The sequence below is a fragment of the Eubacterium sp. An3 genome, assembly GCF_002159465.1.
GTDB lineage: Bacteria > Bacillota > Clostridia > Lachnospirales > Lachnospiraceae > Anaerobutyricum > Anaerobutyricum stercoris.
Map to the genome: position 1 here is coordinate 1 of NZ_NFIR01000004.1, position 57,331 is coordinate 57,331.

The window sequence follows — 57,331 nt, forward strand, 5'->3', positions numbered from 1 at the left end:
AACTTAAACCTAACCTAAACCTAACCGGCAGCTAAAATTTATCCTCTTACAAAAAGTCCCCTGCGTTTGGCAGGGGAAACTTCAAGCACTCAAGGGGAAATCTATCATGAATATTGTTTTTTTATTAGGAACGCTGCTGACCGATATTGCTCCTCCCATTTTTTCAACCAACTGCTTTGTAATGGAAAGACCCAAACCGCTCCCTTTTCCAGACCTCCCTTTATCACATTTGTACAATCGTTCAAAAACATGCTGTAAATCTTCCTTGCTAATTCCAATACCATTATCACAGATAGAAATTTCAATATGACGTTCCATTTTGTGCATGATAATTTCAATGGAACTGGCATGGCTATGAGATATGACATTTTGTATCAGATTGTTGATAATACGGGTATAAGCATTTTCATCAATCATGATTTCACAGGCAGAAGATGGAAAATCTATATTAAAATCCAATCCGCATTCTTCAAAGACAGGTATCCAGTCTTTCAATATTGTACGGGTAAATTCAGTAACTTCAGTAGGTGTCATTACTATATCAAGATCTCCTGAATTTAATTTGAACCAATCAAACAGTATGTCGATATAATCTTTCAAATCATGGGCTTTTTTCCGGGCTGTTTCTATATAGGTTTCTTTATCAGCCCCAACCACAATTTCTTTATGAACAGCATCCAGATAGCCGATCAGAATGGTAAGCGGTGTTCTTACGTCGTGAGATAGGCTTGACATTAGCTGTTTGTTGGCTTCATCCAGTTTGTTCATGGAAATAATGCGGCTTTCATAATTATTTACAATCGCATTGATTTTATAGGCTAACGGGGCTGTCAGGTCACTTTGGCTTGCAAGTATTTTAAGGTTTGCATTTCCACCTTCAATTTCCCCCAAAGCCTCTTCCATATCTGAAAATTTTTTCTTTGTATGAATCAGTTTCGCCCATAGTATCACTGATACGAGGAAGAAAAATATACATCCTCCAAGGGCATATACAAAAGCATTTGAATACAGCAAGCCTTACACCTCCTTACTAAAGCGATACCCCATACCTTTTACCGTTTGAATAACAGAAGATTTGTCAGAATCCGGTTCTATTTTTTTGCGGAGTTTGCTAATCATAACCATGATGTTTGCATCGTCAAAACAATATTCTTCCTTCCATACAGCCTCATAAATCTGTTTTTTTGTCAGAATTTTTCCCTGATTGCGCGCAAGGTATAAAAGAAGTTCAAATTCTTTATTTGGCAATTCAAAAGTACCTTTTTCCGTGGTAACACTATGCTCGTCCAGATTGATCTCCAACCCCTTGTAAACCAGTTTTCCCAAAGTATCATCAATCACACTGAACTGGGTAAAACGACGAATCAGAGATATAACACGCGCCACAAATTCATCAACATCAAACGGCTTTGTCAGATAATCGTCTGCGCCAGCCCGCAGTCCCCGAACCTTACTAAGATTATCGCTTTTCGCCGTTAACATCAGAATTGGGATATTGCTTTTTTCTCTGATATGCTCCATTGTCTCAAAGCCATCCAATCCAGGCATCATTATATCTAATACAATTAACTGATATTGTTTGGTTGAGAGAAGAAATATTCCATCTTTTCCCGAATGGCAAACATCAGCATTTATATTTTCTACCAATACGCTTCGTTGTAATAACTCACATAATTCTTTATCATCATCTATAATTAAAATTTTGTTCATCCCACTTCTCCTTTATGATTTGCAAATTCTGTTCTTTGACTTCAAACTATTTATCCGGGTTTTTCCCATATATCCAATTATATTTCTTTGTTTTGCGGAATACAAGGTGGGAAATGTGTCGGTATTATTATAATTTAATGCAAATCGAAGTCTTTACCTAAAAGCTAATTGTAGATCAATTCGTCTTGAATGATTTCCTCCACCTGCACTTTCAGAGTGTCCATCAGCCCCACCCAGCGCATAGGGTCACGGGCTTTTAGTTCCTCGGTGACGCCCGCCGCCTCCATCATGCGGGGCAGCATGGCGTCCATGCGCTCCCGCGCCGTCCGGTCAATCTCCAACAGGTGCGGGTACAGCTTTTCACTCAAAATCAAGCTGCTGTAAAGGCCGGGCCGGTGTTCCTTCAGGTAGCGTTGCCGCATACGGCCATACTTGCCGATGGGGGCCTCCGGCTGCCCGGAAAGTTTCAGGTCGGGGATGTAGTAATCCCCGCAGCGGGTGTAAGTCAATTCGTTCATGTTCGTCCTCCTTTGCACTGTGACGGTTAAACTGCGGCGCTGGCCGATATGGTGGCCTTGCGCGGCTCCTGCCTGGGCAACTGGCTGACAGGGATAAAAATGCCTTTTTCCATGTCCTCAGCCCGGATCGCGGCCTTTGCCACCTCCACCTGGACCTTGCGCTTGGCGTTGTAGCGTTCTTCCCATTCCTTCTGCTTGCCGTTGGCCTTGCGACGTAAGTAGTTCTGGTGAAGCCTGTCCTTGCGCTCCTCCTTCTTCCGCAGTTCTTCCTGTTCCTCCGGGGTCAGGGGAACCGGCTGCAAGGCGGGCGGGATATACCGGCCCACAAAGTTGAAGTAGATTTCAACCTCCTGTGTGGTGTCTTGGCTGCCTTTCCGGGCGCGTTCATGGACAAGGATTTTCTCTACAAACTCGTTGAGCATGGTGTTTGTCAGCGTGTCGAAGTTTTCATACTTGTCAATCAGGGCAATAAACTTCTCCGCAGATTTCCGGCTCTGCTCGTAGCCAGTAACGGCCTTTTCCAGTTCCGCGATTTCCGCATTGAGAGCGTCCTGCTCTTTGGCATACTGTGCGTCCAGGGCCTCATACCGGGCGTCCGGCAGCTTACCCAGGGCGTTGTCCTCATAGATTTTGCAGATCAGCTTTTCCAGTTCCCCGGCCCGCTTTTGGGCGGCGGCCAGCCGTTTCCGCTTTTTGGATATGTCGGCGGTCTGCTGGGCGGCCTGCGTTTCCTGGACAGTGCGGATAAACTCAGCCCTGTCATTCTTGGAATACTCCGCGATGGCCCGGAGCATATCGGTTATCAGGGTCAGGACGGCCTCGGCCCGGATGCGGTGCTGTGTGCCGCAGAGCGTCCCGCATGGGACTTTGGTGTATTGGCTGCAAGTAAACTGTGGATCGCGCTTTCCGTTGTAGGTGCGGTGAACATACATCTTGCCGCCGCAGTCAGCGCAGTACATCAGGCCGGTCAGGGGATGGGCCTCGCCCCAGCCGTCCGGGTAGCGCCGGACATTTGCCCGGATACGCTGCACATTGTCAAAGGTTTCCTGGTCGATGATGGCCTCATGGGTATTCTCGAAAATCGTCCACTCGCTTTCGTCAACATAGTGGCTTTTCTTGTCCTTGAAGTGCTTGCGGGTCTTGAAATTGATGGTGTGGCCCAGGTATTCCCGCTTTTTCAGGATGTTTACAATGGTGGATGAACCCCAGCCATAAGGGTCTTTGACCGGCTTCGTCCTGTTTACTCCTTCGTCAAAGCGTGCCAGATGGACAGCGGGGATTTCAACCTTTGCCTCGGACAGTAGCCTGGAGATTTGATAGGGGCCGTAGCCCTCCATCGTCAGGGAAAAGATACGGCGTACCACTTCGGCGGCTTCTTCGTCCACAAGCCAGTGTTCCCGCTTCTCGTCCCACAAGTAGCCGTAAATAACGGTGCCGGTCAGGTGCTTGCCGCTCATGCCCTTGGACTTGAACACGGAGCGGATTTTCCGGCTGGTGTCGCGGGCGTAAAACTCATTCATAATGTTGCGGAAAGGGGTAAAATCATCATCACCTTTCAGACTGTCTACACCGTCATTGATGGCGATCAGCCGGACACCGCGCTGCCGCAAAATCTCCATAACCTGGCCGACTTTCAGATAGTCACGCCCCAGGCGGCTCATGTCTTTGATAACAATGGCCTCCACCCGTCCGGCCTCGACTTCCTCCATCATCGCCAGAAAGCCGGGGCGGTCAAAGCGGGTTCCCGATACACCGTCATCGGTGAAATGCCGGGGATTGGGCAGGTTATTCCGGCGGGCAAACTCCTCTAACATCTGCTTTTGATGGCTTATGGAATTACTCTCGCCCTGTAACTCATCGTCGCGGCTCAAACGCTCGTACAGTGGGGTGATTTTTTCGTTTCTCATGGCTGTACCTCCTGAAATGAAAATGCTCTAAGTGACTGCTTCACTAACCATGACAAAAGCCATGATTAAGAAGTCACTTAGAGCATACATCTCCCGCCGCCAATTTATATTTTCGGTACTGCTTCACCGCGAAATGGTCGGGGTCGCGTTCTTCCAAGTCGGCAAACAGCAGATCGACGGGGCTTTGATATTCCTCGTCGTCCTCGCGGGCTTCGCTGGCGTTGATAAGTTCCAACAGGGTAATAAAGTTCATTTCCTCGGCGGGGGCTTCATACCAGATGTAGCCAACCAATGCGCAATACAATAACCTTTCCGCTTTTACCCAAAAATCCTCCGCACTTTTTTCTCCCTCGCCTTTGGTATTCGCTATCAACGTGTTTACCAGCTTCAAAATATCTTTCTCGCTGCGGATATACACAAAGGGGTTGTAGTGCATAGATTTTTTGAAGTTAATCGTATTCAGTACCTTAATGCGGTAGCCCGCCCGTTGCAGCAGCTTCCCGCACTCAATCAAAACCGTACCTTTCGGGTCTGTCAAGACGTAAGAGGAATGAAGCTGCATTAAATTCGGCTTGACGAAAAACCTTGTTTTTCCGCTGCCGCTGCCGCCGATCACGACGACGTTCTTATTTCTTGCGTACTTCGGCTGCTTCGGGCGGCTGTTCATGGTAAGGCGTTCCGTCTGTGTCAAAATGATGTTGTTTTGAAACTCCGGGTCTATGTAGGGCTTAATATCTTCGGCGTTTCCCCATCGGGCAGAGCCGTACTCCGCGCCCTTGCGGTATTTCTTCGCGTTTTTCCCTTTGACATAGACAATCAAGCGGATAATCACCGCGCCGACAATGCCGACAAGCAAATCCAGCGGGTAAATGCTCGGCAAGGCACTTTCAAAGGCTGCGGAAAATCCCTGCGTGATATTCAGTATCTTTGCGGAAATATCCGCGCCGGGGGCAAGCCGCACCGCCTGTCCGACTTTATCAAAGAGATAGACAAAGAACACATAGGGGATATTCGGAAGTATTAGCTTTTTGTAGTTAATCTGCTTCATATCTCGCGCCCCCTGTCCATTTTCTTTACCTTGTCGCGGGCGGCGTTAAGCTGCTTTGCCTTGTCCTTTGCAGCGGCAAGGGCTTTGCGGATAGAGGGCTTTTTCTCCCTGTTCAGCTTCTTTGCGGAAAACTCTTGAAACGCTGCGGTCATAACGTCTGCGTCCCGGCCTTTGAAAAACACAAGGTAGCGGGTCTGCTCGCCCTTAACCTTTTTCAGCGAAAAATCTATGTTGTATTTCTTCGCCGTACTCTCAAAGGCTTTAATATTGCTGTCGGTGATCTCGATGTTGGAAACACCCGCGTTCTGCTTCATAAGCTGCCGCATGGTCTGTTTCCCATGCGCGGGCTTGCTTTTCTGCTCCAAAAACTTTTGGATTGCTTTCTGCAACGCCTGTTCGGTAAGCCGCGCCGCGCCTTTTCCCACTTTGACGTATAGGGCAATCGTTTTTTGGGTTACTTCCTCCTGCAAGGTATCAACTCCTTTCCCGGTAAAATGCGGCTATGCTCATTCGCCGCCGTATAAGTCGTGATTGACAAGGGCGGTATAGTAGCTGTCAATGGTACTCGGCGCGTTGAACAGCACCGCTTTTAGATACTGCTTGATGTTGCGCACTTTGGTTGTGTTCTCCCTCATGCAATCCAAAACAAACTCAATATGGCTGCTGTTCAGCTTCAAAAATTTGGATTTCACCAGTTCGGCGGGGTAGTCGTCCCCGGCAATACGGATTGTCTTTCGCGCTGTGCAGACGGTTTCCAGCATGAGGTCAACAATCTCATTTAGGCGGTCTTTGTCCATTTTGGGGTCTTGAATGAGAATGTCATACTCGATATTGTCCTTGATAATCTCCCTGTAAATCTCTACTGCGCTATTGCTTTTCGCTTCCGTTCTTTTCCTTTCCGGCGGCGAAGCCGCTTCGCCCTGCTCAAAGGGCAAGGGATTTAGGGAATGGAATGGAAAGGAATGGGTACTTGATAAATCAGTAATTGATTTTTCTTTACTTGATATATCTTTATTTAATTGCGTTGGATTTTCCAACGTAGGTTTTTCCTGCGTAGGTTTTTCCAACGTTGGATTTTCCAATGTTGGATTTTCCAACGCAGGTAAATCCAATATAGGCGGCTGTCCGACGCTGGTAGCTGCTTCCGGCTCTCGCGGCTGCGGCTGCTCGTATATGACGTAATCCGCGCCCCGCAAGCGTCCCTTTTCGTCGCGTTCCCGGCTGCGCACGATATATCCGGCTTTTTCGAGTTCCTTTACCGCTTCGCGGATTGCGTCGATCTTCTCCCGGTTGATATGGGATAAGCCCGCAAGGGTATAATCCCAATCCTCCGGCAAGGACAGCATTTGCGAAAGCAAGCCTTTTGCTTTTAAGGACAATTCCTTGTTTCGCAAGTGGTGGTTGCTCATAACGGTATATCCCGTATTTCGCTCCACTCTGAAAACTGCCATTTTTCCTCACTTCCTCTCTTGGTCTGCGTGGACAATTAGAAAGCCGTTTTCGGCTGTTTTGGTATTGCAATATGCCCTTTGCCGTTTTCGCGTCTGCAAAGCCGCATGACACAAGGGCTTTTGCCCGTCTATTTGTCCATGCTGGCGGGCGTTTTCCGCGTCCTTTTGCCGGGGCAATAGGGACACTCTTTGAAAACGCAAAACTCATATTTCCACCCGGGGCGGTAGAAACGGCAAGTGCCGCAATCTTCATCATCTCCGGCACAACCGGATTGATAGCGGTCAAATCCCGGCTTCTGCTGCATGAGCAGTTCAAATGCCCGCTGCTTGCCTTTTATGAAATACATTCCGGCTGTACCTCCTTTCCTGCGGGCATAAAAAAACGGCGTTACTTTCTCCCCAAAAGGGGTTAAGGTAACGCCGCTTGTGTGCGTATTCAGTTTTTAACACATTCCCTGTCTATCCGCTGTCCGCAAAACCATTGATTTTATTAGCTTTTTGCCGCTATCGCTATCACACCTCATTATTTCAAAGGCCCGGTTTTCAAGCCATGCTTGCAGACATTGAAGCCGGGAAAGTGGGTACGGTCATCGTCAAGGACATGAGCCGGTTAGGGCGAAACTACTTGCAGGTGGGATTTTACACGGAAATGCTGTTCCCCCAAAAGGGAGTGCGTTTTATCGCTGTCAACGACAATGTGGACAGCGCAAACGGCGGCATGGACAACGATTTTACCCCTCTGCGAAATCTGTTCAACGAATGGCTGGTGAGAGATACGAGCAAAAAAATCAAGGCAGTTAAGAGCGCAAAAGGCATGAGCGGCAAGCCCGTTACCAGCAAGCCGGTATATGGCTACCTCATGGACGAGGACGAGAACTATATCGTTGACGAGGAAACCGCGCCGGTAGTCAAGCAGATATACCAGCTTTGCCTTGCCGGGAACGGCCCGACCAAGATTGCCCGTATGCTTACGGAGCAGCAAATCCCCACGCCGGGGACGCTGGAATACCGCAGGACGGGCAGCACCCGCCGCTACCACCCCGGCTATGAGTGCAAGTGGGCGACAAACACCGTTGTTCATATCCTCGAAAACCGGGAGTACACCGGCTGTCTGGTAAACTTCAAGACGGAGAAGCCCTCTTACAAGGTCAAGCACAGTGTAGAGAACCCCGTGGAGAAGCAGGCCATTTTCCCGAACCACCATGAACCGATTATCGACACGGAAACATGGGAGCGCGTGCAGGAGTTACGCAAGCAGCGCAAACGCCCGAACCGCTATGACGAAGTGGGGCTGTTCTCCGGTATGCTGTTCTGCGCCGACTGCGGCCATGTGATGTACCAGCAGCGGTATCAGAACAAGAACCGCAAGCAGGACTGTTACATCTGCGGCAGCTACAAGAAGCGCACCCGCGACTGTACGGCGCACTTTATCCGCACCGACCTGTTGACCGCCGGTGTCCTCTCCAATCTCCGGCAGGTGACCGAGTATGCCGCCAAGCATGAGAGCCGCTTTGTGAAGCTGCTTATCCAGCAGAACGAGATCGGCGGCAAGAGAAAGACCGCCGCAGCTACGAAGCAGCTTGAACAGGCGCAGGAGCGCATTTCCGAAGTGAGCCGCATTATCAAGCGGCTGTATGAGGACAATGTGAACGGCAAAATCAGCGACGAGCGTTTCATGGAACTGTCGGCAGACTATGAGCAGGAGCAGCGGGAACTGAAAGACCGCGCCGCCGCTTTGCAGGAGGAACTGGACAAGTCGCAGGCCGCCACCGTCAACGCGGAAAAGTTTATGGGTATCGTCCGAAAGCACCTTGCCTTTGAGGAACTGACCCCCACCCTCTTGCGGGAAATGATTGAGAAAATCGTCGTGCATGAGTGCAGCTATGACGAGAACGGCACCCGCAGGCAGGACATTGAGATTTATTACAGCTTTGTCGGCAAGATTGACTTGCCAGAATAACCGCCCGACCTATCCGACACAGCCCTAAGTGCCGGATAGGAACGGCAAAATTTTTTACACTTCTATTACTTCTTTATCGCACATCAGTAAAAGGAAAGGGATTATAATGCAGAAAATCAGACCAGATATGGATATTGGTCACAATATCAACCGGCTTCGTCAGCGTGCCGGCTTGACACAGGATCAGACAGTCGCCCGCTTGCAGCTTATGGGAATCAAAATATCGAAAAGCAGCTATGCAAAAATCGAAACTAACCGCATGAATATTAAAGTAAGCGAGCTTATCGCATTATGCAAAATTTTTTGTGCAGATATCTCAGAATTTTTTCAAGGATTGAGCTAAGAAACATTGTGTAATTCTGTTTTCCTCTTTGTGATAGCTTCTGATAACTCATCCAGGATACTTTCATCAACATCTTCCTGCAAAATAGAAGCAAGCAGCTCTTTCAATAATTCACCAGAGTCGCTTTTTTCCTGTTTTACTTGCAGCAAACTCCACTGCTCTCTCGTCATAGCAGGTTCGAAAGTGCGTGCATAATTTTTTGTCGTCTTTTTGAAACCAGCCATTTTAATCATTTCTTTATCCAACAGAGACTTAATCATGATGTGAATATAACTGGGTTTCCAGGTCCGGTCCACACACATTTTCACCATTTCTGATGAAGTAAGGGGTTCTCCCACATCCCATAATAAATCGAGTACCTCTCTCTCACTATCGGTTATTTTTTTCAAAATCTTCTCCTCCTTCTTTTTTCATACTATGTACGAACATTTGCACATAGTATTATACACAGATATTTCTTTATATTCAATATTTTTTATACTGAAAAACAACTGTTATCCTACTCTTTATTCTATGTACGGATATTCACACATACCGGTTTTTCGTACATATACATATAATTAAAATAGGTATCATTATATGAGGTGTAAGTGTAGGGATGATTAGTTACGAGCCATTATTCGAAACAATGAAACAGAAACATATCAGTTCTTACGAACTTGAAAAACGGGGATTTTCGCGTTCCACTTATTATGCCCTAAAGTATGGAAAAAGCGTCACTGTCAATACCATTAACCAGCTTTGTACTATTTTAGATTGTGATGTATCCGATATCATGAAATATATCAAAGAAGAATCCTAAATCTCATACCTGATTTTCCTCCTCTTTTTTAGAATCCGTATTCTCACGATCTGCAAAATCAATGATCTGACAATCTGCCACAACCAGTTCTGTAAAATAGGATTTTGTTCCATCGTTTTTCTGATAGCTTCCCGTCTGAAGCCGTCCAACCACCACCAGACGCCCTCCTTTTTTGGCATAGGAAACTAAGTATCTTGCCCGGCCGCCATAAGCAATGCAATTAAAAAAATCGGTTTCTTGTCCTTTTGTATATTCCCGATCCACTGCAATTCGGAACTTGCACCAATATGTCGTACTGTCATCCTTCTCCTTTTTCTGTAATTCTGGTTCATGAACAAGCCTTCCCAACAAAACAGATAGATTCATCGTTATAATCACCTTTCTTTCCACACAATTTAATCCATATCTTCTGTAATTTCCTGAATCACACTATGTACGGTATACCTGAAATCTTCATTTTTCCCCGTAGAACAAGTAGACAATGTGAGCACTCTATTTTCCTTCACAGGCACCATTTCCATATCATAGTAGTTTTCTTCTATAGTCATTGTCAGCCAAGTCATCCATTCTTCTTCTGTTTGAAAATCTGTCTGATATGTCTCGCTGGCGTCTTCACAATCATATGTACTGTAAATCCGGGCATGGATTGTCCTTCCCTGCTCATAAATATATACATCCGGATGTTGCAATCCAAAGTCCTGCGATTCGTAATCATGGAGAGAGCCAAACATAGACCTGCTGGCCATATTATGTCCATAAATAACAACATGGCGATCGGTAAAACGCACACCCGGCTGGATAAAGATCGAACCTGGATAGCTGTACTCTCCTTTGTAATTTTTATGCAGATATTCATTCCAGGTCGAACATTGTAAAATTGGATAATCAATCTGTGTACCCGGTACGGTAATCCAGGCGACAATATCAGGATTTATTTCTTTCATTTTTTCCCAGTTTAATCCATCCATTGTTGATCTTTCCTCCCATGTTTTATTGTGCTTCTTTTCCTTCACCTCCTCCCGCAGCTGCCAAATCTCTATATCACTTTTCACAAATGGATATGCATCCTTCACGGCCAGTACTGCAAATGCTGCCATGGCAGTAAAAAGCCCCAAGATCAATACATAGTACAAGAATCTTCTTATGATTTTTTTATTCAATCTGATAGTCCTCCTTTATTTTTTTCTGATTATTTTCTGCAGAGAGTGTCTTAAAAGATATTCGTTGGAATATTCACTGTCATACATCTTCTTAATATTATTTAATCCTCTGTTTACAAGACGCAAAAACGTCGATTTCGATTCCTGTGATTCTGCTTCTACCTTTTTCCAAGGCTGCTTATGCACATAAATTTCTGTGATGACTCGATATTGTTTCTCCGGCAAAAGACGGTAACAAATCCACAATCTATGTAACATCTCTTCCTTATCTAAAAGGATATCAATCTCATAGGATATTTCCTTATACCATTTTCGCAGCTGTCTTTGGTGTCGTAGAACAATATCAGACAAATCCTGTTCCACACCTTTTTTTATTCCAGGCATATCACTGATATTATTTTTTCTCATTGAGATTGTCTCAATCAGATCATCAGTATCATATAAATCCTGATACAAATCTATGATCTGCTGCCTGGTCTGTTCCCGAATCGTACTATAATCCATTAAAATTTCTTTAATATCTTTCACATCCATCTCATACATTTTTTCTTACCATTCATTCCGCTCTCGACAACAATAAATTCATTCTTGACATCTTTGCTTCATCATTTTTATTTTCCCTATACTTTACTTTGTGACATAATGTCGTAAAGTCTTCCATCAGAAAAAGCAGCCCGGTTTCCACGCCAAGCTGCTTTTCCTGTTTTCATTATTTTATTATGGTACTTCTATTTCAATAAACACTCCTTTTTATACCTCTCCATACAGATCATGGTTGACTTCCGCCTGATAATAATGATTCATCGTCATCGTAGCATTATAGAGTGTCGTTAAAAGATAAGCACGGATATTACTGATCTTGGTTGTATTTTTACGTAAACAAGCTAATACATAGTCTATGTGCGCAAACCGAAGTTTCATGAATCGGTTTTTTACAATTTCCGCCGGTTTGTCTTCCCCAGCAATCCGCACAATGCTCCCATCTGGAAGCATCATAATCTCTACTATCAATTCTACCAGTTCATTAACGTCCTCCCGGTCCTGTGAACTTCTGCTTGCAAAGCTGTCATACCTTATATTCCCCCTGATTTGTGCTCGACATAATTCCATCTCATCCATCCTTTTTTTACTAAACTGAAAGTCCCCCTTTCTTTTCAAAGATTGATAAGATACGATAGAATGATTATTATCATCAGTATTGTTATTATCAGTATTATTACCGTTTGATTTCTGCACTTTCGGAAGTTCTTTTTTCTTATCTCCTAAAGTTTGATTTTCATACTCTCTGAAGTTTAATTCTGGAACTTCTGGAAATTCACTTTTCATCTCTTTTGAAGTCTGTTCGCCAAACTTTTGAAAATACGGACTTGAGTCTTCCTGAAATTCATTTTTCATACTTCCTGAGGTTGTTTCTCCATCCTTATAGAAATCTGATTCTGTAACTTCTGAATATGTATCTTCCAAACTTCCTGAAATATGATTTTTATACTTCTGGCAGTTTAGCTGCGATACTGATACTTCTTGAATTTCCTTTTCCATACTTTCAGAAGTATGATTCTCATACTCCTGAATAGCATTGGTATCTTCTTGTTCCGTACGTCCGTCCACTTGCACCTGACATTCTTCTATCAAAAAGTTTTTTACATAAATCATGTTTGGTCTGCCTAGCCCTAATCGCTTTTTCTCAATCAAACCTATTCCTTTTTCTTTATCCAGTTCTGCAATCGTTTTGATGGCCTTTTGTCGGCTGCATCCCAAAAGTTCCATAACTTCTTCTACAGTAAAGATAATATAAACTCTGTTTTTTTCATCGAACCACTTATTTTTTATGCTGAGTCCCATACGATCCAGCATAAGACCATATAAAATTTTGGCTTCACAAGAAAGGGGCTTAAAGCATTCTGCGGTAAACATCACTTTAGGAACCCGGTAAAAACTATACTGTTCTGCTTCCATTCCATAATAATAATCAAATTGTAGTTTCTGCATGTTCCTCCCCTTCCTTTCCTTTTTTCCATTCATCCAAGAGTGTGTAGATAACTTCTTCCATCTGCTCTCTAGTGTAGGCTGCCGGGAAATAGTTTCTAATTTTGTTTGCAGAAAGTGTTATCTTTTTACCCGTTTTCTCTTTTTTTACCAGAATTTTATAAATACTTTCCTGGCAAAGGCCGCCACTTTCACTCTGTTCTTTTATCTGGCCTGCCTGCGCCGGAGACGGGTATATGCCTGTATTTTCAGATGCTTTCCATACCCATTCCTGTTCTGATTTTTTCAGATAAGACAACTTTTCTCCTGCAGTCATTCCCATTTTCCCAGCATCTACCTGATCCAAAAGCCCATCTATCAAACTGGCCAGACGGATATATCTTTGTACTGTCCTTCCACTGTCACCGGCTTTTTCTCCAACCTCATCTGCTGTATGTTTTTCTCCCTTGCTTCCCTGATGCTTCATAGCCTCATATTTCATTTTGTAAGCCTTCGCCTTTTCGCTGGGACGGAGATTCTCTCGCTGGATATTGGTATCCACCATTAGAACTGTGGCCGCATCATCATCCAGCTCGCGGATAATAACGGGCAGTTCTTCTATTCCTGCCAATTCGCAAGCACGCCACCGGCGGTGTCCAGCTATCACCTCATATCCTTCGGCGCAGGGCCGGACAATCCCCGGCTGAATAACCCCATGGTGTTTGATACTTTCTACAGTCTCCTGCATTTTCTCGTCATCTAACACCAGAAATGGATGATTTTTAAACGGGCGCAGCATGCTGAGGGGAACCGTCGTGTATTCTCCCTGCACAGGACCTTCCTCACATCCAAACAACTCATCATACGACGTCAGCTTAATTTTTTGTGCACTTCTATTCTTCATCATCCAGCACCTCCCCCGTCAGCAGCCGGTATCCTTCCGCAACAATTCCCTTTGGGTCATAGGCATAGATGCTTTTCCCCTCCACTGTTGTTTCTGCAGCTCTCACAGACATAGGGATACAATGCGCAAAAATATGTACCTTATCCCCGTAAACTTCCCGAATCTGCTTTTCTATATCTTTCGAAAAATTTGTTCGACGATCTACTTTTGTCAACAGGATTCCCAAAATAGAAAGTTTTCTGTTCAACTGTCTGTGGACTTTTCCAATTGTCTTAATCAATTGCTGTAAGACTTTCACCGGCAGATATGCTGCCTCTACCGGAATTAAAACATAATCTGCTGCCACAAGGGCGTTAATTGTGATCATTCCCAAAGAAGGCATACAATCAATCAAAATATAATCATATCGATTCTTAATCTCTTCCAGATACAAGCGCAAAATCTGTTCCCGGCTCATCACGTTGACAAGAGATGTCTCCAGACCAGCCAACTCAATATTGGCTGGAATAAAGTCAATTCCTTCCTTATGTTTTATAATTCCTTCTTCAGGATCAATTTCTTCCTCATTGATGATTTTGCCAAGTATTTGCACCAATGTCATATCCAGCGTGTCAGGTTCCTGTATGCCAAGGCTTACCGACAAGCTTCCCTGGGCATCTGCCTCCACCAGGAGAACTTTTTTCCCTGCTCTTGCCAGACCGATTCCTAAATTTACACATGTCGTAGTTTTCCCTACGCCGCCTTTTTGATTTGCAACTGCAATAATTCTGCACATAATTTATTCCTGCCTTTCTTCTCTTTCCACTTCTGCATACGTTCTAAAATAACGATTTGTCCCTTTATTTGAAAATATATCTGATATCTGTAAGACTCGGATACCCGAATGTTTTTCCAAAATCATCTTAAACCACCGGATATCCTTTGTTGTCCCCTGTAATCTTATTTTCAACATAAAATACTGTCCCCCTCATTATCATTGTGACAATATTCCGGATACCGGATTTTAATCGCTTGCCAGAAATATGGCGTATCCTCCGTGCAGAATAAATCGCTGACAGAATACAATCTTGTCTCTCTGATCTGTTCATCGACATCTTCATAGTCATAAGTGCTCGGCGTTCCATCACAATATAAATTAAATGCAATCCGTATAATCCTTTGGCTTCCTCCTGTCTGCCATCCTTCCTGCAAACACTTTGGCTTTACATTTCCACTTTTAAAATCATAAATGCGCTTTATATTTTTCCTTGTGTCTTCTGATATACCAAGACAATAGATCAATGCCTGATGATACGCATTCTGATATCGGCATTTTGAAAGGCAGGAACTATAAAATTTTTTATGTTCCTTATCTTTGAAAATAATCTCCTGTTTTTTGTTGCTTTCTGCTCTTGACGCTGTGTTCATTTTCATTACCTCCTGAAATTTAATTAAAAAGACATTTCATTCTGAAATGTCCCCTATAAAAAATAGGGACACTTTATTTTAAGTATCCCTATAATCTACCAATAATTGATAGCTCATTATTCACTTTCATTTTCAGGATTATTTGTGTTCCCCGTAGTGTAGCTCAAAGCAACAACAACTGTCACTTTCCTCACAAATACCTTTTCTCTGTGATTTTCACTAACCTGATGAAAACTGAAAAACTCCACATAGTGCGTAAATTCAATGATTTCTAGATATGTGCTCTTTGTAGCAACACCACAGTCTCGACTCCCGTCGTGCCCGGAAACATATCAACGAGACAGCAGCGCTTCACCGCGTAACCGGCTTCCTGGAGCATGACCAGGTCGCGCATGAGACTGGTCGGCTTGCAGCTGACGTAGACCATCTCGTCGACGCCGAAGCGGATGATCTTGCGGAGGGCTTTCGGGTTCACGCCGTCGCGGGGCGGGTCGAGGATGATCATGTCCGGTTTTTCGGTGAGGTTATCCACAACCTTGAGGACATCGCCGGCAATGAATTCACTATTGGTCAGGTGGTTGTCCTCAGCGTTGAGGCGGGCGGCGTCCACCGCTTCCTCGACAATCTCCACGCCAACTACTTTCCTGGCGTACGGCGCCATCATCTGGGCGATGGTGCCGGTGCCGGTGTAAAGGTCGTAGATGAGCTTGTCTTTTGTTTCACCCACGTACTCTCCTACTTTTTCGTAGAGAACCTCCGCGCCCAGAGTGTTGGTCTGGAAGAAGGAGAACGGAGAAATTTTAAAACGCATATTCAGAAGGTACTCATAAAAATAATCCTGTCCGTAGAGGAGACGTGTCTCGTCGCTCTGCACCACGTCCGCCGGGCTGTCATTGAGCGTATGCAGGATGCCCACGATCCTGCCGTCTGTTTTGGCGGATGTGAGAAGGTTCACAAAAGTCTCATCGTCCAGCTGCGACTGGGTGGTGGTGACAAGATTGACAAGGATATCGCCGGTCTTTACGGAACGGCGCAGCACCAGATGGCGGAGGAATCCTTCCTTTCGCATTTTGTGATAGTAGGACGCTCCGATGGATGTAAAGTATTGAAGGACTGCCTGCAAAATGACCATAAAATCCGGGTCTGCAATGTGACAGTCCTTTAAGGATACTATATCGTAAAAGCTGTTCTTCCGGTGCATGCCCAGCGCCAGCGGGCCGTCTTTTTCCTCATCTCCGAAGGTATATTCCATCTTGTTGCGGTAGTCCCGGGCCAGCGGGCTGGCGTAGATATCTTCCACCGGGAAATCAAATCCCGCTTTTTCGATAAGGTCTTCCACCTGGCGTTTTTTCAGGGCAAGCTGCTCTTCGTAGGGAAGGGTCTGGTAGGCGCAGCCGCCGCAGATGCCAAAATGCTGACAGACGCAGTCCTGTGATGCGGCCTCCAGCGATGATGGCTCAAGTACTTCCAGAAGGCGTCCCTCCACCCGGTCTTTACGTTTTTTGCTGACGGAAAAACGAATTGTCTGTCCTTCCAGCGCATTTTTTACGATCACTTTTTTCTCTTCTATATATATAATTCCCTTGTTGGGAAATTCCGTTTTCAAGACTTTTCCTTCTAAAATGTCTCCTTTTTTCATATTCATCTCCTTCTATATACTAAGCTCGCTGAACTTTGATTTATAATAGCCATGTCCGTAATGTGCCTGTCCGTTCTCGTCAATTTCCATCAAAAGAAACGTAGGCTTTCTGTCCGCCTGTCTTGGATAGGAAAGGCTTCCCGGATTCAGGATGGTGATATCATGGCCGATATCAATAAAGGGAACATGGGTGTGTCCGAACATGACCACATCCACTTTTTCTTCTCTGGCAGCCTTTTTCAGATAGTCAATGCCTCTGTATACATGATAGGTGTGCCCGTGCGCGATCATCACCCGGTAATTTCCGATCTTGGTTATGATTTTCGGCGGAAGATCCAGATTGTAATCATTGTTTCCGGCAACCATATACACCGGACAGTCTACAAGGGAACGTATATAATCATCTCCGCGTTCCACATCTCCACAGTGAATCAGTGTGTCGATGGGGCCAACCTGCCGGATGACGCCGGACACGTCGTCATTGCGTCCATGGGAATCGCTGATTACTAAAATTCTCATTTACAGAATCTCCTTTATCATTCTGAGGGCTTTGCCTCTGTGGCTAATGGCATTTTTTTCCTCCTCTGAAAGTTCCGCGGTCGTTTTCTTCAGCTCCGGAACATAGAAAATCGGATCGTATCCAAAACCGTTTTCTCCGGCCGGCTCGTCGGCAATACGCCCTTCGATGGTCGCTCTTCTCGTCTCAATGTGTCCATCCGGAAATGCAGCGGCAATGACGCAGACAAAGCGCGCTCCCCGCACTGCCGCCGGCACGCCATGCAGACGATCCAGAAGAATCTGATTTTTAATGCGGTAAGATGTGTTTTCTCCCATATATCTGGCAGAAAGCACGCCTGGTTCTTTGTTGAGATAATCAATTTCCAGTCCGGAATCATCCGCCAGCGTCAGGCAGCCCGTGGCTTCCATCACGGCCTTTGCCTTGATGATGGCATTATCCTCAAAGGTTTCTCCGTCCTCCACGATATCGATGTCAACGCCCGCCTCTTTCATGGAAAGGATTTCATAATCCATATCTCCGAGAATCTGGCGGATTTCCCTCATTTTTCCTTCGTTTCCCGTTGCAAATATCAATTTCTTTTTCATTGTATCTTTTCACACCTTTCCTTCCTGCTCCGGCTTCTTCCGCCGCGGCGGTTTCGGCCCCATGAACTGATAGAAATACGTTTTCATCATGCCATTGTAGATCTTCCGGTTTTTATCTGCCTTTTTGCCAATGTATCGCTCAGCGTCCTCGTAGGCAGTGATAATGTATTCCGACCACCCCTCCAGATGAGAAAACGCTTCGCCGATTTCCCGGTAAAGCACCGGCATGTCCTCTTTATCCTCCATGCGCTCTCCGTAAGGAGGATTAGTAATGACAAATCCGTACTTTTTCGGATGCCGCAGCTTATGTATCGGTCTCTGCTGAAAATGAATCAGATCTGCCACTCCGGCGCGTCCGGCGTTCTCACGGGCGGCCTTTACAATGAGCGGATCAATATCATAGCCCTGGATGTCCATCTCCACACTGGTATCCACCAGATCCTGCGCCTCCTCAAACCCTCTCTGCCAGAGTTCCTGAGGAATGAGATTCGTCCACTGCTGCCCCTGGAAAGTCCGCCTCATCCCCGGCGCGATGCCGGCGCCCATCATGGCCGCTTCGATAGGAAATGTACCGCTGCCGCAGAAAGGATCCACCAAAATACGGTCTTTTCTCCACGGAGTCAGTTTGATGAGCGCTGCCGCCAGCGTCTCTTCGATGGGAGCCTTGCTGACCATCTTCCGATACCCTCTTTTATGCAGGCTCTCGCCGGAAGTGTCCAGTCCCACAGTCACCATGTCCTTATAAATAGAAATACGCACCGGATAATCCTGTCCGGTCTCAGCAAACCAACCGATATGATAATGCTCCTTCATTCTTTCCACCATGGCTTTTTTGGCAACAGACTGGATATCAGAAGTACTGAACAGGGCGCTTTTCACCGAAGTCGCTTTGGTCACCCAGAAGCGGGCATCCTTCGGGAAAAATTCTTCCCACGGTACATTTTTTATACCCTGGAACAGCTCCTCGAAGGTCAGGGCAGGAAACTCTGCCACCTTCCAGAGAATTCTCTGGGTTGTCCTCAAAAAAATATTGGCTCTTACCAGAGCCTCTGCATCCCCGGTAAAAGTCACTTTGCCGTCCTCTACCCGGACAATTTCATATCCCAAATCGCTGATTTCCCTTTTGCTCACTGCCTCCAGCCCAAAATGACATGGCGCCACAAATTCATATCTGCCTTTCATGCTTCCTCCATCTTATCCTGTTTTGGTGCGTCTTATCATCGCACATACAATAATATAGAAGTATTTTACTGATTCCGCAGGAATGTGTCAACTCCCAACCATTTGTGGCGCCGCCGCTTGTCTTCTCAATCCACGTAGACCATATTCCACAGCTTTTCTTCCTCTTTTTCCAGATAGCCCCGGTAATAAGATAGCCCACCGGCAACACTGTAAGCCTCCACGCCACTCTCTGCCAGCTTTTTTGCCGCCAGCAGGCTGCTGGCGCCGGTATCGCAGTACAGATAGAGCGGTTTTTCTTTCCCTGGCTGGTACTCCCCCTGCATGATTCTTTCCAGCGGCACATTTTCCGCCATTGGAAGATGCCCTTGCCTGTACTCTTCCTCCGGCCGGACATCCACAAGTATTCCTTTTTTATCATAACACAATCTGACCGCGTCTGATACGGAAATAAAATTCAGCACAATAAACCTCACAGTCCTTTGTTACTACTATATTATGCAAAACTGCCGGCGCGTTTCCCTTGCAATAAAAGAAGGAGGCCGCCTTCCGGTCTGAACTCTCACGGGTCCCGGCCGGTCTGACAGCCTCTTCGCTCATTTATTCAATTGTATCTGCGCTTTTTTTACCAGCGCCACCGAATCCCGGAGGGAATGTAATTCCTGGCTCCTGCATTCAGCCGGCTGTTCTGCTCCGAACCATCGTCCGGGTCGTCGGATTCGTCGTCGGACTGATTCCGGGCGCTGCTCTGAGAGCCACTTTTTGAAGTGCCTCTCGGGCAGTTCTGGCTGCTGTTTTTCGCAGCATTTCCGGAACGGTTTTTTGCCTTATTCTGAGCAGATGTTTTCTGATTTTTGGACATAAAATATGCTCCTTTCCCGTTCACTTATTTGTCCCTGTGAACTGACAGAAACAGTATGCCCACAGCCCGGAAAAGTATTCTTTAAAAAATATATTTCATCCGGAATTTTCACGAGTGATTCCACCCGGCAGATGCACGGCAATTATTTTGCAAAAATCTTTTTAAATTTCTTTTTGCCGCGTTTTAACACTTTGCCGTCTCCCATGAAGTCATCGGCTGTGTAAGCGGCCTTGATATCCGTTACCTTTTCACCGTCCAAAGTAACGCCTCCCTGCGTTACATTTCTTCTGGCCTCGGAACGGGTTGCCGCCAGTTCTGCCTTCACCAGCAGACTTAAGATGTCGATACTGCCGTCAGTGAAATCTTCATCTGCCAGCACACATTCCGGCATATCGGCGGACGCACCGCCCTGTACGAACAACGCTTTCGCCGCTTTCTGCGCTTTCGCCGCTTCCTCTTCGCCGTGTACCAGTTTAGTCAGCTCATACGCAAGGATTTCTTTTGCCTGATTTAACTGGCTGCCTTCCCAGTCTGCCATTGCGTCGATTTCTTCCAGAGGCAGGAAGGTCAGCATACGGATACATTTCATAACGTCGGCGTCAGCGACATTTCTCCAGTACTGATAGAAATCAAACGGGGAAGTCTTGTTCGGATCCAGCCATACGGCTCCGGACTGGGTCTTGCCCATTTTTTTGCCCTCGGAATTCAGCAGCAGGGTGATGGTCATGGCGTAAGCGTCTTTGCCCAGTTTCCGGCGAATCAGTTCTGTACCGCCCAGCATATTGCTCCACTGGTCATTGCCGCCGAACTGCATATTGCAGCCGTATTTCTGGTATAATGCGTAGAAGTCGTAGCTCTGCATGATCATGTAGTTGAACTCCAGGAAGGACAGACCTTTCTCCATACGCTGCTTGTAGCACTCGGCACGAAGCATGTTGTTGACAGAGAAGCAGGCTCCCACTTCACGGAGCAGATCCACATAATTAAGATCCAGCAGCCAGTCCGCATTGTTTACCATAAGCGCTTTGCCGTCTGAAAAGTCAATGAAACGGCTCATCTGTTTCTTAAAGCACTCGATATTGTGATCAATGGTTTCCTTAGTCATCATCTGACGCATGTCAGTCCGTCCGGACGGATCGCCGATCATTCCGGTTCCGCCTCCAAGCAGGGCGATCGGTTTGTTGCCTGCCATCTGCAGACGTTTCATAAGGCAAAGAGCCATGAAATGTCCCACATGGAGACTGTCCGCCGTTGGATCAAAGCCAATATAAAAAGTTGCCTCGCCCGCATTGATCATCTTTTTGATTTCTTCTTCGTTAGTTACCTGGGCAATGAGTCCTCTTGCCACCAATTCATCGTATAATGTCATCTTTTTTCCTCCTGATTGGTAATGATAATAATGATAAAAAGAGTTTCGCTTTGCGGAATTCCAGCGGAATTTCCTGCGAAATAAAAAAAGCCCTTATCTGCCAAAACAGATAAGGGCGAATCTCTCGCGGTACCACCTTACTTCACCGACAGCCTGCGCTGTCTGCCTCATGAGGCTGCGTATTCACAGTCTCAGCGGGAATAACGCCCGCCACCCCGTCACAGCCTACAGAGAAGTCTGCCTTCCGTTCGGTGCGCAACTCGGGAATGTATTCACTGTCCGCAGTTCTATTGGCCTTTCACCAGCCGGCCGCTCTCTGAATATCTGTGCGAAAGCTACTTGTTTCCGTCATCGTTTTTCATTGCTGTATTACCTTTGTGATGTAGTCTATTCTAAGCAATAAACATGTATTTGTCAACCTTGAATTTGCCAATTTATGATCACCGGCGGCAAAATGAACGTCTACATTCCGGCCGACCCTTCACACATCCATCAAAATATAACCGCCTGTATTTCTTCTCCGGCTGAAATACACATGGGAATCTTCTATATTCTTCTGAGGAAACATATATGAAAGGATGTCGCCAGGCTCTGCTTTCTTGAGACGCTGCCAGTCTCCCGACCACTCTCTGGTAGCGGAATCCGTGAAAATAAAATGTCCGTTCTCATCTTCGCCCAGAAGAATCATAGTGTGATAAGAACCGGCAAACTTCTTGTCAAACCACCGGACGATTCTGCCATTTTGCCTTTTCATACGGCTGGTCTCCACCACCACCGGCCGGCCGGAACGCAGGTGCGCCCGAATCTCATTCACAGCATCCTCGTCTTTAAAATCGCCCACATATCGATGGGAGATGCCGCAGTCCGTAAGAATCCGGGAAATACCATATAAGGAGACAGGCATCTGCCGGGCGATATGCTTCCCGTAATTTTTCTTCCATACTCTCTCATCAAAATGTTCTCTCTCCACCCGGGCGATGGTCTCATCCGGACGAAGCGCACGATACCGCGGCACATAAGCCGCCAGCAGCGTAGTCAGAGAGCAGCAGGCACAGCCGTGGCGGGTCATATAGTCGCTGTACGCGCCATAGGTTCCGGCCTTCTGCTGGAATACACGAAAGGTACGCGCCGGCTGAGCGCCTTTCTCTTCCTCCGATACTGCCAGCTCCACCTCAAGCTCCGGCCCGTCAAGCCTTCCTGTATACTCACCCGGCACGAGAAACCATCCCTTAAAAGCAACTTTCTTCCAATGTAAAATAATTCTGTCTTTCCTGTCTGCCATATTATCTCCTGAAATCACTAAATAAACGACAACTCCGCCGACAGCGCTGCCATCGGCGGAATCCTGTATCAATATTTAAAGATTGCCACTCCGTATGCCGGAAGATCATACGCAATAGAATACTTACGGTCATCGCAGGCTTTCTTCACCGGTTTGTAGATCTCCGGACGCTTCTGACCGGAGCCGCCGAACTCTGCAGCGTCGCTGTTTAATATCAACGTATGCTTTCTTCGGCAGGTAGTTCCTACCCGGTAGTCCGGTCTTGCCACCGGCGTAAAATTGCAGACGAAGAGCAGATTGTTCTTGCCGTTTTCGGAATGTCTGGTGAAGGAGAAGATACTCCGGTCACCGTCGTTGGCGTTGATCCACTCAAATCCTTCCGGATAGCAGTCGTACTCGTAGAGACATTTATTCTTTCTGTAAATGTGCAGCAGCGCCCGGACGAAGTTCTGGAGCTGGCGGTTTCTGTCTTTCTCCAGCAGGAACCAGTCAAGCTCTCTGGCCTCGCTCCACTCCTGATGCTGGCCGAAGTCCTGTCCCATGAAGAGAAGCTTCTTGCCCGGATGTCCGGTCATAAATGCGTAGCCCACCATCAGGTTGCGGAACTTGTCGTCGTAAAGTCCCGGCATCTTCTCCAGCATGGAACATTTCAGATGAACCACCTCATCGTGGGAGAGAACAAGCATATAGTTCTCCGCGTAGGCGTACATCATGGCAAATGTCATCTTATTGTGATTATATTTTCTGAAATAAGGATCCAGCTTCATGTACTCAAGGAAATCATGCATCCATCCCATGTTCCATTTGAGGCTGAAGTTCAGTCCGCCGTACTCGGCCTTGTCCGTCACCTTCGGCCATGCGGTGGATTCCTCTGCGATCATGACCGCGCCCGGGTTCCGTCCTTCCACCACCGTATTCAGGTGCTTGAAGAACTCGATAGCCTCCAGGTTCTCGTTGCCGCCGTACATATTGGCCACCCATTCTCCGTCTCTGCGGCCGTAATCCAGATAGAGCATGGAAGCAACAGCGTCCACACGGAGTCCGTCAATATGATATTTCTCAATCCAATACAGCGCGTTGCAGATCAGGAAATTCTTTACTTCCGTCTTGCCGTAGTCAAATACTTTAGTACCCCAGTCCGGGTGCTCTCCTTTTCTTGTATCCGCATACTCATAAAGGCATGTACCGTCAAACTCCGCCAGTCCGAAAGCATCCCTCGGGAAATGTGCCGGCACCCAGTCAAGAATAATGCCGATCTTATGTTCATGCAGATAATTTACAAAATACTGAAAATCCTGAGCAGATCCGTGGCGGGACGTCGGAGCAAAATATCCGGTCACCTGATACCCCCAGGAACCGTCAAACGGATGTTCCGCAATACCCATCAGTTCCACATGGGTATATCCCATCTCCTGCACATATTTTGCCAGTTCCACAGCCAGCTCCCGATAGTTGTAATATCCATCCTCATCCTCATCGGTAATCGGATGTTTCTTCCAGGAACCCGGATGTACCTCGTAAACAAACATCGGATCCTTCCGCACATCAAACTTGCTCCGGTGTTCCATCCATTTCTTATCGCCCCACTTGAAATCAGAGATATCTGTTACCACAGACGCATTATTCGGTCTCTTCTCCATCTGGAAGGCGTAAGGATCCGTCTTTAAAACTTCATTACCCTGTTTTGTCGTGACGCAGTATTTGTAGATTTCCCCCTCTGACAGATCTGGAATAAACAGTTCGTAGATGCCCATCGGTTCTGTTCTTTTCATCAGATGCGCTTCTCTGTCCCAGCGGTTGAAATTTCCCACAACGGAAACCTTCCGGGCATTCGGCGCCCAAACGGCAAAAAATACCCCCTTCTGCCCCTCTATGGTCATGGGATGCGCTCCCAGCTTATTATATAAATCATAGTGGGTTCCCTGTCCAAAAAGATATTGATCAAATTCTGTTATAAAACTGTAAGCCGACTCATTACTCTGCTTTTTATTTTTTTTCTGTTTATTGTCCTGCATCTGTAAATCCTCCCTACGTTTGGTTTAATACAGTATATCATAAAATCACATAAAAATCAGCTTTAATTTACATATCTTTAGCTATTATGCATAAAAAAACTCTGCCTATTCGGAAAACCTTTTTCAAAATCTTCCTGTTATAGACAGAGTCTTCTGTATTGTTATATATTATCTGATGCAATCGCCTGACAGGGATTTACCGGACAGATATCTTCCGGCAAAACTATTCGGCAATCACCTTGATCCATCCTTCCGGCGCTTCAATATGTCCCATCTGGATGCCTGTCAGAGTATCATAAAGCTTCTTGGTGACCGGACCCATCTCATCCATTCCGCTCGGGAAACAGATCTCGCTGCCGTGATCTACAATCTTTCCAACCGGAGAGATAACGGCGGCAGTGCCGCAAAGACCACATTCCGCAAAATCTTTTACCTCATCAAAGTATACCTCTCTGTGCTCCACTTCCATTCCCAGATAATGCTCAGCCACATAAACAATCGAACGACGGGTAATGGAAGGCAGGATACTGTCTGACTTCGGTGTTACCAGTTTGCCGTCTTTTGTGATGAAGATAAAGTTGGCTCCGCCAGTCTCCTCTACCTTTGTCCTCGTAGCAGCATCCAGATACATATTCTCATCAAATCCCTGGCGGTGCGCTTCCATAATCGGATATAAACTCATGGCATAGTTAAGCCCTGCCTTGATATGTCCGGTTCCATGTGGAGCCGCACGGTCATAATCACTGACACGGATAGTCACCGGCTTAACGCCGCCCTGGAAGTACGGGCCTACCGGTGTAACAAATACACGGAACTGATATTCGTCTGCCGGTTTTACTCCGATAACCGGATTCGAACCAAACATATACGGACGGATATACAGAGTCGCACCGGAACCAAATGGCGGAACGTAGGCAAGATTAGCGTGAACTGTCTTCACCACCGCATCCACAAATTTATCCTCCGGATAAACCGGCATCTCAAGTCTTCTGCAGCTGTCGGCCATACGAGACGCATTTAAATCCGGACGGAAACAAACCACTTTTCCGTCTTCCGTTGTATAAGCTTTCAGACCTTCAAAACAAGTCTGCGCATACTGAAGCACACCGGCACATTCGTTGATCACTACATTGGCGTCGTCTGTCATGGTTCCTTCATCCCAGGCGCCGTCTTTATAATTTGACACAAATCTTAAATCTGTCTGCCGATAATTAAATCCTATGGAACTCCAGTCCAAATTTTTCTTTTCCATAACTCACAACTTCCTTTCTGCCTCTGCAATTGCAATCATTGTATCACAGATTCTGCAGATTTTCTATGTTTTATCATGAGGTTTTAAAAAAAATGCAATTTAAGCTAATAAATATTTCATTTTTGCAGTTCTTTCAGCCACAGGCAGGCAATCATTTTCATTCCCTCACGGTTCGGATGTACTCCGTCAATTGTTTCGTATTCCATATGGTAACCGGACACATCCGCCAGATGTACAGCCTCTTCCGTTCCGATCCTGCGTATGATATCCGAATAAATATTCGGCGAGATCACACCATCCACATTGAAAAACATTTCTTCTTCCGGCACCGGCTTTCCTCTGAGGATCGTCGCACACCAGATCTCTGCCCGGGGATACAGACGTTTCATTCGCTGAAGCATTCTCCGGTACTCATATTCAAATTCCTGAGGATGAACACCAAATCCCCAGTCATTGGCTCCCATAGCTACAAGAATCATATCCGGTTCTCCCTCCGCACTCAGAGTCCTCAAACGTTTCTCTGATGTACCGGAGGTCATAAATCCGCCGGAAACCGTGCTCCCCGCATAAGAATTATTAACGCCCAGCATGCCGCCCATTCCCTGTATGACCTGCATCCACCAGGTGTCATCCGGACTTGTCACGCCCGTCTCTTCCTGTCTCCAGGCATCATAAAAAAGAGCTTCCGGCGGCGTAATGCCTGCAAATGTACTGACAGAATCTCCGAGAATGGAAATTCTTTTCTTCTGATCCTTCAATGTTTCCCTCCCCCTTCCTACTCCGTTCGGTCACTGTTTCATGTCAAAAAGAACTCCGGATACCTTCGGACCGGCATTAGCCGCAATAGCCACACCAATCTGATAAACCTCTGTCGGGCCATATCCGACTTTCTCTGTCATCTTCTGAATCATCTCGTCCGCACAGCTTCTGTCACTGCCGTACACAACCTGATATGCAGATCCCGGCTCCATGTCCGCCACCGCCATGTCAGCAATTTTCGCCACCACTTTTTTCTCTCCTCTGCATTTTGCAGCAGTAGTGATTTCATTACCCCAGATCTTCATGATCGGTTTGATCCCCAGTTTGTCGCCCACAAAAGCGGCGGCGCTTGGAATCCTTCCGGACTTGCCCGCATATTTCAGGTTATAAATACCAAAATATACACAGCGGCGCACGAGAATCTTTTCCAGATATTCATTGATCTCATCAGCGGATGCTCCATCCTCTGCCATCTGCCCGGCTGTAAGTACCGGCTGCCCGTAAGCTCCTGAATAGCTGCGGCCATCATGGCTGTGAATGGATATTTTTCCTTCACATTCCGGATGCTCCTCAAAAAACGTGTCTATCGCCAGAAGAGAATTATGATATGTGGCAGAACCTTTGGAATTAATCAACACGAGGATAATTTCTGTACACCCTTTTTGATAATATTCGTAATACAATTCCTCAAACTGGTAAGAAGTAATCTGTGAAGTTTTTGGAATGTCATCGTGTTCTTCCATCAGTTTATAAAATCCCTCATTATCCATGTCCACCCGGCTCAGATAGGACTGATCGCCTATGACCACCGGAAACGGAATAATGTGTATGTTATACTTTTTCTCATTCTCATAAGAAATATCACTGGCCGAATCTGTAATAATCTGAATTTTTCCCATATTTACTATCCTTCCATCATCTTTTATTGTTGTTAGTATTATAAAGAAGCCCTTGTTTTATGTCAACACAACGAAGTTTTTGCAGAAAATTTTAATAAACTACAGTATCCTGCTATAAGTGCAGAACGGGCGAACTTCACAAAAAAGAAGTTCGCCCGTTCCTGCAGCCTGACACTGCCGGCTATATTATTCTTCTTCCACGCAGGCAAGAGCAAGTCCTGTTGCCACCGCGTTTCTTGGTCCTTCACAACCCCTGATATTGCCTCGTCCGGCAACAATATCGTAATCGGACAATGCGTCAGTCACCATATTTGGTATCTCAAAGTCGAGGGCAGACCCGCCAACCATAACCACAAACTGAATATCTCTTGGATTACCGGTCGGGCTGACCTTGGATAAGGAGCGTACAGCATTGGTAACAAAAACTTTTTTCTTAGCCTCCATACGCACCTGGCGCACTCTTTCCATGGATTCCATTCCCTCCAGAGGAACAAGCTCTCCATCATCCTTCACCAGAACGACCTTTGCAAAGACAGAGGTGTCCAGAGGTTTGTCAAAGAACTGCGCCGTACCGTCCTCATGGCGGATATGGAACAAACTCTCCACCAGAGCCACAGGATACTTTTTGATATCTTCCGCCAGTTCAAAGTCATCCAGTCCCAACTCAGACTGGATCAGCAGTGAAACCATGTTGCCGGCTCCGGCAAGATGAATCAGTTTCACTTTTCCTTCCCGGTTAATAATAGAAGCGTCCGTAGAACCTGCTCCCATGTCCACAATAGCCAGAGGAGTACTGGTTCCCGGTGTAGTAAGAGCGCCTTTGATAGCCATGTCAGCTTCCACGCCGCCCACATATACAGGTACATTCAGCTTCTCAGAAAGCACACGGGCGATGATCTCCATCTGGAGACGGTCCGATTTTACCATGGCGGCAATACCTACGGCGTTCTCCAGAGAAAACTCATCAGCGATACCGCCTTTGACCTTCTGCGGATTAAAAGTATCCACAGCCAATAAATCCTGAATCTTGATATCTCTTTTATGTTTATCTGTCAGATTTGCCATTACCCGGCGAACCTTATCCAGCATATTTCCCGCATTGGTTCCGACTTCACCCTGGATATCCTCAATATCCGGAATAGATGCGATGCCCTCCATGATCCGCTCCGCACCTTCGTCCACGTCCACTTCCACTTCTTTTTTACTTCCGATGACAGTGATGGTTCCCGCTTTGATGCTTCTCTCCTTCACATCTCCTTCCGGCGTCTTAATGACCACGCCGGAACGGGTTCCTATCAGAGAACGGGCGATCGGAACGACCCGCTTTGTCTCCTCGGAAGAGAGCTGAAACAGAGTAGCGATTCCATAAGGATTAGAAAGGACAGAGACAACACTTCCAATCGGCGCAACCTCAATAGCACATTCCATGCCCAAAGGCACCTTATCGATCATAGTAACCTCGTCAATGACCGGAACCTTTTTGTCCAGACGATTGGTAATCAATGTACCGTCATCAGTCTGGGCGATAGCCCCCTGTATCGTTACATTCTTTTTGGCCTCGTTCATCAGGCGGGCTGCCTCGGCAAAATCCACACAGGCCGGAATCACGACGATAACATCTTTCTCCTCCGTGATCTTTGAAAGTTCCGTAACCAGAACCGACGTACCCACGCCAATACCTGTACCTCCCGGCGTACTCGGATTATGACCGATCACTGTCGATTCTGTGATGATAGTCTCTGAAATCGTCTCCATGGCCACATCTCCGATTACCGGAGCCGCCTCGTTAATCCGAATCTCATCCAGATCCGAATACTCCAGTCCCACCTTTTTCAGAGCATTATTCAATGACATGAACACACCGTTGATATTCTTTAATGTACCTTTAATACCGGTCGTAGGCCCGATACCGCTGGCAAGAAACTGTATATCTTTTCCTTCAATTCTGGCAAGAGCGACCTCCGTCGTCGCATTGCCAATATCAACACCCGCTACAAACTTCATACGTTTCCATCCTTTCCTGCGTGCTGTCCAGCCATCTTTTGTACAGCACCCATTTCTTTCAAAACCCGCTCACGCAGGTCTTCGCCCATTTGGTAAAAAAAAGAGCACACAAACCTGCTTAAATTATAACATTTCCACAAGAGGGGGTCAAACATTAACAGACATAATTTCTTGATACATTCTTATACAAATTGCAAATTTTTGTTGTGTGATTTCTCACATATCAGTAAAATTTTGTGGAAATATTTCCAAATGTTCTCTTTGCTCTGACATTCCCGGCAATAAAGACTGCCGCGGCAATGTCACTCGCAAAAAGATAGCGGAGGCATCCGTATTCTGCCTCCGCTTTTCTTCATTTTTGATACAGCGATACCACACCATTTAATACAACGATACCACATCTTTATTTGATGGATGCACCAGTACCTTCACTGACTGAATGGACGGGTATTCATATTCATAAAATCTTTTTTCCTTTATATTTTGAAGAATTTCATCTTTATAAGTAAAGAATACTTCCAGTCCGCTCTCCTGCGCCATCACCGGATTGATCATATAGGTAATATATGTCTGCGGCTGTATGTCCGTCTGTGCGCCTGCCTGCTGTCCGTTCTGCGCGGCGGACGAATCCGCCACCGTTGTCGCATCCTCTGAGGCTGTCACAGTTTCATTTTCCACGGAATATTCCACATCTCCATAATAGGAATCGTAATATCCTTCATAATACGGATCATTTCCTTCCAGCTCCTCCCGGTCGATGACAATATCTTTCACATTATTCGGATTGTATTCCACCACAAACTGAATCTGGTCTTTCGGAACATCTTTGGATGTCTCGACTGTAACCTTGGAGTCCTCTCCATAATAAGAGTGAATGTATACTTTGCCGTTTCCGTCCGTTCCCCGGTACAAATTCTCCATGATCATCTTTGTCTCCACATCATTGCCCCCAATATTTTTCTTTCCCAGATATTCAAAAGAAGAATACTCTACAAGACTGATTCCCGTTCCGATGCCGCATAAGAGGGCGCCGGCGACAAACACGATGACCAATATTTTTCTTGCGCTCAATTTCTTTTCCATTCTGTTTCTTTCTCTCTTTTTTACATTTTCATTTTTAATGCCGCTCATGCTTCCACATCCTTTCTCTCAGTCCATCTGCTGATAATAAATGTTACAATGAAAAGGCTGAGGGCGCCGAAACCCATCACACATCCCAACATCACCAGAGCCGCTCCAAAAAGCGGATAGCCCTGCAGCAGCAAAACAGCCATAACTCCAAAGCCAAACATAGATGACAGCGCCATGAAAGCAGATGGAAGCAGCACCAAAACCAGCAGAATTTTTACGCAGATAATCAAAAGCTTTTTTATAATCTCTCCGGTTTTCTTTGCTGCCGCCTTCGCCACATCACGGCTCCGGCTGTCGCTGCCTTCCCCCTCTTCTTTTCGTCTCCAACGGGGCGGTTTTTCCAAGTCTTCCTTCCGCTTCTGCTCCATCCTCTGCTCCTGCTTTTCCTTCTGCTGTTCCATAAAATTAGAAAGGGACTGTCTGGACTTGTTAAACATCCCGCTGGCTTTTTTACCAATTCCCTCGGCAGCTCCCTTTTTCTGCTGCTCTTTATAAGACGGATCAATGTGATATGCTTCTAAAATCTCCGCAATGAGGCTGTCAATATCTCCAAAATCATCAATAGCCTCCTGCTCGCTCATTCCGCTCTCCATTTTCAATTCGATATGCTGTGCATACTCCGACAGCATATCCTCCCTCTCCTGCGCCTCCAGCACAGAGAGCCTCTTTTCCATTACATTCAAAAATTCCTTCTTATTCATATCCCTGCTCCTTTAAAAATCCATTGACATTCCGGCAAAATTCTTTCCATTCTTTTCTGGTCTCATCCAGATGCATGATTCCCGCGGCGGTCAGATGATAATATTTTCGCGGCGGCCCCTCGCTGGATTCCCTCAGATACGTCTCAAAATAACGCTCGTTGGTCAGACGTTTTAAAATCGGATAAATCGTCCCCTCTTTCACATTGACCACCTTGGACACCTCCGCCACCAGCTCATATCCATACATATCCCGGCTGGAAACGGCGGCCAGAACCATCAGTTCCAGAACCCCCTTTTTAAATTGTGCATTCATTCCTCCACTCCTTCCTCATGGGTATGCGCATTGACCCATAAATGTATTGTTCGGCGCGCAGGCTACTGCGTTCTTGTGAATACTATATTATACTAGGTACTATGTATAGTCAAGTACTAAATTTTTACGAGTTCTTACGGGGGCGCCCCGCAGTTTTCTTATTATTTATCTATATATCTTCATTGGGGTTTATTCAGAGAAATAAAAAAATGCGTATAAAACAGATATGTAATAAAAAAGAATAGTAGGGATTTAATACTGGTACAGATGCCGTCGAGATGGAACGGGCGTTTCGCCACAATCTTAGCGATGCAATAGGACAGAGATTTGCGGCATCATATCTCGTCTGTCCCTGCGTCCTCAGATTTTATCGAAACCCGCAGTTTCCACCCCGACAGATCCCTATTTTTCCTGCTCTTCCTCCAGAGCAAGCCTGCCGATGATCTCACGTTTATATCGGAAGAAAGCGTCGCTCAGATTAAAGTCGGTCTGTCTCGGTTTCTTTTCTTCGATGACAATTTCTTCAGTTATCCTGCCTGGTCTGCCGTTTAAGATATAGATGCGGTCTGACAGCAGGATTGCCTCGTCAATATCATGGGTGATGAAAAGAGTGGACAGATTAATATGCTCCATGACGTCCAGATACCACCGATGGATATTCGACTTGGTGATAGTGTCCAGAGCACTGAAAGGTTCGTCCAGAAGAGCTACGCCGTCGGATGACAGGTAGGTACGAAGCAGCGCCGCCCGCTGGCGCATGCCGCCGGAAAGCTGACTTGGGTACTGATACTGGGTACTTTCCAGACCAAACTCCTCAAAGAGCGGATCTGCTTTCTCTCTGGCGTCCTTTTTCTTTTCTCCTTTTAGAACCAGCGGCAAAGATACGTTGTCAATGATTTTTTTGTGAGGCAGAAGCAGGTCCTTCTGCATCATATAACTGATTCGTCCCGGCTTCGCCGTAATATCCTCTCCGGACAGAAGAACGCGGCCCTCCTCCGGCGCCACCAGTCCGGAAAGGACATGAAACAGCGTGGTCTTTCCCGCGCCGCTCACGCCCAGCAACGACACCAGCTCGCCCTCCTGAAGATCGATGCTGATGTCCTCAATGATTGTTCTTCCGCTGTATTTTTTTGTGATATGTTCTGCTTTTAATAATGTCATGATCGTTTCCTTTATTATTGCAGTCTTTCAGAAATTCCGCATAATCTGCCGTCCGCCAAGGGGCGGACAGCATAACCGCGCCAATTCATAAACCGCGGCATTTACTGCGGCAGATAATCATTGGAATAACCAATTCCGGTCAGATCATTATCGGTCAGCTTATTTTCATAGAGCCATGTATAGAAGGCGTCCCATCTTGCCGGATCGATAACGCCCCAGGATGCCGCATCGGACACATACTGCTCTGAAATCCATTCCTGACTGGCATAAACCAGATCCTGAGAACCGGACAGGGAACCTGTGTTGTCCCCCTCCATGAGCAGATCAGCCGCTTCCTGAGGATTTTCCACAGCGTACTCATAACCTTTGGCTGTTGCCGAAAGAAATGCCTTTGCCACATCCGGGGATTCTTTCAGAAAATCATCGTTGGCAATGATGACCGGCGTATAATAGTCAAATACGGAATTGATATCCCGGAAGTTCCAGTAATCAAAATCCATTCCCCGCAGCTCGGCGTTAATGCCTCCCCATCCGTAGAAAATCCAGATGGCGTCAGTCTGTTTTGCTTCCAGCGCCGCCGGCTCATCGGTGATATCATTTGGAATCAGCGTCACTTTGCTGAAATCACCGCCGTCTTCTTTTACAACAGTCTCCAGAGTTGCCAGTTCAATCGGAGATTCCCAGGTGGAATAAGTCTTTCCTTCCAGTCCCTTTGGACGGTCAATGCCTTCGCCTGCTCTGGAAATGATTCCTGAAGTATTATGCTGCAGCACTGCAGCTACGGCCGTAATACCCAGCGGCTCATCGGAATCCAGAGCTGCCGCCATGGTATCCTGTGCCTCAATGGCAAACTGCGCCTGTCCGGAAGCGCACATGGTTGCCGCTCCATTTTCCGGCGGCTGCACGATCTCCACTTCCAGACCCGCATCCTCATAATAGCCCAGTGCCTGAGCCGCATACAGACCGGTGTGATTGGTATTTGGCGTCCAGTCCAGGCAAAAAGTAATTTTTGTCAGTTCTTTGTCCTCTCCTGTGGAAGACGCTTCATTGCCCGCGGAACCGCAGGCGGTAAGTCCCAGGAGCATTGCCGCCCCCAACATAACGGATACTGCTTTTTTCCAATTATTCTTTTTCATCTTTCTCTCCTCTTTCTTCCACCGCCATCCACGGCATGGATACTCGCCGTATCACATTTACCACCGCCATCAGCAGCAGGCTGATGACCACAATGAAAATGATGACGGCAAACATTTTGTCAAAAGCATATGCCTGTTTTACTCTGGTCATATAAACGCCGAGTCCCACAAAACCACCCAGCCATTCTGAAATAACCGCGCCTACCACTGCGTAGGAGGCGGAAATCTTGAGTCCCGCAAAAAACTGCGGCATGGCCGCCGGAATCTTCACATGCCAGAAAATCTGGAGCTTTGTCGCTCCCATGGCCCGCATCAGATCAATGGAATCCCTGTCAACACTTTTATATCCGTCCAGGAGTCCCACCGTGATCGGAAAAAATGTAGTGATGACCACCAGAGTAATCTTCGGCGCCATCCCAAAGCCCATCCACAAAACCAGCACCGGAGCAATGGCAATGGTCGGGATGGTCTGAGTAATAATCATAATTGGATAAAATGCCCTGTTAAGAATCAGAAAATGATCCATCAGCGTAGCGGTAATAAACGCCAGAATGATTCCGATGGAGAGGCCGTAAAACGCTTCCTGCAGCGTAGTACGCGCATGCTCCATGATAATTGGAAAATCTCCGATCAGCGCTTTCACCACGTCCACCGGCGACGGGAGCATATAGCCAGGCACAATGCCGGTCTCGCTCAAAATGAACCAGAGCAGCACGATGAGTGCCAGAGCCGCTGCCGCCGGAAGCTTACTGGTGATGTTTTGTAACCTTTTTGTCAATGGTCAGCACGTCTCCTTCCGGCTTATAAGAAATCTTTACATAGGTGTTCATGGCCTTGCAGCCAGCCTTGGCAGCCACGATCTGACAGTTTTTCACAATTTCCATGAGCTGATCATAATCACCCTCAATAGAAGTCTCACACGGTCCCACATAGTAACTGAGCCCTGTAGACTTAATGTAGTCGATCACCTCATCGACAATACGGATAACTTCATTTTCGTCCTGTACATTTGGTAAAACCTGAATTGCAACACTCGCGTTCATCTTATCTTCCTCCTTTGAACTAAAAAAACGCCCGCATAATGCGGACGCAAAAAACATCATAAATACTTCCTACGCTGGCATTATCCAACAGGTTAAAAGGGTCTAAGGTGTCACCTTACTCTCAGCTCATCTCATGAACTCCCCTGATTTATATTATCCAATTGGGGTAAGTATAGTACATTTCCCAACAAAAAACAAGTATATTTTCGTTGATTTTCTATCTCTTTTAGAAGTAAACCAGTTCGTCCACCGGCGGCTCCGCCGCCTCCACTCTCTTGGCGTAGAGCACCGGTCCTTCTTCGCCGTATTCCTTATTATATTCAATGCGGACTTCCGCTGTCAGATTCACCCACATCTTATTCTTTAACGACTTTATGGTAGATGACTTGGCATGATTCGTGTGGCAGAGATATCCGATAAACTGGATATCGTCAGCACAGCAGGTCATGGCATGACGCCCCGGCACAAAGCAACCCTTTGGCAGACGGATGGACTTGAAAACTCTTGTCTTCATGACCATGGTCTTTCCGTCATAAACCTCCGGCCGCTCCATGGCGTCCACAAACCAGATACCGTAATCCTCATCCTCAAGATGAATCTCATCACCTTCAATATCAAAAGGCAGCGTATCATCCTCTTCACCCATATCGTCATCATCCACCGATTCAAACAGAACCTGTGCCCGGCGGTTCACCGCCTTGATGCTTCTTCGCCAGGTCGCCCGCGGCATCTCTGCCGTGCAGCGGTTGATAATGACCATCTCTGCAATTTTGTACATTTCCACCGCCAGGGAGCGCATATTGTTCATATACAGATCAAAAGTCTCTCCGTTGACCGTCACGATGGTCTGGAACACCAGCAGCGGCGTATCGTCCATCTCCGTCATCATCCGCTCAACAGACCACATACCGTTATACTCAATGATCACCCGATCCGGATAATACTGCAGCACTTTGCTGATGAGGAAATCTTTATTAAAATCCTCTTCCTCCTCAACATACACAAGGGTAGTGTTGGTCTTCTTCAACAGCTCCTCGTCATACTCCTCCATGCCTTCTTCACAGGCAAACAGAAGCGTCCTCTCTCCGTTATTAAAATAATCTTCTTCCAGTGTGTCCTGAATAAATGAGGTCTTTCCACTCTCCAGAAAACCCATAAACACATAAACAGGAATCTCCATTTCTTTCTTTCCCGGCATAACTATCCTCCGTCAGATTCTATAATCCAAACAGCTCCGCAAGCTTATCTTCTTTCAGCTCAGAACCAATGACACAGATCCTTCCCGTATATTCCGCAGCACCGTACCGTACCTCTTCCTCGCCAGGAACCAGATCAAAATGCAGCCATTTACCGTTTTCATCCGGCACAATACCCTTGGCTCTCAGGATAATACCGTACTCTCTGCTGTCTTCATCAGCCAGCTTCTCAAGAATACCCCGAACCTGCTCTTCCGTAAATTTCTTCGGCGTCTCTTTTCCCCAGCTTGTGAACACTTCATCGGCGTGGTGATGGCCCTCATGACCATGATGATGGTGATCGTGTCCCTCGCAGCCGCAGTGATCATGATGATGCTCATGATCATGGTCGTGATGGTGCTCTTCGTGATGGCAGTGCTCGTCATCGTGGAGGTGTTCTTCATGGTCATGGCCTTCATGATCGTGGTCATGATCATGGTGATGCTCGTGGTCGTGGCAGTGTTCGCCTTCATGGTGATGATGACCACATTCCGGGCAGATCTCCGCCTCGCGAAGAAGGTCTTCAGCAAAATCATTCTTTCCTTCCATGACTTCAAGAATCTGTGCCCCGGTGATATCCTCCCACGGAGTTGTGACAATCGGGGAACGATCATTGAGTGTACGGATCAATTCAATGGTCTTCTCTAGCTTGTCTTCCTTCACATCCTGAGTACGGCTTAAAATGATCGTGCTGGCATACTGTACCTGGTTCTTGTAGAACTCGCCGAAGTTCTTCAGATACATTTTCGCGCGCTTCACATCCGCAACAGTAATGTAGCTGTCAAGTACCACATTTTCTCCATCCACAACTTTCTGCACCGCCTTGATAACATCGGACAGCTTGCCAACGCCTGACGGCTCAATGATGATCCGGTCCGGCTCGTACTGGGACAGTACATCTTTGAGCGCCGCGTTAAAATCTCCAACCAGAGAACAGCAGATGCATCCGGAATTCATCTCATTGATCTGAATGCCGGACTCTTTCAAAAAGCCGCCGTCAATACCGATCTCACCGAACTCATTTTCAATGAGTACAACCTTCTGTCCCTGCAGCGCCTCTGCGATCAGCTTCTTAATCAACGTGGTTTTACCGGCTCCCAGGAAACCGGATATAATATCTATCTTTGTCATGCTTCTCATTCCTTTCCATTTTAAAACGTTTACAAAACATCTAATATATTGTAACCTTTTTTTTCAAAAATGCAAGGGGCGGTTATCCATAAGACAATACTCTGTTATGACACTTTTATCGTGGCTCCTGCGATTCCCTGTCGCACTCACTCTGTTTCTACATATACTGATATTGTACAAATTATCCGAAAGGAGCCGGACATGGAAGGAATGAATACCTGCTTTGAGCATCAGCATCAAACTGCCGTTAAAAATGTAGATTCGCTTCCGCTGGCTATGGCCTACGTGCCGTGGCAGAGCTGGAAAAATATATATAAAGCAGAAAACGCACTCATGGAGGGCACAATCTTTAAAGAACTCAATTTACCTTTTACGGGAAGGAGATGCATGAAATAATGTCCAAGATGGAAAAGAAAAATCTTTTATTTTATATCGATGCGGTAAGCTTCGCCGCTCTGGACGCCTCACTGTACCTGGACACCCACCCGGACGACGCGGAAGCTCTTGAATTTTTTCATCATTTCAATAAAGCCAGGCAGCAGGCACTTCACGAATATTCTGTGCGTTTCGGACCGCTCACACTGAACGAAGCGTCTCACAGCGACACTTGGAAATGGGCGACACAGCCTTGGCCTTGGGAGGGGGATTGTTAAATGTTTAATTATGAAAAAAGACTGCAGTATCCGGTAAACATCCGCCGGACGGACGCACAGATGGCAAAAGCGATCATTACGCAGTTCGGAGGTCCGGATGGCGAAACCGGAGCCTCCCTCCGCTATCTTTCCCAGCGATTTGCCATGCCGTACCGGGAAGTCATGGGGATATTGACCGATATAGGTATATCGGTGACATTCCGGCGGCAAGCGGATCGGCTGCGATACCCCAAAATCCTTCCTTGCATTTTTCCTGTCCGGTGCTATAATAAATATATCACCAGTTCTGGGAGGAGTATGGGTAACACTATATCGGAGGTGTCTCGGTTCACACATTAGATTTTCCCGGAGGAACACGCTCCGGCTGGTGTGTGCAGATATGGTTCATCGGTAGAACATTGGCTTCCCAAGCCGAAGAGGCGGGTTCGACTCCCGTTATCTGCTTTATCAGGGCATATGCCGTTTGGGCGTATGTCTTTTTTTGTATATTTTTTTGTTTTTCGCGCATGCTATGCTGCAGAAAGGAGGAATTCCCATGTATTATGGTACTTCGACCAAAATTCAATATAAAGCTGCTCCGACTACAGGTAATAATTCCGCACTTCTTTACACTACCACGGCGAGACCTGTGGCGGCGCTGTCTGAATCCTGTTCCAGAAAAATTGCCGCTCTTGAAGAGTCTATCCGGCAGGAAACCGGTAAAAAGATTGCGTTGATTGCCTACCAGCTTTAGAAATGTTTTTCTGGAAGAAAAGAGATACAAACGGGCCTGCCCACGCTCTTCCTGCGTGAGACAGGCCCTGCTCTTTTATTTTTCCAGCACCAGAGTCTCAAATGGGCGCAATGTCCACCGGTCATCTGATACATTTTTTAAGTTCTGTTCCGTTCCGCTTTCTTCCCCTTCGTAATTTGTCAGCAGTATACGGTATTTTTTCCAGGAATCTTCCAGACAAACTTCTGTCGTCTGCCCGGTCAGATTATTGAAAACAATCAGTTCTTCTTCTCCAAGAGTGCGGCGGTAGGCCAGCACATTTTCATTTTCCTTTTCCATAAAAGCAATCTGTCCCTCTGCGATCACCGGTTTTTCTTTGCGAAGCCGGATTAATTTCCGATAGAAGGCCCAGATGGAATCCGACTCTTTCATCTGTGCGGCCACGTTGATCTCCCGGTAATTCGATGCAAGACTGATCCACGGGATTCCTTCCGTGAATCCGGCGTTTTCACCGGCGTTCCACTGTACCGGCGTCCGGCCATTATCTCTGGATCGCGCCTGAAGGATTTCCATGGCTTCCCTGCTGGTTTTGCCCTGTTCCAGCAGAATATTGTAATAATTCAGGCTTTCCACATCGCGGTACTGATGGATGTCGTCAAAATGTGGATTGGTCATGCCGATTTCCTCTCCCTGGTAAATGTACGGAGTGCCGCGCATCAGGTGAATGGAAGCTGCCAGCATTTTAGCAGATTCTTTCCAGTAGCGGCCCTCGTCTCCCAGACGGCTGACAATCCGCGGCTGATCGTGGTTGCACCAGAACAGAGCATTCCATCCTCCCGCTTCCTGCATACCTGTCTCCCAGGTCTCAAACAATCCTTTTAACCTCATCAGATCAGGTTCCATGAGCTCCCATTTCTTTCCATCCTTATAATCAATTTTCAGATGATGAAAATTGAAGCACATACTGAGCTCTTTCTCTGCCGGACTGGAATAACGGATACAGTTGTCCAGAGAGGTGGAAGACATTTCTCCTACCGTCACATATTGATCCAGACCGGTATCGGCTGTCAGCTCTTTTAGAAACTCATGCACGTGGCGGCCATCTGTGTAAAATCGTCGGCCGTCTCCAATCTGGTCATCCTCAAAGCTCTCCGGTTTGGAGATGAGGTTGACCACGTCGAACCGGAATCCTCCGATGCCTTTTTCTTTCCAGAAACGAATAACTTCTTTCAGTTCTTCTCTCACCTGTGGATTTTCCCAATTTAAGTCTGCCTGACTCACATCAAACAAATGCAGATACCATTTCTTCAAATGCGGGACATATTCCCAGGCCGGGCCGCCGAATTTGGATTCCCAGTTTGTCGGCGGCTGATCCGGCGTACCGTCTTTGAAAATGTAATAATCCTGATATTTTTTATCTCCGGCAAGAGCTTTGCGAAACCACTGGTGGCTGGTGGAAGTATGATTGAAGACCATATCGAGCATCAGCTCGATCCCCCGTTTCTTCGCCTCGTCAATCAGTTCTTCCAGATCTGTCATAGTACCGAAAATCGGATCAATGCTGCGGTAATCCGCCACATCATAACCGTTATCATTCTGAGGAGAGACAAAGAAAGGAGTAATCCACAGATAATCCACGCCCAGCGCTTGCAGATAATCCAGTTGTTCTGTAATTCCCCTGATGTCTCCGATTCCGTCTCCATTGGAATCTTTAAAGGATTTTAAATAGATTTGATAAATCACTTTATCGCTGAAATTGTTCATTGTTTTCACCCATTTCTTTTTTGTCCTGAAGATGTTGATTTTCCCTGACACATAGTTTCTCTTACTCAAATGTAGCAACGACTGTCTCTCCGGCCTTTGCATTTTCAGTCAGGTGATACCGAAGGTTCTTTGTCTGACCCGGATCGGAGATAATGCACATGGTCACATCTCTGTGTCCGGCTGCCCGGATTTTTTCTTTACTAAACCGGATCAGCGGCGTACCCGCCTTCACTCTCTGCCCTTTTGTAATCAGATATTCAAAACCATCTCCGTTCATATCTACCGTATCCAGACCGATATGAAGAAGAATCTCCATCCCGTTATCCGTCCTGACGGCACAGGCATGACGGGAAGCATCCATTGTCACCGCAATCTCTCCGGCGACCGGAGAAACCAGCGTCTCATTTTCCGGAATGATAGCGATACCATCGCCCATGATTCCCTCAGAAAATACGCCGTCACCTACTTCTTTTACCGGAATCACTTTTCCATCAAGAAACGCAACAAGCTCTCCCGGCATCTCTTGTGCTCCCAGTGCTGTGTGTCCGGCCTCATTTTTTTCTTCCAAAGCTGCGGTTTGTACACTTCCCGTTTCAGCTGCTTTTTCATTCTCTTCCTCTGCTGTATCATTCCATCCATTTTCCACACCATTTTTCTGGGAAGCTGTCAGCTTCTTCTGGCCTACAATCAAGGTAAGCACAAACGGGATCACGATGGCAATGACCATACAGATGGCAAAACTGAGCATCGACTCTGTTTTGATGGACAGGATTCCCGGCAGTCCCCCGACGCCGATGGCGGACGCGGTGGTGCTTGTCGCCACACTGACAACGCCGGCAACGGCGGAGCCGATCATACCGCATACGAATGGAAATACATATTTTAAGTTAACGCCGAAGATGGCCGGCTCCGTTACACTCAAATAGCAGGAAACGCAGGATGGAATATTTACTTCCTGAGCTTCCGCATTTTTTCTTTGGAGAACAATCATGGCAAGAACCGCGGAACCCTGCGCGATATTGGACAGCGCGATCATCGGCCAGAGCATGGTTCCGCCATAATCAGCGATCAACTGCAGGTCTATGGCGTTAGACATATGATGAAGGCCGGTGATAACCAGCGGCGCGTATATGAAGCCAAAGACCGCTCCGAATACAACCCGGAAGGAACCGGTGATTCCTGCGAAAACCAGAGAGGAGATGGCAGAGCCAATTCTCCAGCCAATCGGACCAAGGATGAAATGTGCTGCGATAACGGAAAGAACCAGGCTGCAGAATGGAACGACAATCATTGAAATTACCGCAGGCGTGATCTTTCGGAAAAACTTCTCAAGATAGACCAGAGTAAATGCGGCGAGAATCGCCGGAATCACCTGAGACTGATAGCCGATCATATTTACTTTGAAAAATCCGAAATCCCATGCCGGGATATCTGCCGCAGCCGTAGTCGCCACATCGTAGGCGTTCAGCAGCTGTCCGGATACCAGCGTCAGACCAAGAACAATACCAAGCATCTGGGTGGTTCCCATTTTTTTGGTCACCGACCAGCAGATACCCACCGGCAGCATGTGGAAAATGGCTTCACCGATCAGCCACAGAAAACTGTCCACGCCGGTCCAGAACTGACTTAAATCACAAAGAGTTTTCGTTCCGTTCTCAAAAAGATACAGACTGTCGATACAATTTCGGAAACCTAAAATCAAACCACCGGTGATGAACGTCTCTCCCGCCGGACTGGCTTTCAGCCGGGGGATGAACTGTACTATGTCCGCCGTGTCCGGTATCTGGACGGGAAACCTCTGATTCTTGATACAAACTTTTTTTTGAAGTCTCTTGTTCCCGGTCTCACGGAAACCATCGCCGAGACCTCCATATATGAATATATTGAAAATGAACTGGAAATGCTGATCGTCACCAGCCGAAGAACCATGACCGTGGAACATGTCACCCCCGCCGATGAATCCTACCTGGAGCTGGGCGACTACAATTGTCTGGCGGTGGTCACCGGTCAGACTTTCAACGACGATGGCATCATGTTCGAGTACACCCATTCCCGCCACCGGCCAGACTACTTTTCCTTTCAGACCACGGCCACGCGAAAGAAGAATTAAGCTTTCGGAACAACAGGCCGAGAAACAGAATTAAGCTTTCGGAACAACAGGCCGGGAAACAGAATTAAACCGGCACATTTCCTGTGAAACAAAACAGGGGACTGACGCATTCATGCGCCAGCCCCTCCACCTGCGGCGGACCGCTTCTCTCATTCCTTATTTCACTTCTCCTGTTTATTCGTTTTTTCCGGAAAACGCACCTCCGGGTAATAACAGGAAAATCCCCAAAGACATTTTTTCTGAGCGCGAGCCGGCATTTCCATACGGTCAAGATATTCTCGTTCCGAAGAACACGCCTCGGCGATGGCCAGGTTGCGCTTGGTCAACCGGATATCCTCATAAACCGAATCACTTCGATCCGCTCTTCCCACGATCTTCAGAGAACTGATACCCATTTTTTTCATGCGGTAGAGGGCGCACATACCGCAGGCGTCGTGATGGAAATGTACATTATACCAGTAATCGTTGCCATCAATGTCCTGACGCTCCTCAAAACTCCTCTCCCTGGTCACCATCTGTTTGGCATGGCTGCGGAGGAAGCCGCAGGTAGAGCCGCACTCTCTCCGGTGCATTCCAAGGCAGTAGCAGTCTGAGAGAACACAGCCGTTTCTCATGAAGAAGACCTCATACTCCACATCGTCATAAGCCTGACATATGGAAGCGATCTCATCAAGAGACAGGTCTCTCGGCAAAATGAAACGGCGCATGCCGGTGTTATAATAGGCGGCGGCGATGTCCTCGTTGTAAATGGCGCACATGGTGCTCGCCACGGTAGGAATTTCCGCCTCAAATGCAGCTTTTGCCAGAGGAAGCTCTGATACGATCAGGCCGTCCAGCCCCGCTTCCTTCATGGCAGGAAAGTAATTCTCCTGCATGTAGGCGATCTGCGCCTCACTGTAGCAGTTGGCGTTCATAGTCACAAAAGCGCTGCGCCCCAGAGTTTTGATTCGTTTGGCCAGAGAAATCATCTGGTCAAAGTCGTAGCGGTTGGCATTGCGGCGAAAGCCGGACATGCGGTTGATATCCGCGTATTCCCCGAATGTCTCAAACCATTTTTCATCGTAAAATCCCAGATACAGCTCGTCCGCGCCCGCCTCCACCAGCCTTTCCATATAGGCCGCATCATTGAGCGGAACCAGTACTTTCATTCCGGTCACCTCCCCTCATCACCTCTCCGGCCTCTCTCACCGGAAAATATATCGTTCTGTCCACTGTTTTTCCGATAACCCGACTGTCATTTTTAAGATAATAAATCGTTCTCCCGAATCGGATAACATCCGTGTCTCTCCCATCGAACCGTGCCCGGTAATGCTCATAAATCCCGGCGCACTCCATGGCGCACGACGTATTGGGCCGGAACTTATATTCCGTCTTCTTATGGATAGACGCGAACTTGCAGATATTGCCCGTGGACATATAACAAAACGGACCATGCAGTCCGAGAACCATTCCTTCCAGCGGACAGTCTGTCAAATCAATCTCTCTGCTCATTCTGTCAAGTTCAATCCCATGAATCCGCGACCAGTCAGCCGGCAGACTGTCCCGGGATGTCAGAAGATTCGGGGTCATGATTCCCTCATCGTAGTCCCGGACGCGGACGTCCCTGGCATCCTTGAAGAACAGACGTCCCAGATTTATTTTCCTGGTACACTCCCCGGAAATGTAAAGAAGCATTCCCACATCATTGACCGTGATCTCATCGATCACATCGGCACCGGAAACAAGAATATCTCCGATCCGTTCCTTTCCCTTTTTCAGATCCTTCTGGCTGAACACCGGAAGGGTCAGCGTCATCTTCCACCGATGCTCCCGGCAGGACGCCAGCAGCGGTTCCCACCAGTTTATATGAAGAAAATACTGGCTGCAAAAGGAAGATCCCGCATAAATTCTTGTCAGAGGCTCCTCAGCCGCATTTCTTCGCATCACAAGGCTGATGATCCGCTCCAGCCGTTCTTCCTTCAGCATAGACGCGTTCAGCACCTCGCATAGATTCAGGCATAATTCCGCCATATGTTCCGTCCTCCCTATCTGTCCGCAGCGCCGGCATGCTTATGAACGACCTGCTCAGAAAAATCACGCATGGCAAGAATATCCTTGATCTTAAAAGCAAGGCAGCCGCCGTTGCATTTCTGAACCAGTCTCGCATGGCAGTCAATACACTTCTCCGAATAAACGGTATTACAGCCGTAAGCGTCAATAGTTCTTCGGTAATAATTCTCCAGCTCCCGGATACCGGAAAAATTCCGGATATCCTGCTTGGTACACTCTGACAGGCCAAAACAGCGCACCGCCGTCAGATCCTGCCGGATGTCAATGACCGGAGAACATTTGACGATCTTATCTGAAATATTGCTGCGTCCGATATGTTCATGGATGTACCGGTTTTTTCCATATTTTCTGAAAGACTCCACATCTTTTTCAGTAATCAGACAGGACGGAATCTTGTTGCAGTCGTAATTCGGAATAATCTCGTTGCTCAGAAGCTCATGGAAGAATTCAAACATCCGCGGTTTCATGCTCTCAAAATATACATGAGCATCGGCGTTTCTGCCGTCCTCCATATTCGGAACCGTGATGGAAACCCTCACATGATGGAAATGATATTTCTTCAGAAGCTCAATGATATACGCATACGGAAAATCCTGCTGGTACATATTAATGCCCAGGGTCACATTTTTCTTAAACATACGCGTCTCGATCATATAATCAAGGTTCCGGCACAGCCGCTCATAATTCTTCTCCCCGATATCCTCCGGACAGTTACAGTTTACCAGAATCCGAACCTTCGGATGACAGATGACGTCCCAGTACTTATCCAGCAGAATACCGTTGGTATACACCACGACAGTCTTCACCCGGTCGTCCTCAATAAGCCTGCGCAGATATTTTTCAAACTGAGAATGTACCGTTGGCTCTCCGCCAATGAGACCCACAGAACTGTGACTGCCGTCACCCACGATGAAATCCACCGCCCGGTTAAAATTCTCTTCCGAGATCTCATTGGTATCTTTATTTACAAATTCATTGGCAAAGCAGTACGGACATCTCAGATTGCAGACGTCCGTCATCATAATATTAGCCATCTTCTTTTATTCTCCTTTTCTATATAAAATGAAGAAAAGCCCCCTTCCGATGCACTGCCGGCATCTTCATGGAGGCTTATATTCATAAATATTCCTGTTTTGGATACCAGCGCCCGTTATTTGCCGTAAGAATCGCTGTAGCTGTCGCCATGGCTGTAAGAATCGCCATAACTGTCTCCCTTGCCATAACCATCACTGTAAGAATCGCCGTCATGGCTGTAGCCGTCGCCGTAACTGTCGCCATAGCTGTCCTCTTTCTTGCCGTAGCCGTCGCTGTAGGAGTCGCCGTCATGGCTGTAGCCGTCTGCGTAGCTATCACCATAGCTGTCTTTCTTGCCGTAACCATCACTGTAGGAATCTCCGTGGCTGTAACCGTCCCCGTATCCTGTTGTTTCACTATATCCGTCACTATAGGAATCGCTGTAAGAATCCTTCTTAGCGTATCCTTCTGTTTCACCATAAACCATAGTTACATACCTCCTTTTTCTTTCTTATACAGCAATTTAAACATGATTTTCTGGGGTTGTCAATGGATTTCTGGCGATTTGGAAAACATTTTTGATAATGATTATCATTTTCATTTAGGGCACGATTATCCTTCAGTCCATCTCTTTTATGGAACTGCCAAAAACATAATTTCCTGCTTTTTTCATATTTTTTTATTAAATACATTTAACGGAGCCTTCTATGCAAAAAATCGCCGCCTACTGCCGGGTGTCCACCGACAAAGGAGAACAAGCCCAGTCGCTTGCCAGTCAGCAGCGCTATTTTGACAAGTATATCCGGCAGCACAGTGACTGGGAGCTTGTCAATGTATATTTTGACGAGGGCATCAGCGGCACCCAGACGAGAAAACGTGCCGGATTTAATCGTATGATCGACGACGCCATGGACGGGAAGATCGATTTAATTCTTACAAAAGAGGTGAGCCGTTTCGCCAGAAATACAGTGGACGCCCTGGCCTACACGCGGATGCTCCGGGAACGGCGCGTCGGCGTGATTTTTATTCTGGACAATATTGATACCAGAGACTGTGACGGTGAACTGCGGCTTACTCTCATGGCCAGTCTTGCTCAGGAGGAAAGCCGCAAAATATCCGAGCGGGTGAAATGGGGACAGCTGCGGAGAATGGAACAGGGCGTTGTCTTTGGGCGAGATCTTCTTGGCTACACCGTGCAGAACGGGCAGATTTTTATCAATGATGCCGAATCCCCCATCATCCGGCGGATCTTCCACAAATATACAGAAGAAGGAAAAAGCGCCCGCCGAATCGCGGCGGAACTGCTGGAAGAAGGCTTTACGCCTAAATACGCTGCCCGCTGGTCTCCCGGCGTCATTATAAAAATTCTGAGAAACGAAAAATATGTCGGCGACCTCTGCCAGAAAAAGACCATCACGCCGGACTACCTCACCCACCGCAAAGCTTCCAACCACGGCGAAGAAGAATTTATCTTTATAAAAAATCATCATCCGCCCATCATCGACCGGGAGCTGTGGGAACGAACACAGGCAGAGCTTGCCCGCCGCGCCCGTCGCCGCCCAGGTAAAACACAATGAACCGTATCCGGAATCTGATCTGTCACAACAATCTGACCTGTCCCAATCACCGCTTTTCCTCCATCGAATCAGCAATCTGACCTCTGCAATTAACACAAATTGGTTCTATATAGCATGCCAGTTTTATGTTATAGTGGCTGATATACAAAAAATAAAATGAGGTGACATCCATGAAACAAAAAGTAAATACCTTTTCTCTTTGCTGCGGCGCGCTGCTGACAGCCCTCGTCTGCATCATGACCATGGTCATTCAGATTCCGATTCCCCTTGGCTACGCCCACCTGGGCGATACTTTCATACTGCTGGGCGCGGCGTACTTCGGACGCCGGGAAGCCGTCTGGGCCAGCGGCCTCGGTTCTTCCCTGGCAGATTTTCTGACGGGCTTTACCCAGTGGGTGATTCCTACATTTTTTATCAAAGTAATTATCGTTCTGATCGCCGGCAGCCTGATGTTTGACAAAGAAGGTAACTTCCGCCTTTTCCACTGGCGGACTCTTCTGGCAGCTTCTTTAAGCATGACATGGATGGTCATCGGCTACACGGCCGTGGGCAGTATCCTCTACGGCAGTCCCGCCGCGGGACTCGCTTCCGCGCCCGGTCTGATTCTCGAAGGCGTCGTCAACATTGTCGCTTACTACGCCATCGCCGCCGCCCTGGAAAAAGTCCATGTGCGCCGGCTGCTCCACGCACAATAATGTCACCGATACAGGTACAGAAGAGTTAAACCACATCGAGATGATCTGCACCATCGTGCATCAGCTCACCCGGAATCTCACCGTGGAACAGATTAAGGAACAGGGCTTCGCCGACTACTATGTGGACCACACCACCGGCCTCTGGCCGCAGGCCGCCAGCGGCGTGCCGTTCTCCGCGGCTACTTTCCAGTCCACCGGCGACCCGATCGCAGACCTGATGGAAGACCTCGCTGCAGAACAAAAAGCCCGGATCACTTACGACAACATTCTCCGCCTTGTCAAAGACGACCCGGACGTCTACGATGCCATCAAATTTCTCCGCGCCAGAGAGATTGTGCATTTCCAGAGATTCGGCGAAGGACTCCGAATCGTGCAGGATCATCTGGACAGCCGGAACTTCTACGCCTTCAACCCGGCCTTCGATAAAGGCGGGAACAACGGCTGCGGCAATGGATGCGCCCGGAACGGGCGATGCCGGAGATAGCCTGGGCATTTTACAAACACCATCCCCCGCCTTCAATGGACGGGGGATGTTTGCATTTACAGTCTTATCCTTCATTGCCCGGAATACATTTCCGGTAACGTCCCAGCAGTTCCGCGTGCATCAGATATTTGTTAAACACATAGTTTACTTCCGGTTCCCGGTAATGAATCTGTCGGCGCAGGCCGATGATATCTCTGCTGTTCACCCTGGGATACAGGTCTTTTCGAATTCTGGTGATAAATGCCAGGGCGTCCTCTTTTTCTTCGGCGTACACAGCTCCGGTGCTTACCAGATAATGCATCTGTTCAAGTTCCGAGAACATATGCCACAGAGTCAGGAGCACCACACGCAGCCCTCTGCCGGAAGGAAGAGCAGGATTCTTCCGCAGGTATCCGGTACATTCCTCATAAACCATGTGAAAATAAGTGAGTATTTCTCCTGATACCGACAGATCAGGGGTTCTCTCCAGATTCTTGCCGATGATTTTCCAGTAAATACGGTTCAGACGAAGCAGCGCTTTTATATTATACCTGAACAGCGCCTCGCTCCGCACCGGGAAGAAGAAACGATTTACCACAAATACGATGACCACAGCTGCCATCAGGAACAGCAGCCGCAGGGTGATGGCGGTCGTCTCGTCCATGGTCATTCCCGCCAGCGTCAGGGCATAGCAGGTGGAAAAGATCGGATGATACCAGGTTCCCGGCGTAGCACAATACATAAGCGAAATCATCACCAGCGCGAAAGCAAGCTGACCAACGATTCCCGGGAGCAGCGGATGCACCAGAAATTCGATGCAGCATCCGATCATAGTTCCTACAGGTCTTGTTTTCATGCGGTAGCTGCTCTCCTCACAGCTTGGCTGGATGAGAAGAAATGCATTGAGCGGAATCCAGTATGAGTGGGTCACCGGCAGAATATAGCTGATGATGCAGCTTATGGTCATAACTGCGGACACCCGCATGGCTACCCGGGTTTCAAAGGACTCCAGCGAAAAACGTGTCGTTATCTGCTGCCGAATTTCTCTCCAGTTGATCCGGTGAATCCTGGAAAATCTCTCCGTCCGATCGCTCCGGGTTTTCAATATCAAAATAATCATATGAAGCATGCTCCGGCAGAAAATGCGGATTCTGCCCTCCGGAACCATCATACGGTCCAAATGCATCTGCGCCGTTTTAATCTGCTTCTCATAAGACGGCGCGTCAAGCTCCATGGCAGTCTCTTTTAAAAAAGTGGCGATCCGTCCCAGAAGAAGAATTCCCTCTTCATCCAGCTCATTTCTCCACTCGTCGTCGGTAATCAGATAGGAAAACCGCTGAATCAAAGTGTTGACCATATCATATATCTGATTTTCTTTTGTCCTGACCGAGAAAAAATTCTGATGATAGGATATCTGATTAAAGTCATGGAGTAAATTCCGAAAGCGGTGTTCCAGTTCTTTCTTTTTCTCCGGCTGAAAAATCAGAAACATCATTTCAGATATTTCACACAAAATATATTCCAGCGTCATATTCTGCGAACCACGCTTTGCAAAAAAACGGTAATATACTCCGATAAACACTGCCAGCAGCAATACGCAAAACCAGAATACAATGAGTTGCCGCCCAACTCCCTCCAGGTTATCCGGTGGAATCATTGACAGGAAAACAAAAATCATAGCAAAAGAAAAATATCCTTTAGGTTTGAACTGCGTACTCTGGGTAAATACCAGACAAAACGGCACAGTGATATTCAAAATGATACACAGCCAGATGTTCAAAGAACTTGCATATGCCAGCACCACCAGCAGACTTCCCACCAGAATCAGACGTATGTAGCGAATCAGAGTATTATCGTTCTTCTTATAGCGGGTTTTAAAAAACACAGTAAGAATCGAGACCATCATCACATAGTGAATACCAAAAAGAAGGTAGACGCTCAAAAATGCGGTCAGGAAAAAAAGTATCACCGGAAATGTCGCGCGCAGGGACTGCCAGAATGTTTTTCTCCATTGTGTTACCTGCTCTGCCATAATCCATCCTTTCTAACGCAGTCCGCCGGCAGACCGACTGCGTTTTTTGTCGGACTGCATTTCCTCTGTCTGCATATTTACCACATTTACCGCCTCTCCGGCAAGAAATGCCTGAAGATTAGCCACAGCCGTATCCATGAGCCGCTGCCTGCTTTCTCTGGATGCCCATGCAATGTGCGGCGTGATAAAACAGTTCTTCGCCATAAGCAGCGGATTATCTCCCCGGATTGGTTCCGCTGATACAACATCCACTCCGGCGGCATAGACTTTTCCTGTATTCAGCGCCTCCGCCAGATCATTCTCCCGCACGATCGGGCCTCTGGCAGTGTTGATAATGGTAACGCCGTTCTTCATTTTAGCGATATTTTCTTTACAGATCAGCCCCTCTGTTTCCGGAAACAACGGACAGTGAAGAGAAATGACGTCCGCTCTTGCAAACAGCTCCTCCAGCGTCACCATGACGGCGTCGCCCGTCGGTGCCATATTCCGGGTACTGCCCGGCCGGCGACAGGCGATCACATCCATCCCGAAGGCCCGGGCAAGTTTCGCCGTGGCCTGCCCAATACGCCCGTAACCGATGATTCCCATGGTCTTTCCGGCCAGCTCCATGAGCGGATAATCCCAGAAACAGAAATCCTCGGAACGCTGCCATCTTCCTTCACCGACCGCCCGGCTGTGATGGCCCACCTGATTGCAGATCTCCAGCAGCAGCGCCATCACATGCTGCGCCACCGCCGCCGTGCCGTAGGCAGGGATGTTGGTCACCGGTATTCCCTTTTCGGCGGCCGCGTTCACATCCACCACATTGTAGCCCGTGGCCAGCACGCCGATATAGCGAAGCTTTGGCGCCCGCTCGATAACCTCTCTGCCAATCAGCGTTTTGTTGGTGCAGATGATCTCCGCATCGCCGATGCGCCGCAGAATCTCTTCCACATCTTCCCGCGGCGTGCGGTCATAGACCGTAAGCTCACCCAGCTTCTCAAAACCTTCCCAGGACAAATCTCCCGGATTCTCTGCGTAACCATCCAAAATTATTATTTTCATATTCACTTCTCCTCTTCATCTTCTAAATCTATATCCGTTCTTTTCTTTATATTTGTCAGTTATTTTTCTTTTATCTTAGCACTCATCGGCTTTTTTCTCCACCCCAATCTTACCATCTGCCATACAGCATTTTCCCTCTTATTCTGTGCACACAATCTTTTTGCTTTTCTCTCTCCTCTCCAAAATGTAATGCTTTGAAATATGTTTTTTAATACACATTCATGGTTGTTTTTGGAAATATTTTCTATAATTCAGGGTTTTTATTCATCATTTTGTAAAAATTCACAAATATTTCACCGGAACACGCTCACATTTTTTTATTTTTATGGTATAATATAAACTCCTTCCAGGGAGTTTTAAATGAAGCGTTATTGATAAACCATTACATTTGTACAGGAAAGAAGGAATCGCACTTGCACTTTTTAAAACATTTTACGATGTGGGGGCTTTGCGCTGTCATGCTCGGAACACAGCCGGCCTTGATTTACGCGGCGGATACTTCTGTTCAAAATACAGATACATATTCCACCTCTGCATCTGACACAGAAGAACAGACTGAAGGAGACTCTTCCGAAGACAATTCTTCTACAGAATCCACAGATTCTACAGAAGATTCCTCTGAAAGCAGTTCTGACAGCAGCGAAGAAACTTCCTCCTCGTCCGAGACAGAGGATACCACTGGAAGTTCCTCTTCTGAAGACTCTGACACCACTGGCAAAACAGAGGATACTGAAAGCTCAGAAGATACAGAGGCGCCGGCCTCCGAAGAGACTTCCGAGACATCCACGGAAAGCAAAAAGAACAAGGATATTTCTCAACACGAGGAATCCTCCACAGAGGACTCTTCTTCCACTTCTTCCGCCAAAAAGAACCGGAAAAAATCCGAAAAAAAGGCATCAACCGATATTGAGGAAGAAAAAGAACTGAAAAAACTTGACGGCACTATCATCGACGAGGAAGATTCCGCGGAAAAAGACGAAGATCCTTCCGCCATCATCCCGAAGATCTACGGCAGCTCCCAGATTGTCACCAGAGACGATGCGGAATACATGGGAGATTTCGTTTATTTTAATCAGACCGACAGCGTGTGGAACCAGAACGGTTACCAGATTGCTTCTGCCGGCTGCGGTCCGACTTCCATGGCTGTGGTCATCTCCTCTCTCACCAAACAGTGGGTGACGCCTGTGGACGCAACGGTCTGGGCTTATGAGCACGGCTACTATTCTTCTGCCGGCTCCGCACACGCCCTGATTCCAGCCATGTCCGAAGCTTACGGCCTGAACTGCGAAGGCGTCGGCACAGACTACGCTTCCATCAAAAAGGCACTCAAAAAGGGCAAACCAGTTGTCGCTCTGATGGGACCGGGATACTTCACCAGGCGGGGACATTTCATGGTGCTCATCGACATTGACGAGAACGACAATGTCACAGTGGCAGACGTGGGCAGCCGCACACGTTCCGCTTACAAATACGCCCTCTCCGACATTATCAGCCAGTCCAAGAGCGCCAGCGCCGGCGGTCCGTTCTGGGTGATCTCCAAGCCAAAGAAGAAGAAAAAGGCCAAAGAAACCGTTACTTTCACCTCCCCGCAGAATGAGTACGTCATTCACTTTGAAGAGAATGGGGAAGAAAAAACCATCACCTTCCATCTGGGAGACAAGGTTTCCTACAACGGCGCTTACGGTCTCATCGTCAAGTTCGAAAACAGAAAAGCATACATCACCGGCGAAAACGGTCAGCCTCTGACCATGCCGGACGGCAGCGAAGCCATCCCTCTGTCAGAGCTCCGGATCATGAAGGAGGCTTCTCCGACAGTCCATGGGGCAATGGCGGCAATCATGGAGAACGAGACCGAGGTCGAAAAGGCTGGAAATGAAACTGCGACGGGGAATTCTTCAAAGGGTACAGCGGGCAATCAATCTGTGTCGGACAACAATACTTCATTACAGTGAGAACACTGCATCTACCAGGCTCTTGCGCTCCTATAGCAGATATGCTATGATAAATACAGTATTAAAACAGGACAAAGAAGTTTTGTGACTTCTTTGTCCTGTTTTTTATTGCCCGGGGTATTTTCAGCGAAGAAACAGAAGAGCAGATTATTGACAGCACCATGACCAAGGACAAACGCCTGAAAAATCTGGTGCGCCGGTATTTTACTCCCGACGACTACTTTCTGCTCCGCAGCAGAATGATCGGCAGCGGCGCCATCGGCGGGAAAGCCTGCGGTATGGTACTTGCCCGGAAGATCTGCGAAACAGAGATTCCTGAATTTACGAAACATAGCGAGCCCCATGATTCTTTTTATATTGGTTCTGATGTGTTCTATACCTATATTGTTTCCAATGACTGCTGGCGGCTTCGTATCCGCCAACGAACGAAAGAAGGCTATTTCAGCGCCGCCGGAGAACTGCGGGAACATCTGCTCACCGGGCAGTTTCCCTCCAACATCCGGGAACAGTTTCTGAATATGCTGGAATATTACGGTCAAAGTCCGATCATCGTCCGCTCTTCCAGTTTTCTGGAGGATGGATTTGGCAACGCCTTCGCCGGAAAATATGAATCTGTTTTCTGCGTCAACCAGGGAAATCCCCAGGAACGGCTGGAAAAGTTTGAACAAGCAGTGCGGCAGGTTTACGCCAGCACCATGGATTACTCCGCCCTGGAATATCGCTACCAGCGGGGGCTGGCCGACAGGGACGAGCAGATGGCAATCCTGGTACAGAGAGTTTCCGGTTCCGGCTTCGGCGATTATTTCATGCCCGGCGCCGCCGGCGTCGGCTACAGTCACAGCACCTACAAATGGATGCCGGATATGGATTCCTCTGCCGGCATGCTCCGAATTGTCATGGGACTCGGTACCAAAGCCGTGGACAGAACCTCCGAGGACTATCCACGCCTGTCCAATCTGGACCGCCCGACCGCGACCATTTACAACAGCTCCACAGAGCAGAGGCATAAGTATTCTCAGCGCAATATCGATGTGCTGGACTGCACACAAAATACAGCCCGGGAGCTACCGTTAATCCAGCTTCTGCCGGTACTGCCCTTCTGGTATAAAAAACTTCTCCTGGAACACGACCGGGACGCGGAAATGCTCCTGCAGCAGCGAGGCATTTACCGTGACGTGTGGTTTGTCAGCTGTCAGGGTTTGCTTGCAAACTCTGCTTTTACCGGACTCATGCAGCGTATCCTGCACACTCTTGAAAATGTATACAATAATTCGGTGGACATTGAATACACCGTAAACATGGATGAAACCGGAGACTGTGTGGTCAATCTCCTCCAGTGCCGCCCTCTTTATAGCAGCCAAAAGGAACAGCAGGTCAATCCTTCAAAAATAAAATGGAAAAATATTTTCTTTGATATCACAGACTCTTCCATGGATGCGTCCGTCCGTCGGCCGGTAGATGTGGTGATTCAGGTGGATCCGGTTCTCTATTACAGTCACCCGTATAATAAAAAATATGATGTGGTATCCGCCATTCACAAGATTAACCTCCATTACCGGAAACATGACGGAAATATCCTGCTTCTGTCGCCGGGGCGTATCGGCACCTCCTCGCCGGAACTGGGCGTACCGGTGGCTTTCGGAGACATTTCCAACTTTTCCATCATCTGCGAAGTGGCAGACAACCGGACTGGCTATATGCCGGAGTTGAGTTATGGCAGCCACATGTTCCAGGATCTTGTGATAGTACAGACGATGCCGTCGAGATGGAACGGACATTTTGCCATACTCTCAGAGATGCAGTCAGACAGAGATTGGCGGTATGCTATCCCAATTTACCCCAACCTCTCCTCATACTCTTTCTCTTTAAATCCCACCAAAACATAATCTTCTGCCACGATCAGCGGACGTTTCACCAGCATGCCATTGGTGGCAAGGAGCGCATACTGCTCTTCTTCACTCATGTCTGGCAGCTGATCTTTGATGTTGTTTTGCCGGTAAATCTGTCCGCTGGTATTGAAGAAACGTTTCAGTGGAAGGCCGCTGCGCTCATGCCAGAGTTTCAGTTCTTCGGCTGTCGGGTTGTCTTCCACGATATGGCGGTCAACAAAGTCCACACCATGATCTTCCAGCCATTTTTTTGCTTTTTTACAGGTACTGCATTTTGGATATTCAATAAATAAAACGCTCATAGTTTTTCCTTTCTCTTGATATTTTCCTACTATCGCCCTTGATGTACGTTTTCTATCTGCCAGTCGATAGGCTCCAGCTGGTGGAATTTTAGAAATTCATTGGCCTGACTGAAGTGACGGCAGCCGAAGAAGCCGCGGTAGGCGGAAAGCGGGCTTGGATGTGGGGCCTCCAGTATCAAATGCTTTGGATTATTCAACATGGCCTTCTTGTTCTGGGCAGGACGTCCCCACAGCATGAACACGATCGGGCGATCCTGCTCGTTTAAAACACGAATGGCCGCGTCCGTAAATTCTTCCCAGCCGATACCTCTGTGGGAATTGGCCTGATGGGCGCGGACAGTGAGAACCGTATTGAGCATCAGCACTCCCTGTCTGGCCCATTTGACCAGATAACCGTTATCCGGGATATAGCAGCCCAGGTCATCGTGAAGTTCCTGATAAATGTTTACCAGAGACGGCGGAATCTCCACGTCCGGTTTCACGGAAAAGCAAAGTCCGTGGGCCTGTCCGTTGTTATGATACGGGTCCTGCCCTAAAATAACAACTTTTACCTCCTTTAAAGGCGTCAGATGAAATGCATTAAAAATATCATCGGCCGGTGGAAATATCTCTCTTTCACGATACTCCTGGTTGATTTTATTGTACAGCTCCCTGTAATATGGTTTCCGGTACTCTTTTTTGAGAGCTTCCGCCCAGTCATTGCTGATTGCTGCCATCGCTTATTCCTCTCTTTCATATTAATCCCAACAAAAAACTGCTATAATATATGCAATATTATAGCAGTCTTTTAATGTATTGACCAGTATTCCTTTATATGATCGAAAAGTCCTTCCGTATAAAGCCAAAATCTTCAGGGCTCTTTCTCATATTCTCAAGGTGTGTTTTTCACTTTCACCTGGCCCAAATCCAAGTTTATCGTATTCTGCCTTGGCAACTTCCCACGGAAGTATGTCAACCGGCTGTTTGAGATATTCTAATATATCTGCAATACCTTCTCCAGTGTACGCACTTGTAAAAAATATCTTTTTGCATCCGGCTAGCCGCAGCCACTCGGCAGCCTGTTCGGGATCGGCTGCCCAATGGTCAATCTTGGTAACAACACCAACCACCTCGCGGTTGCTGACAGAAACAACATTTGGCGGATATAATGAAAACGGTTCTATGGCGCTCATCAACAGACCGATAATGTCTGCCTCACAGCCATAGATCGCCAGTGCGGCAGACAGTTCCTTTGTCTCCGCATATTCACCCGGTGTATCAATGATCACATCAAAATGATTGACATACTGGGTCTTATGGTATGTGATTTTCTCACCTTTCATCGCCTGCATGATCGTAGTCTTTCCAGATTCACTGCGACCCACAAACATAATTTTACGCATTAAGCCTCACCTTACTTCTTCGTAACCGGGCAGGTAGCATATCCCAAATCGTTCTGGAAATAATGAATCACGGCCTGTACGGCAGATTCTACAGCAGAAATACGTCCTGTCAAAATCAAAGTGCCGCTGAAACGGTCAACGAATCCCAGATATACGTCGCCGCTCTTAATCGCAATATCTGCTCCGATTACGGCAGATTCACTCGGAGTTACCGTGATAATTCCGATGGCTGAGCGCTCAAAATCGATATCCGGATTCAAACCAAGCTTCCGGTAAACAATTGGTTTCGGACTTGTTACAACG

The 57,331-nt window shown here is 47.3% G+C and carries 59 protein-coding genes, 1 tRNA gene, 5 pseudogenes and 1 riboswitch (1 of these 66 cut by a window edge); of the genes and pseudogenes, 14 read left to right on the plus strand and 51 right to left on the minus strand.

All coding sequences use genetic code 11. The features are described 5' to 3' along the window. Positions 1-81 precede the first annotated feature (81 nt). The 8 genes and pseudogenes from B5F87_RS05510 to B5F87_RS05545 form a co-directional block, all read right to left on the minus strand. On the minus strand, positions 82-1,014 hold the full coding sequence (locus B5F87_RS05510; protein WP_242964275.1) for a HAMP domain-containing sensor histidine kinase: 933 nt from the start codon (positions 1,012-1,014) through the stop codon (positions 82-84). A gap of 3 nt (positions 1,015-1,017) precedes the next feature. Then, on the minus strand, positions 1,018-1,710 hold the full coding sequence (locus B5F87_RS05515) for a response regulator transcription factor (RefSeq protein ID WP_087234560.1): 693 nt from the start codon (positions 1,708-1,710) through the stop codon (positions 1,018-1,020). 164 nt (positions 1,711-1,874) lie between these two features. After that, entirely contained in the window at positions 1,875-2,228 is a 354-nt protein-coding gene (locus B5F87_RS05520) for a TnpV protein (protein WP_087234561.1), read from the minus strand. A 26-nt stretch (positions 2,229-2,254) separates the two neighbouring features. Then, complete coding sequence (locus tag B5F87_RS05525; RefSeq protein ID WP_087234562.1) at positions 2,255-4,135, minus strand: recombinase family protein; 1,881 nt, start codon at positions 4,133-4,135, stop codon at positions 2,255-2,257. Positions 4,136-4,226: 91 nt separating this feature from the next. Beyond that, a pseudogene (locus B5F87_RS05530) lies at positions 4,227-5,183 on the minus strand (type IV secretory system conjugative DNA transfer family protein); the annotation flags it as partial. Then, positions 5,180-5,653 (minus strand): PcfB family protein, encoded by a 474-nt coding sequence (locus B5F87_RS05535; protein ID WP_002604484.1) that lies wholly within the window; start codon positions 5,651-5,653, stop codon positions 5,180-5,182. The pseudogene B5F87_RS05530 and the gene B5F87_RS05535, both read right to left, overlap by 4 nt. Positions 5,654-5,689: 36 nt before the next feature. After that, positions 5,690-6,634 carry a DUF6017 domain-containing protein gene (locus B5F87_RS05540; protein ID WP_058118388.1) on the minus strand — a complete coding sequence of 315 codons (945 nt, stop codon included), beginning with the start codon at positions 6,632-6,634 and terminating at the stop codon, positions 5,690-5,692. A gap of 158 nt (positions 6,635-6,792) precedes the next feature. Then, positions 6,793-6,981 (minus strand): annotated as a pseudogene (locus B5F87_RS05545) (hypothetical protein); the annotation flags it as partial. A gap of 179 nt (positions 6,982-7,160) precedes the next feature. On the opposite strand from B5F87_RS05545, the pseudogene B5F87_RS05550 reads away from it, so the two are divergent. Both B5F87_RS05550 and B5F87_RS05555 read left to right on the plus strand, forming a co-directional pair. Continuing rightward, positions 7,161-8,594: pseudogene (locus B5F87_RS05550) on the plus strand (recombinase family protein); the annotation flags it as partial. 106 nt (positions 8,595-8,700) lie between these two features. Then, positions 8,701-8,937, plus strand: a complete 237-nt coding sequence (locus B5F87_RS05555) for a helix-turn-helix transcriptional regulator (RefSeq protein ID WP_087278024.1) — start codon at positions 8,701-8,703, stop codon at positions 8,935-8,937. Here the strand turns inward: B5F87_RS05555 and B5F87_RS05560 are convergent. Further along, complete coding sequence (locus B5F87_RS05560) at positions 8,934-9,326, minus strand: BlaI/MecI/CopY family transcriptional regulator (RefSeq protein WP_158096969.1); 393 nt, start codon at positions 9,324-9,326, stop codon at positions 8,934-8,936. The two genes, B5F87_RS05555 and B5F87_RS05560, sit on opposite strands and share 4 nt — an antisense overlap. 209 nt (positions 9,327-9,535) lie before the next feature. Between B5F87_RS05560 and B5F87_RS05565 the strand changes: the two genes are divergently transcribed. Further along, positions 9,536-9,739 (plus strand): helix-turn-helix transcriptional regulator, encoded by a 204-nt coding sequence (locus B5F87_RS05565; RefSeq protein ID WP_087278030.1) that lies wholly within the window; start codon positions 9,536-9,538, stop codon positions 9,737-9,739. 3 nt (positions 9,740-9,742) lie between these two features. Here B5F87_RS05565 and B5F87_RS05570 read toward each other — a convergent pair whose 3' ends face one another. The 29 genes from B5F87_RS05570 to B5F87_RS05710 form a co-directional block, all read right to left on the minus strand. Beyond that, a complete protein-coding gene (locus B5F87_RS05570; protein ID WP_087278033.1) occupies positions 9,743-10,105 on the minus strand; it encodes a single-stranded DNA-binding protein in 363 nt (120 codons plus the stop codon). A gap of 29 nt (positions 10,106-10,134) precedes the next feature. Continuing rightward, positions 10,135-10,899 (minus strand): class B sortase, encoded by a 765-nt coding sequence (gene srtB / locus B5F87_RS05575; protein WP_158096970.1) that lies wholly within the window; start codon positions 10,897-10,899, stop codon positions 10,135-10,137. A gap of 15 nt (positions 10,900-10,914) precedes the next feature. After that, positions 10,915-11,427, minus strand: coding sequence for a hypothetical protein (locus B5F87_RS05580; protein WP_143405204.1), 513 nt, complete (start codon positions 11,425-11,427; stop codon positions 10,915-10,917). 222 nt (positions 11,428-11,649) lie between these two features. Beyond that, positions 11,650-12,888: a DUF6017 domain-containing protein gene (locus tag B5F87_RS05585; RefSeq protein WP_087278041.1), complete on the minus strand. Its 1,239-nt coding sequence runs from the start codon at positions 12,886-12,888 to the stop codon at positions 11,650-11,652. After that, entirely contained in the window at positions 12,869-13,771 is a 903-nt protein-coding gene (locus B5F87_RS05590) for a ParB/RepB/Spo0J family partition protein (RefSeq protein ID WP_343215729.1), read from the minus strand. Before B5F87_RS05590 ends, B5F87_RS05585 begins: the two co-directional genes overlap by 20 nt. After that, positions 13,758-14,543 (minus strand): AAA family ATPase, encoded by a 786-nt coding sequence (locus B5F87_RS05595; RefSeq protein WP_087278044.1) that lies wholly within the window; start codon positions 14,541-14,543, stop codon positions 13,758-13,760. Before B5F87_RS05595 ends, B5F87_RS05590 begins: the two co-directional genes overlap by 14 nt. Positions 14,544-14,713: 170 nt before the next feature. Then, positions 14,714-15,181, minus strand: coding sequence for a DUF6075 family protein (locus tag B5F87_RS05600; RefSeq protein WP_204246048.1), 468 nt, complete (start codon positions 15,179-15,181; stop codon positions 14,714-14,716). 265 nt (positions 15,182-15,446) lie between these two features. After that, entirely contained in the window at positions 15,447-16,814 is a 1,368-nt protein-coding gene (gene rlmD, locus B5F87_RS05605) for a 23S rRNA (uracil(1939)-C(5))-methyltransferase RlmD (RefSeq protein WP_087278050.1), read from the minus strand. A 12-nt stretch (positions 16,815-16,826) separates the two neighbouring features. Beyond that, positions 16,827-17,333, minus strand: a complete 507-nt coding sequence (locus B5F87_RS05610; protein WP_087278052.1) for a metallophosphoesterase — start codon at positions 17,331-17,333, stop codon at positions 16,827-16,829. Beyond that, on the minus strand, positions 17,334-17,918 hold the full coding sequence (locus B5F87_RS05615; protein WP_087278055.1) for an XTP/dITP diphosphatase: 585 nt from the start codon (positions 17,916-17,918) through the stop codon (positions 17,334-17,336). Positions 17,919-17,927: 9 nt separating this feature from the next. Next, positions 17,928-19,100, minus strand: a complete 1,173-nt coding sequence (locus B5F87_RS05620) for a class I SAM-dependent RNA methyltransferase (RefSeq protein WP_087278058.1) — start codon at positions 19,098-19,100, stop codon at positions 17,928-17,930. Between the two features lie 125 nt (positions 19,101-19,225). After that, entirely contained in the window at positions 19,226-19,561 is a 336-nt protein-coding gene (locus tag B5F87_RS05625) for a rhodanese-like domain-containing protein (protein WP_242964277.1), read from the minus strand. Positions 19,562-19,722: 161 nt separating this feature from the next. Continuing rightward, positions 19,723-19,959: a hypothetical protein gene (locus tag B5F87_RS05630; RefSeq protein WP_087278061.1), complete on the minus strand. Its 237-nt coding sequence runs from the start codon at positions 19,957-19,959 to the stop codon at positions 19,723-19,725. A 142-nt stretch (positions 19,960-20,101) separates the two neighbouring features. Continuing rightward, entirely contained in the window at positions 20,102-21,328 is a 1,227-nt protein-coding gene (gene tyrS, locus B5F87_RS05635) for a tyrosine--tRNA ligase (protein WP_087278064.1), read from the minus strand. Positions 21,329-21,809: 481 nt separating this feature from the next. Next, entirely contained in the window at positions 21,810-22,610 is an 801-nt protein-coding gene (locus B5F87_RS05640) for a C39 family peptidase (protein ID WP_143405206.1), read from the minus strand. A 68-nt stretch (positions 22,611-22,678) separates the two neighbouring features. Beyond that, on the minus strand, positions 22,679-24,625 hold the full coding sequence (glgB, locus tag B5F87_RS05645; RefSeq protein ID WP_087278071.1) for a 1,4-alpha-glucan branching protein GlgB: 1,947 nt from the start codon (positions 24,623-24,625) through the stop codon (positions 22,679-22,681). A 223-nt stretch (positions 24,626-24,848) separates the two neighbouring features. Further along, complete coding sequence (locus B5F87_RS05650; protein ID WP_087278074.1) at positions 24,849-25,877, minus strand: branched-chain amino acid aminotransferase; 1,029 nt, start codon at positions 25,875-25,877, stop codon at positions 24,849-24,851. A gap of 116 nt (positions 25,878-25,993) precedes the next feature. Beyond that, on the minus strand, positions 25,994-26,635 hold the full coding sequence (locus tag B5F87_RS05655) for an SGNH/GDSL hydrolase family protein (protein ID WP_087278077.1): 642 nt from the start codon (positions 26,633-26,635) through the stop codon (positions 25,994-25,996). Positions 26,636-26,665: 30 nt separating this feature from the next. After that, positions 26,666-27,535 carry a DegV family protein gene (locus B5F87_RS05660; RefSeq protein WP_087278080.1) on the minus strand — a complete coding sequence of 290 codons (870 nt, stop codon included), beginning with the start codon at positions 27,533-27,535 and terminating at the stop codon, positions 26,666-26,668. Positions 27,536-27,721: 186 nt separating this feature from the next. Then, the gene (locus tag B5F87_RS05665; protein ID WP_087278083.1) at positions 27,722-29,539 is read right to left on the minus strand and encodes a diol dehydratase reactivase subunit alpha; all 1,818 of its coding nucleotides are present in this window, start codon (positions 29,537-29,539) and stop codon (positions 27,722-27,724) included. A 381-nt stretch (positions 29,540-29,920) separates the two neighbouring features. Further along, positions 29,921-30,670 (minus strand): hypothetical protein, encoded by a 750-nt coding sequence (locus B5F87_RS05670; protein ID WP_087278086.1) that lies wholly within the window; start codon positions 30,668-30,670, stop codon positions 29,921-29,923. Next, a complete protein-coding gene (locus tag B5F87_RS05675; RefSeq protein WP_087278088.1) occupies positions 30,667-31,371 on the minus strand; it encodes a DUF1700 domain-containing protein in 705 nt (234 codons plus the stop codon). Before B5F87_RS05675 ends, B5F87_RS05670 begins: the two co-directional genes overlap by 4 nt. Further along, positions 31,364-31,684 (minus strand): PadR family transcriptional regulator, encoded by a 321-nt coding sequence (locus B5F87_RS05680; RefSeq protein WP_087278091.1) that lies wholly within the window; start codon positions 31,682-31,684, stop codon positions 31,364-31,366. Before B5F87_RS05680 ends, B5F87_RS05675 begins: the two co-directional genes overlap by 8 nt. A gap of 402 nt (positions 31,685-32,086) precedes the next feature. Further along, positions 32,087-32,845: an ABC transporter ATP-binding protein gene (locus B5F87_RS05685; RefSeq protein ID WP_087278094.1), complete on the minus strand. Its 759-nt coding sequence runs from the start codon at positions 32,843-32,845 to the stop codon at positions 32,087-32,089. Positions 32,846-32,946: 101 nt separating this feature from the next. After that, on the minus strand, positions 32,947-33,981 hold the full coding sequence (locus B5F87_RS05690) for an ABC transporter substrate-binding protein (protein WP_087278098.1): 1,035 nt from the start codon (positions 33,979-33,981) through the stop codon (positions 32,947-32,949). After that, a complete protein-coding gene (locus B5F87_RS05695) occupies positions 33,968-34,759 on the minus strand; it encodes an ABC transporter permease (protein WP_087278100.1) in 792 nt (263 codons plus the stop codon). The genes B5F87_RS05690 and B5F87_RS05695 overlap by 14 nt, the downstream gene beginning before the upstream one ends. Next, positions 34,728-35,024, minus strand: a complete 297-nt coding sequence (locus tag B5F87_RS05700; protein ID WP_087278103.1) for a thiamine-binding protein — start codon at positions 35,022-35,024, stop codon at positions 34,728-34,730. The genes B5F87_RS05695 and B5F87_RS05700 overlap by 32 nt, the downstream gene beginning before the upstream one ends. 48 nt (positions 35,025-35,072) lie before the next feature. After that, positions 35,073-35,179, minus strand: a riboswitch (TPP riboswitch). Between the two features lie 71 nt (positions 35,180-35,250). Beyond that, positions 35,251-36,222: a GTP-binding protein gene (locus B5F87_RS05705; RefSeq protein ID WP_242964278.1), complete on the minus strand. Its 972-nt coding sequence runs from the start codon at positions 36,220-36,222 to the stop codon at positions 35,251-35,253. Positions 36,223-36,241: 19 nt separating this feature from the next. Then, entirely contained in the window at positions 36,242-37,390 is a 1,149-nt protein-coding gene (locus tag B5F87_RS05710) for a CobW family GTP-binding protein (protein WP_087278106.1), read from the minus strand. A 201-nt stretch (positions 37,391-37,591) separates the two neighbouring features. Between B5F87_RS05710 and B5F87_RS05715 the strand changes: the two genes are divergently transcribed. The 5 genes and pseudogenes from B5F87_RS05715 to B5F87_RS05735 all read left to right on the plus strand — a co-directional run bounded on the left by B5F87_RS05715 (position 37,592) and on the right by B5F87_RS05735 (position 38,776). Beyond that, positions 37,592-37,786, plus strand: coding sequence for a spore coat associated protein CotJA (locus B5F87_RS05715; protein ID WP_087278109.1), 195 nt, complete (start codon positions 37,592-37,594; stop codon positions 37,784-37,786). Further along, positions 37,786-38,043 (plus strand): spore coat protein CotJB, encoded by a 258-nt coding sequence (locus tag B5F87_RS05720; protein WP_087278111.1) that lies wholly within the window; start codon positions 37,786-37,788, stop codon positions 38,041-38,043. The genes B5F87_RS05715 and B5F87_RS05720 overlap by 1 nt, the downstream gene beginning before the upstream one ends. Beyond that, positions 38,044-38,229: pseudogene (locus B5F87_RS21370) on the plus strand (manganese catalase family protein); the annotation flags it as partial. Positions 38,230-38,416: 187 nt separating this feature from the next. Beyond that, positions 38,417-38,487: transfer RNA gene (locus tag B5F87_RS05730), tRNA-Gly, on the plus strand. A 91-nt stretch (positions 38,488-38,578) separates the two neighbouring features. After that, positions 38,579-38,776 (plus strand): hypothetical protein, encoded by a 198-nt coding sequence (locus tag B5F87_RS05735; RefSeq protein ID WP_087278117.1) that lies wholly within the window; start codon positions 38,579-38,581, stop codon positions 38,774-38,776. Positions 38,777-38,851: 75 nt separating this feature from the next. Here the strand turns inward: B5F87_RS05735 and treC are convergent, their stop codons facing one another. The 3 genes and pseudogenes from treC to treB all read right to left on the minus strand — a co-directional run. Then, positions 38,852-40,519 carry an alpha,alpha-phosphotrehalase gene (gene treC, locus B5F87_RS05740; protein ID WP_087278575.1) on the minus strand — a complete coding sequence of 556 codons (1,668 nt, stop codon included), beginning with the start codon at positions 40,517-40,519 and terminating at the stop codon, positions 38,852-38,854. Positions 40,520-40,580: 61 nt separating this feature from the next. Further along, entirely contained in the window at positions 40,581-41,039 is a 459-nt protein-coding gene (locus B5F87_RS21675) for a PTS glucose transporter subunit IIA (protein WP_343215732.1), read from the minus strand. Between the two features lie 150 nt (positions 41,040-41,189). Continuing rightward, positions 41,190-42,395 (minus strand): annotated as a pseudogene (gene treB, locus B5F87_RS05745) (PTS trehalose transporter subunit IIBC); the annotation flags it as partial. Between treB and B5F87_RS21375 the strand changes: the two are divergent. Beyond that, entirely contained in the window at positions 42,276-42,629 is a 354-nt protein-coding gene (locus tag B5F87_RS21375) for a UTRA domain-containing protein (protein ID WP_242964292.1), read from the plus strand. The pseudogene treB and the gene B5F87_RS21375 overlap by 120 nt on opposite strands. A 161-nt stretch (positions 42,630-42,790) precedes the next feature. On the opposite strand, the gene B5F87_RS05750 is transcribed toward B5F87_RS21375, so the two are convergent. The 4 genes from B5F87_RS05750 to B5F87_RS20935 all read right to left on the minus strand — a co-directional run bounded on the left by B5F87_RS05750 (position 42,791) and on the right by B5F87_RS20935 (position 46,179). Next, positions 42,791-43,777 carry a U32 family peptidase gene (locus B5F87_RS05750; protein ID WP_087278124.1) on the minus strand — a complete coding sequence of 329 codons (987 nt, stop codon included), beginning with the start codon at positions 43,775-43,777 and terminating at the stop codon, positions 42,791-42,793. Further along, positions 43,752-44,639 carry a hypothetical protein gene (locus tag B5F87_RS05755; RefSeq protein WP_087278127.1) on the minus strand — a complete coding sequence of 296 codons (888 nt, stop codon included), beginning with the start codon at positions 44,637-44,639 and terminating at the stop codon, positions 43,752-43,754. The genes B5F87_RS05750 and B5F87_RS05755 overlap by 26 nt, the downstream gene beginning before the upstream one ends. Positions 44,640-44,653: 14 nt before the next feature. Continuing rightward, positions 44,654-45,712 (minus strand): radical SAM protein, encoded by a 1,059-nt coding sequence (locus B5F87_RS05760; RefSeq protein ID WP_087278130.1) that lies wholly within the window; start codon positions 45,710-45,712, stop codon positions 44,654-44,656. 116 nt (positions 45,713-45,828) lie between these two features. Beyond that, positions 45,829-46,179, minus strand: a complete 351-nt coding sequence (locus B5F87_RS20935; protein WP_158096971.1) for a hypothetical protein — start codon at positions 46,177-46,179, stop codon at positions 45,829-45,831. A 220-nt stretch (positions 46,180-46,399) separates the two neighbouring features. On the opposite strand from B5F87_RS20935, the gene B5F87_RS05775 reads away from it, so the two are divergent. The 3 genes from B5F87_RS05775 (at position 46,400) to B5F87_RS05785 (ending at position 48,448) form a co-directional block, all read left to right on the plus strand. Next, a complete protein-coding gene (locus B5F87_RS05775) occupies positions 46,400-47,269 on the plus strand; it encodes a recombinase family protein (protein ID WP_087278141.1) in 870 nt (289 codons plus the stop codon). A gap of 170 nt (positions 47,270-47,439) precedes the next feature. Continuing rightward, positions 47,440-47,964: an ECF transporter S component gene (locus B5F87_RS05780; RefSeq protein WP_087278144.1), complete on the plus strand. Its 525-nt coding sequence runs from the start codon at positions 47,440-47,442 to the stop codon at positions 47,962-47,964. Next, entirely contained in the window at positions 47,936-48,448 is a 513-nt protein-coding gene (locus B5F87_RS05785) for a manganese catalase family protein (RefSeq protein ID WP_087278147.1), read from the plus strand. Before B5F87_RS05780 ends, B5F87_RS05785 begins: the two co-directional genes overlap by 29 nt. 64 nt (positions 48,449-48,512) lie before the next feature. Here B5F87_RS05785 and B5F87_RS05790 read toward each other — a convergent pair whose 3' ends face one another. Beyond that, positions 48,513-50,459: an FUSC family protein gene (locus B5F87_RS05790; RefSeq protein WP_087278151.1), complete on the minus strand. Its 1,947-nt coding sequence runs from the start codon at positions 50,457-50,459 to the stop codon at positions 48,513-48,515. A gap of 12 nt (positions 50,460-50,471) precedes the next feature. Further along, positions 50,472-51,503: a D-2-hydroxyacid dehydrogenase gene (locus tag B5F87_RS05795; RefSeq protein ID WP_087278154.1), complete on the minus strand. Its 1,032-nt coding sequence runs from the start codon at positions 51,501-51,503 to the stop codon at positions 50,472-50,474. Positions 51,504-51,916: 413 nt separating this feature from the next. On the opposite strand from B5F87_RS05795, the gene B5F87_RS05800 reads away from it, so the two are divergent. Together B5F87_RS05800 and B5F87_RS05805 are read left to right on the plus strand one after the other, a co-directional pair. After that, positions 51,917-53,455 carry a C39 family peptidase gene (locus B5F87_RS05800; protein WP_143405208.1) on the plus strand — a complete coding sequence of 513 codons (1,539 nt, stop codon included), beginning with the start codon at positions 51,917-51,919 and terminating at the stop codon, positions 53,453-53,455. Positions 53,456-53,616: 161 nt separating this feature from the next. After that, positions 53,617-55,341 carry a PEP/pyruvate-binding domain-containing protein gene (locus tag B5F87_RS05805; protein WP_087278159.1) on the plus strand — a complete coding sequence of 575 codons (1,725 nt, stop codon included), beginning with the start codon at positions 53,617-53,619 and terminating at the stop codon, positions 55,339-55,341. Here the strand turns inward: B5F87_RS05805 and B5F87_RS05810 are convergent. From B5F87_RS05810 to B5F87_RS05825, 4 genes are all read right to left on the minus strand, one after another. Continuing rightward, positions 55,290-55,646, minus strand: coding sequence for an arsenate reductase family protein (locus B5F87_RS05810; protein WP_087278162.1), 357 nt, complete (start codon positions 55,644-55,646; stop codon positions 55,290-55,292). The two genes, B5F87_RS05805 and B5F87_RS05810, sit on opposite strands and share 52 nt — an antisense overlap. 29 nt (positions 55,647-55,675) lie before the next feature. After that, positions 55,676-56,362 carry a uracil-DNA glycosylase gene (gene ung / locus B5F87_RS05815; protein WP_087278164.1) on the minus strand — a complete coding sequence of 229 codons (687 nt, stop codon included), beginning with the start codon at positions 56,360-56,362 and terminating at the stop codon, positions 55,676-55,678. A gap of 147 nt (positions 56,363-56,509) precedes the next feature. After that, the gene (locus tag B5F87_RS05820; RefSeq protein ID WP_087278166.1) at positions 56,510-57,028 is read right to left on the minus strand and encodes a EutP/PduV family microcompartment system protein; all 519 of its coding nucleotides are present in this window, start codon (positions 57,026-57,028) and stop codon (positions 56,510-56,512) included. Positions 57,029-57,039: 11 nt separating this feature from the next. After that, a protein-coding gene (locus B5F87_RS05825; protein ID WP_087278168.1) for a BMC domain-containing protein crosses the window boundary here: on the minus strand, positions 57,040-57,331 show its 3' portion. The gene runs 92 nt beyond the window's last position; the window shows 292 of its 384 coding nt (coding positions 93-384); its start codon lies off the right edge, out of view; the stop codon is at positions 57,040-57,042.

Excerpts from the sequence above, each read along its gene's own strand:
- B5F87_RS05515 (WP_087234560.1), bottom strand. The coding sequence starts at position 1,710 with ATGAACAAAATTTTAATTATAGATGATGATAAAGAATTATGTGAGTTA.
- B5F87_RS05520 (WP_087234561.1), bottom strand. The coding sequence starts at position 2,228 with ATGAACGAATTGACTTACACCCGCTGCGGGGATTACTACATCCCCGAC.
- B5F87_RS05525 (WP_087234562.1), bottom strand. The coding sequence starts at position 4,135 with ATGAGAAACGAAAAAATCACCCCACTGTACGAGCGTTTGAGCCGCGAC.
- B5F87_RS05540 (WP_058118388.1), bottom strand. The coding sequence starts at position 6,634 with ATGGCAGTTTTCAGAGTGGAGCGAAATACGGGATATACCGTTATGAGC.
- B5F87_RS05555 (WP_087278024.1), top strand. The coding sequence starts at position 8,701 with ATGCAGAAAATCAGACCAGATATGGATATTGGTCACAATATCAACCGG.
- B5F87_RS05565 (WP_087278030.1), top strand. The coding sequence starts at position 9,536 with ATGATTAGTTACGAGCCATTATTCGAAACAATGAAACAGAAACATATC.
- B5F87_RS05570 (WP_087278033.1), bottom strand. The coding sequence starts at position 10,105 with ATGAATCTATCTGTTTTGTTGGGAAGGCTTGTTCATGAACCAGAATTA.
- B5F87_RS05585 (WP_087278041.1), bottom strand. The coding sequence starts at position 12,888 with ATGCAGAAACTACAATTTGATTATTATTATGGAATGGAAGCAGAACAG.
- B5F87_RS05590 (WP_343215729.1), bottom strand. The coding sequence starts at position 13,771 with ATGATGAAGAATAGAAGTGCACAAAAAATTAAGCTGACGTCGTATGAT.
- B5F87_RS05595 (WP_087278044.1), bottom strand. The coding sequence starts at position 14,543 with ATGTGCAGAATTATTGCAGTTGCAAATCAAAAAGGCGGCGTAGGGAAA.
- B5F87_RS05600 (WP_204246048.1), bottom strand. The coding sequence starts at position 15,181 with ATGAAAATGAACACAGCGTCAAGAGCAGAAAGCAACAAAAAACAGGAG.
- rlmD (WP_087278050.1), bottom strand. The coding sequence starts at position 16,814 with ATGAAAAAAGGAGACATTTTAGAAGGAAAAGTCTTGAAAACGGAATTT.
- B5F87_RS05610 (WP_087278052.1), bottom strand. The coding sequence starts at position 17,333 with ATGAGAATTTTAGTAATCAGCGATTCCCATGGACGCAATGACGACGTG.
- B5F87_RS05615 (WP_087278055.1), bottom strand. The coding sequence starts at position 17,918 with ATGAAAAAGAAATTGATATTTGCAACGGGAAACGAAGGAAAAATGAGG.
- B5F87_RS05620 (WP_087278058.1), bottom strand. The coding sequence starts at position 19,100 with ATGAAAGGCAGATATGAATTTGTGGCGCCATGTCATTTTGGGCTGGAG.
- B5F87_RS05630 (WP_087278061.1), bottom strand. The coding sequence starts at position 19,959 with ATGTCCAAAAATCAGAAAACATCTGCTCAGAATAAGGCAAAAAACCGT.
- tyrS (WP_087278064.1), bottom strand. The coding sequence starts at position 21,328 with ATGACATTATACGATGAATTGGTGGCAAGAGGACTCATTGCCCAGGTA.
- B5F87_RS05640 (WP_143405206.1), bottom strand. The coding sequence starts at position 22,610 with ATGGCAGACAGGAAAGACAGAATTATTTTACATTGGAAGAAAGTTGCT.
- glgB (WP_087278071.1), bottom strand. The coding sequence starts at position 24,625 with ATGCAGGACAATAAACAGAAAAAAAATAAAAAGCAGAGTAATGAGTCG.
- B5F87_RS05650 (WP_087278074.1), bottom strand. The coding sequence starts at position 25,877 with ATGGAAAAGAAAAATTTGGACTGGAGTTCCATAGGATTTAATTATCGG.
- B5F87_RS05660 (WP_087278080.1), bottom strand. The coding sequence starts at position 27,535 with ATGGGAAAAATTCAGATTATTACAGATTCGGCCAGTGATATTTCTTAT.
- B5F87_RS05665 (WP_087278083.1), bottom strand. The coding sequence starts at position 29,539 with ATGAAGTTTGTAGCGGGTGTTGATATTGGCAATGCGACGACGGAGGTC.
- B5F87_RS05670 (WP_087278086.1), bottom strand. The coding sequence starts at position 30,670 with ATGAGCGGCATTAAAAATGAAAATGTAAAAAAGAGAGAAAGAAACAGA.
- B5F87_RS05675 (WP_087278088.1), bottom strand. The coding sequence starts at position 31,371 with ATGAATAAGAAGGAATTTTTGAATGTAATGGAAAAGAGGCTCTCTGTG.
- B5F87_RS05680 (WP_087278091.1), bottom strand. The coding sequence starts at position 31,684 with ATGAATGCACAATTTAAAAAGGGGGTTCTGGAACTGATGGTTCTGGCC.
- B5F87_RS05685 (WP_087278094.1), bottom strand. The coding sequence starts at position 32,845 with ATGACATTATTAAAAGCAGAACATATCACAAAAAAATACAGCGGAAGA.
- B5F87_RS05690 (WP_087278098.1), bottom strand. The coding sequence starts at position 33,981 with ATGAAAAAGAATAATTGGAAAAAAGCAGTATCCGTTATGTTGGGGGCG.
- B5F87_RS05700 (WP_087278103.1), bottom strand. The coding sequence starts at position 35,024 with ATGAACGCGAGTGTTGCAATTCAGGTTTTACCAAATGTACAGGACGAA.
- B5F87_RS05705 (WP_242964278.1), bottom strand. The coding sequence starts at position 36,222 with ATGCCGGGAAAGAAAGAAATGGAGATTCCTGTTTATGTGTTTATGGGT.
- B5F87_RS05710 (WP_087278106.1), bottom strand. The coding sequence starts at position 37,390 with ATGACAAAGATAGATATTATATCCGGTTTCCTGGGAGCCGGTAAAACC.
- B5F87_RS05715 (WP_087278109.1), top strand. The coding sequence starts at position 37,592 with ATGGAAGGAATGAATACCTGCTTTGAGCATCAGCATCAAACTGCCGTT.
- B5F87_RS05720 (WP_087278111.1), top strand. The coding sequence starts at position 37,786 with ATGTCCAAGATGGAAAAGAAAAATCTTTTATTTTATATCGATGCGGTA.
- B5F87_RS05735 (WP_087278117.1), top strand. The coding sequence starts at position 38,579 with ATGTATTATGGTACTTCGACCAAAATTCAATATAAAGCTGCTCCGACT.
- treC (WP_087278575.1), bottom strand. The coding sequence starts at position 40,519 with ATGAACAATTTCAGCGATAAAGTGATTTATCAAATCTATTTAAAATCC.
- B5F87_RS21675 (WP_343215732.1), bottom strand. The coding sequence starts at position 41,039 with ATGCCGGGAGAGCTTGTTGCGTTTCTTGATGGAAAAGTGATTCCGGTA.
- B5F87_RS05750 (WP_087278124.1), bottom strand. The coding sequence starts at position 43,777 with ATGAAAGTACTGGTTCCGCTCAATGATGCGGCCTATATGGAAAGGCTG.
- B5F87_RS05755 (WP_087278127.1), bottom strand. The coding sequence starts at position 44,639 with ATGGCGGAATTATGCCTGAATCTATGCGAGGTGCTGAACGCGTCTATG.
- B5F87_RS05760 (WP_087278130.1), bottom strand. The coding sequence starts at position 45,712 with ATGGCTAATATTATGATGACGGACGTCTGCAATCTGAGATGTCCGTAC.
- B5F87_RS20935 (WP_158096971.1), bottom strand. The coding sequence starts at position 46,179 with ATGGTTTATGGTGAAACAGAAGGATACGCTAAGAAGGATTCTTACAGC.
- B5F87_RS05775 (WP_087278141.1), top strand. The coding sequence starts at position 46,400 with ATGCAAAAAATCGCCGCCTACTGCCGGGTGTCCACCGACAAAGGAGAA.
- B5F87_RS05780 (WP_087278144.1), top strand. The coding sequence starts at position 47,440 with ATGAAACAAAAAGTAAATACCTTTTCTCTTTGCTGCGGCGCGCTGCTG.
- B5F87_RS05785 (WP_087278147.1), top strand. The coding sequence starts at position 47,936 with ATGTGCGCCGGCTGCTCCACGCACAATAATGTCACCGATACAGGTACA.
- B5F87_RS05790 (WP_087278151.1), bottom strand. The coding sequence starts at position 50,459 with ATGGCAGAGCAGGTAACACAATGGAGAAAAACATTCTGGCAGTCCCTG.
- B5F87_RS05795 (WP_087278154.1), bottom strand. The coding sequence starts at position 51,503 with ATGAAAATAATAATTTTGGATGGTTACGCAGAGAATCCGGGAGATTTG.
- B5F87_RS05805 (WP_087278159.1), top strand. The coding sequence starts at position 53,617 with ATGACCAAGGACAAACGCCTGAAAAATCTGGTGCGCCGGTATTTTACT.
- B5F87_RS05810 (WP_087278162.1), bottom strand. The coding sequence starts at position 55,646 with ATGAGCGTTTTATTTATTGAATATCCAAAATGCAGTACCTGTAAAAAA.
- ung (WP_087278164.1), bottom strand. The coding sequence starts at position 56,362 with ATGGCAGCAATCAGCAATGACTGGGCGGAAGCTCTCAAAAAAGAGTAC.
- B5F87_RS05820 (WP_087278166.1), bottom strand. The coding sequence starts at position 57,028 with ATGCGTAAAATTATGTTTGTGGGTCGCAGTGAATCTGGAAAGACTACG.